The organism is Pseudomonas sp. H2_D02, assembly GCF_054677635.1.
The window spans coordinates 873,765-930,920 of record NZ_CP162816.1 but is presented as its reverse complement, the minus strand read 5'-3'; the positions used below and the strand labels follow the sequence as shown (position 1 = coordinate 930,920).

General features: G+C 61.5%; 49 protein-coding genes and 2 pseudogenes (2 of these 51 running past the window's edge). 22 read left to right on the top strand and 29 right to left on the bottom strand.

What is annotated here, in order from left to right; all coding sequences use genetic code 11:
- Together AB4N42_RS04145 and glnK are read right to left on the bottom strand one after the other, a co-directional pair.
- On the bottom strand, positions 1-1,136 hold the 5' portion of the coding sequence (locus AB4N42_RS04145) for an ammonium transporter (RefSeq protein ID WP_030138181.1). 199 nt of this gene lie to the left of the window's left edge; the window shows 1,136 of its 1,335 coding nt (coding positions 1-1,136); its start codon is at positions 1,134-1,136; the stop codon falls past the left edge of the window.
- Positions 1,137-1,169: 33 nt separating this feature from the next.
- On the bottom strand, positions 1,170-1,508 hold the full coding sequence (gene glnK, locus AB4N42_RS04140) for a P-II family nitrogen regulator (RefSeq protein ID WP_002555808.1): 339 nt from the start codon (positions 1,506-1,508) through the stop codon (positions 1,170-1,172).
- Between the two features lie 415 nt (positions 1,509-1,923).
- On the opposite strand from glnK, the gene AB4N42_RS04135 reads away from it, so the two are divergent.
- On the top strand, positions 1,924-2,184 hold the full coding sequence (locus AB4N42_RS04135; RefSeq protein WP_053148583.1) for an accessory factor UbiK family protein: 261 nt from the start codon (positions 1,924-1,926) through the stop codon (positions 2,182-2,184).
- Positions 2,185-2,275: 91 nt separating this feature from the next.
- On the opposite strand, the gene AB4N42_RS04130 is transcribed toward AB4N42_RS04135, so the two are convergent.
- Entirely contained in the window at positions 2,276-3,916 is a 1,641-nt protein-coding gene (locus AB4N42_RS04130; RefSeq protein ID WP_460115904.1) for a methyl-accepting chemotaxis protein, read from the bottom strand.
- 462 nt (positions 3,917-4,378) lie between these two features.
- Here AB4N42_RS04130 and AB4N42_RS04125 point away from each other — a divergent pair, with 462 nt between their 5' ends.
- From AB4N42_RS04125 to AB4N42_RS04115, 3 genes are read left to right on the top strand one after another with little or no spacing between them, the layout of a single operon-like run.
- Complete coding sequence (locus tag AB4N42_RS04125) at positions 4,379-5,803, top strand: cytochrome c (RefSeq protein ID WP_334598510.1); 1,425 nt, start codon at positions 4,379-4,381, stop codon at positions 5,801-5,803.
- Between the two features lie 3 nt (positions 5,804-5,806).
- Positions 5,807-6,361 (top strand): sugar dehydrogenase complex small subunit, encoded by a 555-nt coding sequence (locus AB4N42_RS04120; protein ID WP_460115903.1) that lies wholly within the window; start codon positions 5,807-5,809, stop codon positions 6,359-6,361.
- The gene (locus tag AB4N42_RS04115; protein WP_323154096.1) at positions 6,358-7,992 is read left to right on the top strand and encodes a GMC family oxidoreductase; all 1,635 of its coding nucleotides are present in this window, start codon (positions 6,358-6,360) and stop codon (positions 7,990-7,992) included. Before AB4N42_RS04120 ends, AB4N42_RS04115 begins: the two co-directional genes overlap by 4 nt.
- 6 nt (positions 7,993-7,998) lie before the next feature.
- On the opposite strand, the gene AB4N42_RS04110 is transcribed toward AB4N42_RS04115, so the two are convergent.
- A complete protein-coding gene (locus AB4N42_RS04110; protein ID WP_323154095.1) occupies positions 7,999-9,276 on the bottom strand; it encodes a sensor histidine kinase in 1,278 nt (425 codons plus the stop codon).
- Positions 9,277-9,498: 222 nt separating this feature from the next.
- On the opposite strand from AB4N42_RS04110, the gene AB4N42_RS04105 reads away from it, so the two are divergent.
- Positions 9,499-10,992 (top strand): YifB family Mg chelatase-like AAA ATPase, encoded by a 1,494-nt coding sequence (locus AB4N42_RS04105; protein WP_198797540.1) that lies wholly within the window; start codon positions 9,499-9,501, stop codon positions 10,990-10,992.
- Positions 10,993-10,998: 6 nt separating this feature from the next.
- On the opposite strand, the gene AB4N42_RS04100 is transcribed toward AB4N42_RS04105, so the two are convergent.
- The 4 genes from AB4N42_RS04100 to AB4N42_RS04085 form a co-directional block, all read right to left on the bottom strand.
- Entirely contained in the window at positions 10,999-12,213 is a 1,215-nt protein-coding gene (locus AB4N42_RS04100; protein WP_198797541.1) for an aldose 1-epimerase family protein, read from the bottom strand.
- A 373-nt stretch (positions 12,214-12,586) separates the two neighbouring features.
- The gene (locus AB4N42_RS04095) at positions 12,587-14,563 is read right to left on the bottom strand and encodes a methyl-accepting chemotaxis protein (protein WP_460115902.1); all 1,977 of its coding nucleotides are present in this window, start codon (positions 14,561-14,563) and stop codon (positions 12,587-12,589) included.
- 185 nt (positions 14,564-14,748) lie between these two features.
- Complete coding sequence (locus AB4N42_RS04090) at positions 14,749-15,669, bottom strand: LysR substrate-binding domain-containing protein (protein ID WP_030138186.1); 921 nt, start codon at positions 15,667-15,669, stop codon at positions 14,749-14,751.
- Positions 15,670-15,702: 33 nt separating this feature from the next.
- Positions 15,703-15,828: a hypothetical protein gene (locus tag AB4N42_RS04085; RefSeq protein ID WP_460115901.1), complete on the bottom strand. Its 126-nt coding sequence runs from the start codon at positions 15,826-15,828 to the stop codon at positions 15,703-15,705.
- Between AB4N42_RS04085 and AB4N42_RS04080 the strand changes: the two genes are divergently transcribed.
- Positions 15,827-17,221, top strand: a complete 1,395-nt coding sequence (locus AB4N42_RS04080) for a NorM family multidrug efflux MATE transporter (protein ID WP_033864411.1) — start codon at positions 15,827-15,829, stop codon at positions 17,219-17,221. The two genes, AB4N42_RS04085 and AB4N42_RS04080, sit on opposite strands and share 2 nt — an antisense overlap.
- A gap of 110 nt (positions 17,222-17,331) precedes the next feature.
- Here AB4N42_RS04080 and AB4N42_RS04075 read toward each other — a convergent pair whose 3' ends face one another.
- Positions 17,332-19,005: a putative bifunctional diguanylate cyclase/phosphodiesterase gene (locus AB4N42_RS04075; RefSeq protein WP_460115900.1), complete on the bottom strand. Its 1,674-nt coding sequence runs from the start codon at positions 19,003-19,005 to the stop codon at positions 17,332-17,334.
- Positions 19,006-19,278: 273 nt separating this feature from the next.
- Here AB4N42_RS04075 and rep point away from each other — a divergent pair, with 273 nt between their 5' ends.
- Complete coding sequence (rep, locus tag AB4N42_RS04070; RefSeq protein WP_030138189.1) at positions 19,279-21,288, top strand: DNA helicase Rep; 2,010 nt, start codon at positions 19,279-19,281, stop codon at positions 21,286-21,288.
- 53 nt (positions 21,289-21,341) lie between these two features.
- On the top strand, positions 21,342-21,914 hold the full coding sequence (locus tag AB4N42_RS04065; RefSeq protein WP_030138190.1) for a xanthine phosphoribosyltransferase: 573 nt from the start codon (positions 21,342-21,344) through the stop codon (positions 21,912-21,914).
- Positions 21,915-22,034: 120 nt separating this feature from the next.
- Here the strand turns inward: AB4N42_RS04065 and AB4N42_RS04060 are convergent, their stop codons facing one another.
- The 6 genes and pseudogenes from AB4N42_RS04060 to dadA form a co-directional block, all read right to left on the bottom strand.
- Entirely contained in the window at positions 22,035-23,957 is a 1,923-nt protein-coding gene (locus AB4N42_RS04060; RefSeq protein WP_460115899.1) for an acetyl-CoA hydrolase/transferase C-terminal domain-containing protein, read from the bottom strand.
- Between the two features lie 136 nt (positions 23,958-24,093).
- Entirely contained in the window at positions 24,094-24,507 is a 414-nt protein-coding gene (locus AB4N42_RS04055; protein ID WP_309475726.1) for a c-type cytochrome, read from the bottom strand.
- 183 nt (positions 24,508-24,690) lie between these two features.
- Positions 24,691-25,240, bottom strand: a pseudogene (locus AB4N42_RS04050) (cupin domain-containing protein).
- Between the two features lie 128 nt (positions 25,241-25,368).
- Positions 25,369-26,442, bottom strand: a complete 1,074-nt coding sequence (gene alr / locus AB4N42_RS04045; RefSeq protein ID WP_460115898.1) for an alanine racemase — start codon at positions 26,440-26,442, stop codon at positions 25,369-25,371.
- Between the two features lie 97 nt (positions 26,443-26,539).
- Complete coding sequence (locus AB4N42_RS04040) at positions 26,540-26,893, bottom strand: RidA family protein (RefSeq protein WP_258648520.1); 354 nt, start codon at positions 26,891-26,893, stop codon at positions 26,540-26,542.
- Positions 26,865-28,169 (bottom strand): D-amino acid dehydrogenase, encoded by a 1,305-nt coding sequence (gene dadA / locus AB4N42_RS04035; protein ID WP_030138199.1) that lies wholly within the window; start codon positions 28,167-28,169, stop codon positions 26,865-26,867. The genes AB4N42_RS04040 and dadA overlap by 29 nt, the downstream gene beginning before the upstream one ends.
- A 155-nt stretch (positions 28,170-28,324) precedes the next feature.
- On the opposite strand from dadA, the gene AB4N42_RS04030 reads away from it, so the two are divergent.
- Complete coding sequence (locus tag AB4N42_RS04030; RefSeq protein WP_003206849.1) at positions 28,325-28,813, top strand: Lrp/AsnC ligand binding domain-containing protein; 489 nt, start codon at positions 28,325-28,327, stop codon at positions 28,811-28,813.
- Positions 28,814-28,946: 133 nt separating this feature from the next.
- On the opposite strand, the gene AB4N42_RS04025 is transcribed toward AB4N42_RS04030, so the two are convergent.
- Entirely contained in the window at positions 28,947-29,300 is a 354-nt protein-coding gene (locus tag AB4N42_RS04025; RefSeq protein WP_030138200.1) for a YkgJ family cysteine cluster protein, read from the bottom strand.
- Positions 29,301-29,446: 146 nt separating this feature from the next.
- Here AB4N42_RS04025 and AB4N42_RS04020 point away from each other — a divergent pair, with 146 nt between their 5' ends.
- A complete protein-coding gene (locus tag AB4N42_RS04020) occupies positions 29,447-30,760 on the top strand; it encodes an NAD(P)/FAD-dependent oxidoreductase (protein ID WP_460115897.1) in 1,314 nt (437 codons plus the stop codon).
- Between the two features lie 175 nt (positions 30,761-30,935).
- Here AB4N42_RS04020 and AB4N42_RS04015 read toward each other — a convergent pair whose 3' ends face one another.
- Positions 30,936-31,181, bottom strand: a complete 246-nt coding sequence (locus AB4N42_RS04015) for a DUF1127 domain-containing protein (RefSeq protein ID WP_030138202.1) — start codon at positions 31,179-31,181, stop codon at positions 30,936-30,938.
- A gap of 178 nt (positions 31,182-31,359) precedes the next feature.
- Between AB4N42_RS04015 and AB4N42_RS04010 the strand changes: the two genes are divergently transcribed.
- Positions 31,360-32,790, top strand: a complete 1,431-nt coding sequence (locus AB4N42_RS04010) for an aminotransferase-like domain-containing protein (RefSeq protein WP_460115896.1) — start codon at positions 31,360-31,362, stop codon at positions 32,788-32,790.
- A 34-nt stretch (positions 32,791-32,824) separates the two neighbouring features.
- On the opposite strand, the gene AB4N42_RS04005 is transcribed toward AB4N42_RS04010, so the two are convergent.
- The 3 genes from AB4N42_RS04005 to AB4N42_RS03995 form a co-directional block, all read right to left on the bottom strand.
- The gene (locus AB4N42_RS04005) at positions 32,825-35,242 is read right to left on the bottom strand and encodes a fimbria/pilus outer membrane usher protein (RefSeq protein ID WP_460115895.1); all 2,418 of its coding nucleotides are present in this window, start codon (positions 35,240-35,242) and stop codon (positions 32,825-32,827) included.
- Positions 35,242-35,946 (bottom strand): fimbria/pilus chaperone family protein, encoded by a 705-nt coding sequence (locus tag AB4N42_RS04000; protein ID WP_460115894.1) that lies wholly within the window; start codon positions 35,944-35,946, stop codon positions 35,242-35,244. The genes AB4N42_RS04005 and AB4N42_RS04000 overlap by 1 nt, the downstream gene beginning before the upstream one ends.
- 134 nt (positions 35,947-36,080) lie before the next feature.
- Positions 36,081-36,731, bottom strand: a complete 651-nt coding sequence (locus AB4N42_RS03995; RefSeq protein WP_460115893.1) for a DUF1120 domain-containing protein — start codon at positions 36,729-36,731, stop codon at positions 36,081-36,083.
- A 273-nt stretch (positions 36,732-37,004) separates the two neighbouring features.
- On the opposite strand from AB4N42_RS03995, the gene AB4N42_RS03990 reads away from it, so the two are divergent.
- Complete coding sequence (locus tag AB4N42_RS03990) at positions 37,005-38,573, top strand: phospholipase D family protein (protein WP_460115892.1); 1,569 nt, start codon at positions 37,005-37,007, stop codon at positions 38,571-38,573.
- Between the two features lie 178 nt (positions 38,574-38,751).
- On the opposite strand, the gene AB4N42_RS03985 is transcribed toward AB4N42_RS03990, so the two are convergent.
- Entirely contained in the window at positions 38,752-40,191 is a 1,440-nt protein-coding gene (locus AB4N42_RS03985; RefSeq protein ID WP_460115891.1) for an MFS transporter, read from the bottom strand.
- Positions 40,192-40,299: 108 nt separating this feature from the next.
- Here AB4N42_RS03985 and AB4N42_RS03980 point away from each other — a divergent pair, with 108 nt between their 5' ends.
- Positions 40,300-41,115 carry an AraC family transcriptional regulator gene (locus AB4N42_RS03980; RefSeq protein WP_460115890.1) on the top strand — a complete coding sequence of 272 codons (816 nt, stop codon included), beginning with the start codon at positions 40,300-40,302 and terminating at the stop codon, positions 41,113-41,115.
- 188 nt (positions 41,116-41,303) lie between these two features.
- Here AB4N42_RS03980 and AB4N42_RS03975 read toward each other — a convergent pair whose 3' ends face one another.
- Entirely contained in the window at positions 41,304-42,446 is a 1,143-nt protein-coding gene (locus AB4N42_RS03975; protein ID WP_460115889.1) for an MFS transporter, read from the bottom strand.
- 162 nt (positions 42,447-42,608) lie between these two features.
- Positions 42,609-44,102, bottom strand: coding sequence for an aldehyde dehydrogenase (locus AB4N42_RS03970; protein ID WP_030138209.1), 1,494 nt, complete (start codon positions 44,100-44,102; stop codon positions 42,609-42,611).
- Between the two features lie 232 nt (positions 44,103-44,334).
- On the opposite strand from AB4N42_RS03970, the gene AB4N42_RS03965 reads away from it, so the two are divergent.
- Positions 44,335-44,697: a cupin domain-containing protein gene (locus tag AB4N42_RS03965; RefSeq protein WP_030138210.1), complete on the top strand. Its 363-nt coding sequence runs from the start codon at positions 44,335-44,337 to the stop codon at positions 44,695-44,697.
- 183 nt (positions 44,698-44,880) lie between these two features.
- On the opposite strand, the gene rpmG is transcribed toward AB4N42_RS03965, so the two are convergent.
- Together rpmG and rpmB are read right to left on the bottom strand one after the other, a co-directional pair.
- Entirely contained in the window at positions 44,881-45,036 is a 156-nt protein-coding gene (gene rpmG, locus AB4N42_RS03960; RefSeq protein ID WP_003177274.1) for a 50S ribosomal protein L33, read from the bottom strand.
- 11 nt (positions 45,037-45,047) lie between these two features.
- Positions 45,048-45,281, bottom strand: coding sequence for a 50S ribosomal protein L28 (gene rpmB / locus AB4N42_RS03955; RefSeq protein ID WP_003177273.1), 234 nt, complete (start codon positions 45,279-45,281; stop codon positions 45,048-45,050).
- Between the two features lie 436 nt (positions 45,282-45,717).
- Between rpmB and AB4N42_RS03950 the strand changes: the two genes are divergently transcribed.
- A complete protein-coding gene (locus AB4N42_RS03950; protein WP_460115888.1) occupies positions 45,718-47,304 on the top strand; it encodes an ABC transporter substrate-binding protein in 1,587 nt (528 codons plus the stop codon).
- 135 nt (positions 47,305-47,439) lie between these two features.
- Here the strand turns inward: AB4N42_RS03950 and radC are convergent, their stop codons facing one another.
- The gene (gene radC, locus AB4N42_RS03945; protein WP_030138212.1) at positions 47,440-48,114 is read right to left on the bottom strand and encodes a RadC family protein; all 675 of its coding nucleotides are present in this window, start codon (positions 48,112-48,114) and stop codon (positions 47,440-47,442) included.
- A 145-nt stretch (positions 48,115-48,259) separates the two neighbouring features.
- Here radC and coaBC point away from each other — a divergent pair, with 145 nt between their 5' ends.
- The 4 genes and pseudogenes from coaBC to argB all read left to right on the top strand — a co-directional run bounded on the left by coaBC (position 48,260) and on the right by argB (position 52,516).
- Entirely contained in the window at positions 48,260-49,468 is a 1,209-nt protein-coding gene (coaBC, locus tag AB4N42_RS03940; protein ID WP_217860629.1) for a bifunctional phosphopantothenoylcysteine decarboxylase/phosphopantothenate--cysteine ligase CoaBC, read from the top strand.
- A 5-nt stretch (positions 49,469-49,473) separates the two neighbouring features.
- Positions 49,474-49,929 carry a dUTP diphosphatase gene (gene dut / locus AB4N42_RS03935; RefSeq protein ID WP_030138214.1) on the top strand — a complete coding sequence of 152 codons (456 nt, stop codon included), beginning with the start codon at positions 49,474-49,476 and terminating at the stop codon, positions 49,927-49,929.
- A gap of 250 nt (positions 49,930-50,179) precedes the next feature.
- Positions 50,180-51,583: pseudogene (locus AB4N42_RS03930) on the top strand (phosphomannomutase/phosphoglucomutase); the annotation flags it as partial.
- A 27-nt stretch (positions 51,584-51,610) separates the two neighbouring features.
- Complete coding sequence (argB, locus tag AB4N42_RS03925; RefSeq protein WP_030138216.1) at positions 51,611-52,516, top strand: acetylglutamate kinase; 906 nt, start codon at positions 51,611-51,613, stop codon at positions 52,514-52,516.
- Positions 52,517-52,743: 227 nt separating this feature from the next.
- Here the strand turns inward: argB and pyrE are convergent, their stop codons facing one another.
- Complete coding sequence (pyrE, locus tag AB4N42_RS03920; protein WP_323154080.1) at positions 52,744-53,388, bottom strand: orotate phosphoribosyltransferase; 645 nt, start codon at positions 53,386-53,388, stop codon at positions 52,744-52,746.
- 83 nt (positions 53,389-53,471) lie between these two features.
- Between pyrE and AB4N42_RS03915 the strand changes: the two genes are divergently transcribed.
- Positions 53,472-54,251, top strand: a complete 780-nt coding sequence (locus AB4N42_RS03915; protein WP_013694557.1) for an exodeoxyribonuclease III — start codon at positions 53,472-53,474, stop codon at positions 54,249-54,251.
- A gap of 176 nt (positions 54,252-54,427) precedes the next feature.
- On the opposite strand, the gene AB4N42_RS03910 is transcribed toward AB4N42_RS03915, so the two are convergent.
- On the bottom strand, positions 54,428-54,796 hold the full coding sequence (locus AB4N42_RS03910; protein WP_198796211.1) for a DUF4870 domain-containing protein: 369 nt from the start codon (positions 54,794-54,796) through the stop codon (positions 54,428-54,430).
- A gap of 30 nt (positions 54,797-54,826) precedes the next feature.
- The gene (gene rph, locus AB4N42_RS03905) at positions 54,827-55,549 is read right to left on the bottom strand and encodes a ribonuclease PH (protein ID WP_003177262.1); all 723 of its coding nucleotides are present in this window, start codon (positions 55,547-55,549) and stop codon (positions 54,827-54,829) included.
- Positions 55,550-55,811: 262 nt separating this feature from the next.
- Between rph and AB4N42_RS03900 the strand changes: the two genes are divergently transcribed.
- Positions 55,812-56,675: a YicC/YloC family endoribonuclease gene (locus AB4N42_RS03900; RefSeq protein ID WP_198796210.1), complete on the top strand. Its 864-nt coding sequence runs from the start codon at positions 55,812-55,814 to the stop codon at positions 56,673-56,675.
- A 12-nt stretch (positions 56,676-56,687) separates the two neighbouring features.
- Positions 56,688-57,156 carry the 5' portion of a guanylate kinase gene (gene gmk / locus AB4N42_RS03895; RefSeq protein WP_030142175.1) on the top strand. 152 nt of this gene lie beyond the right edge of the window, so only the first 469 of its 621 coding nucleotides appear in the window; it begins with the start codon at positions 56,688-56,690; the stop codon falls past the right edge of the window.

Sequence of the window (57,156 nt, the reverse complement as noted above, 5' to 3'; positions counted from 1 at the left end):
CCGCCCAGGGCCGGAGCGGCGAACACGCCGGTCAGGATCGCGCCGAGGATACCGCCGATGCCATGCACGCCGAAGGCGTCCAGGGAGTCGTCATAGCCAAGTTTGCGCTTGAGGGTGGTGGCGCAGAAGAAGCACACCACACCGGCCGCCAGGCCGATAACCAGGGCGCCCATCGGGCCCACGGTGCCAGCAGCGGGAGTGATGGCGACCAGGCCGGCCACCACGCCCGAGGCAATGCCCAGTGCGCTTGGCTTGCCATGGGTGATCCACTCGGCAAACATCCAGCCCAGCGCCGCCGCGGCGGTAGCGATCTGGGTGACCAGCATCGCCATGCCGGCGGTGCCGTTGGCGGCAACGGCGGAACCGGCGTTGAAGCCGAACCAGCCGACCCACAGCATGGCCGCGCCCATCAGGGTGTAACCCAGGTTATGCGGCGCCATTGGCGTGGTCGGGAAGCCCTTGCGCTTGCCCAACACCAGGCACGCCACCAGGCCTGCGATACCGGCGTTGATGTGCACCACGGTGCCGCCAGCGAAGTCCAGCACACCCCAGTCCCACAGCAGGCCGCCGTTACCGGACCAGACCATGTGCGCAATCGGCGCATACACAAGGGTGAACCACACGCCCATGAAGATCAGCATGGCGGAGAACTTCATCCGCTCGGCAAACGCGCCGACGATCAGGGCCGGAGTGATGATGGCGAAGGTCATCTGGAAGGTGATGAACACCGCCTCAGGGAACAGCGCCGCCGGGCCGGTCAAGCTCGCTGGCGTGACGCCGGCCAGGAAAGCTTTGCCCAGGCCACCGATGAAGGAATTGAAGTTGACGACGCCCTGCTCCATGCCGGTGGTGTCGAACGCGATGCTGTAGCCATAGATGACCCACAGGACGCTGATCAGACCGGTAATGGCAAAGCACTGCATCATCACGGAAAGAAGGTTTTTCGACCGGACCATGCCACCGTAGAACAGGGCGAGGCCGGGAATGGTCATGAACAGTACAAGAATCGTGGCCGTCAGCATCCAGGCGGTGTCGCCGGAGTTCAGGACGGGGGCTGCCGCTTCTTCTGCCATGGCCAGGCCAGGCATTGCGAAGGACAACAGGGCTCCTAGCCCTGCGAATTTACGCAGAGTCATATTGTTTTCTCCTGGGGCGTTGGGTTTGGCGGCTTAGATGGCGTCGGTATCGGTTTCGCCGGTACGGATGCGGATAGCCTGTTCCAGATTGACCACAAAGATCTTCCCGTCACCGATCTTGCCGGTGTTGGCGGCCTTGGTGATTGCCTCGATCACCCGGTCAAGATCCTTGTCGTCAATGGCGACGTCGATCTTCACCTTGGGCAGGAAATCGACCACGTATTCCGCGCCGCGATACAGCTCGGTGTGACCTTTCTGCCGACCGAAGCCTTTGACCTCAGTAACGGTAATGCCCTGCACGCCGATCTCGGACAACGACTCGCGCACGTCGTCCAACTTGAACGGCTTGATGATGGCAGTGACTAGCTTCATGAAACTTTCTCCCGAATTGGTGGACTTGCCCCAGGAAAACAAACCCGACTCAAGTCTAAGCGCAGTGCCTGGCTTTGTAACGCGTCGTCGGCCCAAGTTGCCCGACAGGTGCCAGTTAACCGATCCTGACGAAACTCCCCGTTTCGCCTGCTGCACTGCATTCGTCACAGCGACTGCATCAGTGCATGGGTCATCAGCCTCTAAGCAGAAACCTTGCCATCTGTGCCCAACCCTCCTGATTTCAACCCCTTACCCGTTGCATGCGGCGGTGTCGGGCCACGAAGCGCAACGATACGCACAACAACGGTGCGACAGCGCCCGGCCCTGTGCGCGAAAAGCGTGCATCCCTGCCTGGCGAATTGACTATAGACACTGCGTGATACACTGCCCGCCATTGTTTTCCAGGACACCTGCCATGCTTGCGCCCAAAGACCTCCTCGACGCCCTGAGCGGCCATGCCTCCCGCCTGTTGAGTGGCGACACGCCGCTGCCCAAAAGCGAAATCGAAAGCCAGTTCAAGGCCTTGCTGCAAAGCGGCTTCAGCAAGCTGGACCTGGTCAGCCGGGAGGAATTCGACAGCCAGATGGTCGTGCTGGCCCGGACTCGGGCGCGGCTCGAAAGCCTGGAAGCCAAGGTCGCCGAGTTGGAAGCGCGACTGGCTCCGACACAGGAATAAAAAGCCCCGGATCATTGCCAGGTGCGCCACGGACATTGGGCCGCGAGCCGACGTGATACGCCTGGCAGCCCAGGCGTATCACCCCAAGGGGTCAGAGACGGAAACGGCCGACCAGCGTATTGAATGACAGGGCCAGGCTGGACAGCTCCTGGCTCGAGGTATTGGTCTGGTTCGCCCCAGCGGCAGTCTGGGTCGAGAGATCCTGGATATTCACCAGGTTCCGATCGACCTCGCGGGCCACATGGGCCTGCTCCTCGGAAGCCGTGGCAATCATCAGGTTACGGTCATTGATCTGCGAGATGCCATCGGCGATCTGCTCCAGCGCCTCGCCAGTGGCCCGGGCCAAGCTCTGGGTCTCGGTCACCAGCGCCTGGCTCTTGCCCATCGCATCGACCGCGCTGTCGGCACGATCCTGTACCGAGTGGATCATGCTCTCGATTTCACCGGTTGATGCCTGGGTGCGCGCCGCCAGGGCGCGAACCTCATCGGCTACCACGGCAAAACCGCGGCCCTGCTCCCCGGCGCGAGCCGCTTCGATGGCCGCGTTGAGCGCCAACAGGTTGGTCTGTTCAGCGATCCCGCGAATCACATCCAGCACCTTGCCAATATCGCGCACCTGCACGGCAAGGTCCCTGACCAGCCCGGTGGACGAGGTGATTTCCTGGGTTGCATTGTTGATCGCCTGCACCGCGCTACGGGCCTGATCCCGTCCATTGCTCGCCTGCGAACTGGTCGACTGCGAAGCCTGCGAGGTGGAGACGGCATTGCGAGCCACTTCCTCGACCGCCGAAGTCATCTCGGTCACGGCTGTGGCCGCCTGCTGGATCTCATCATTCTGTCGGAGCAAGGCACGACTGCCATCGTCGGTGACCATCGTCAGCTCCTCAGCGGCGGAAGCCAACTGGTCCGAAGCGCTGGCAATCTGCTGGATGGTGGTCTTCAAGCTCGCCTGCATATCGCCCAGCGCCTTGAGCAACTGGCCGGCCTCGTCGCGACTGTTGCTGGTGATGTGCTGAGTGAGGTCGCCCTGGGCGATGCGTTGTGCGCAATCGACCGCCACGGCAATCGGTCGACTGATCAGGCGGCTGATAAACACGCCCAGCAGCAGCGCGGCGATAAACGCCACGACGATGCCGCTATACAACACGGTCTTGGCCGTGACCTCCTGCTGTGTGGCAGCCTTGGCGTCTTCACCGATCTGGCGATCATTGGAGTCGATCATGAGGGTCAACTGGTCCATCACCTTGCGATAGGTCTTCTGCAGGTCACCCAGCAGCAGGGTGCGACCGTTCTCCAGGTCGCCAGCCGCCATCATCGCGACGTACCGCTGCACCATGGCCTGGTAGACCGGCCAGTCGCGAGCCATCTGGTCGCCGGCGATGCGCTCGTCTTCAGCCAGGTGGCCTTTGCGGTAATCGGCGAAAGCCTTTTCGCTGGCCAACTGATTGGCTTTCATCGAAGCGAGAAACTCATCCTTCACGCTCTGCGGAGCATTGCCGGCAGTCGCGACATATAACCGGTACAGGTCGCGCGACTGGCCGACCGCCTTGGTCTTGGTCTGCGACGTGTTGGCCACCGAGACCAGGTTGTTGTTGAACACCGCCTGCAGACGTGCCGACAGCGCGGAAACACCACTGACGCCAAGCATGCCTACGGCGAGCGTGATCAGCGCGCAGAGAAAAAACGAGGTGATCAGTTTGGTCGAAAATTTTGCGTCATTGAGCCAGTTCATCGGTTGATCCTCATGGGTGCTGATCGAGCAGCACCCGTCATGTGTGCATTTCCCTGCCCCGCATAACGCCAGGTAAAGGGCCTGTGTCCGGATTCCATCGCCACTTGAGCCCGCCCTGACGGCCAGGCGCCGCGAGCGGATGACTGGCTGTTTTTTGATCAAGACGTCGTACAACATCACAAACATACAAGCAAAACGCCCAGTTCATCCTCAAGCTGGATGGAGCAATCTCCTTGCTTACCTGCCCATCACGCTCACGACGACATGGGCTGACAACTTTCTGAAATGCCCGACTTAGAGCTCTAGTAAAGAAAAAATAAATAATGGCCCTTGGCCATACTCATTGAGAAATGTTACAGCATGTGAAATATTTATCGCAACGTAAGACATCGTACGACATGGAAGCGTTATTAATAGAAAATCAAAAAACGCGCGTCGAAACCCAACCGTGAGGAGTTACACATGCATCCGCAGAGGATGGCCCAGCCATTGCCCGACGTGCGCAAGGCGAAGCTCGTGAGGAATATGCTCGCAGGGTGTCTGGCCCTGATGACGGTCTGCCTGACGGCCCACGGCGAGACGCTCGACACCCACGCCTCCCCAGGCAAGCGACTGGCGGTGGCAGCCGATTGCGTGGCCTGCCACAGCGCCATCGGCGGCAAGCCCTTTGCCGGCGGTTATCCACTCAACTCGCCAATGGGCGTCATCTATTCGACCAACATCACCCCTTCGAGGACCGCCGGCATCGGCCAATACACTCAGGCAGACTTCGCCCGCGCCGTGCGCGATGGCGTGACCCCGGACGGCTCCCGCCTGTACCCGGCGATGCCCTACACCTCCTACGCAAAGATGACCGACAGCGACGTCGCCGCCCTGTACCAGTACTTCATGGAAGAGGTGGCACCGGTGGACACACCCAGTCCCAAGACCGAGCTCGACTTCCCGTTCAATATCCGCGCCGCGATGCTCGGCTGGAACGCCCTGTTCCATAGCCCGAAACGCTTCGTGGCAGATCCGGGCAAGTCCGCGCAGGTCAATCGAGGCGACTATCTGGTCAATGCGCTGGCCCACTGCGACACCTGCCATACCCCGCGCAATGCCCTGATGGCAGCGGATAATGAAAAAGCGCTTTCCGGTGGCTCGCTGGGCGCTTGGTATGCACCAAACATCACCTCGGACAAGACCAGCGGGATTGGGGACTGGTCGAGCGATGAGCTCGTTGCCTACCTGCGCAGCGGCCATGTAGAGGGCAAGGCGCAAGCTGCCGGACCCATGGCAGAAGCGGTCGAGAACAGCCTGCAGTACCTTGGCGAAGATGATCTCAAGGCCATCGCGGCCTACCTGCTGCAGACCACACCGATTGCTACCGGCGAGCAACAGGCCCGCCATACCTTCGGCCAGGCCTCGAACGACGAACTCAACCTGCGCGGCGGCAATCCGCAAGACAATCCAGGCTGGCACATCTTCAGCGGCACTTGCGCCAACTGTCACCAAGCCAATGGCCAGGGCACTCGCGAGTATCCATCGCTGTTTCACAACACCGCGACCAGCCGCCGCGACAACCTGATCGCAACCATCGTCTACGGCGTGCATCGCGAAGTCGACGGTGTGGCAATCGATATGCCGGCCTTCGGTCCAGGTGCGCTGTTCACTGATCGTCTCGACGACCAACAGATCGCCGATGTCAGCAACTATGTCCTGTCCCGCTATGGCAATGCCGGACTGAGCGTGACCGCCGCCGATGTGGCGCAGGTACGTGAAGGTGGACCCAAGGCCCCTATTGCCATGCTGGCAGGGTACAGCGTACCGGCAATGATCGTGCTCGGCCTGCTGATCCTCCTGGCGCTTTACAGACGCAAGACTCGTCGCCAGCGACAGGAGGCCTGAGCAATGGAAACTTCGATGACGGACAAGCACATGCCCATTTCATCTGCCCCTACCGACGGGTTCTCCCGCCGCAGCCTGCTGCGCGGTTCGGTCACACTGGGCCTGGCGGCCCTGGTCAGTGGCCTCGGCCCCTGGCAATCAGCGATGGCCACGGCCGAGGACGACCGGGACTTTATCACCCTGTCGCAATTCCTCACCAGCCGCCCGGTCAACCCGGTCCTGGCGGCACGTTACTACCGCGCCCTGAGCCGACGCGCACCGAACTTCAGCGGTAATGTCGGCGCCCTCAGACAGTTGATCGACGAGCAGGGCTTCAAGCATGTGGATGAATACCTGGCCCAGGTCAGCCCTGACGTATCGCTGAAGGCGACCGCGACCAGCATCATCTCGGCCTGGTACTTGGGCATCGTCGGCGAGCTCGCCGATGCCGAACTGATCAGCTACTCCGAGGCGCTGATGTATCGCCCGACCCACGGCATCCTCATCATCCCAACCTACGGCGGTGGCCCCGACTCCTGGGGCGCCAAGCCAGCCGACACCCAGGATTTCAAACTATGAGCAGCGTTGTTTACGATGCCGATGTCGTCGTCATCGGCTCCGGCGTTATGGGTGGCTTGATTGCCAGCGAACTGGCCAAGGCGAACAAATCCGTGATCGTCCTCGAAGCAGGTCCTCGGGTGAACCGCCGCGATATCGTCGAGACCTTCCGCAATGCGCCGGTCAAGCTCTCACTGGCCAATGCCAAGTTGCAAGGCGCCGGTTCGCCCTATCCGAGCCTGCCTCATGCACCTTCCACCTACGGCGATTATCTGCAGCAAGTCGGCCCAGTGAAGTACAACACTTCCTACTTGCGCGTGGTCGGCGGCACCACTTGGCACTTCGGTTCCTCGCTGTGGCGCATGCTGCCCAATGACTTCCGCCTCAACTCCCTCTACGGGCGCGGGCGCGACTGGCCGATCAGCTATGACGAACTGGAACCCTTCTACGCCCGCGCCGAGACCGAGCTGGGCGTGTCCGGGGTCGACGGCCAGGATGAGAGCGGCCAGGGCGGCGCGGCCTATCCACCGCGCTCGATTCCCTACCCAATGGAAGGCCTGAAGCCGAGTTATATGTTCAAGCGCCTCTCGAGCCTGTTGAGCAAGGGCGGCTACAATCCGATCCTCGAACCCAATGGCCGCGCCACCCGCCCCTATGGCAAGCGCCCGCCATGCGCGGGCAACAACAACTGCAACCCGGTCTGTCCGATTGCCGCCAAATACGACGGCTCGATGCATATCGACGAGGCCGAGCGCCATGGCGCCAAGGTCCTGGACAACTCGGTGGTCTACAGGATCGAGGCCGGCAACGACGGCAAGATCACCGCGATCTGGTACATGCGCCCGGACAAGACCCAGCATCGCCTGACCGCCCGGTACTTCGTGCTGGCGGCCTATGGCATCGAATCGCCGAAGCTGTTGTTGATGTCCACGTCCGAGAAATACCCCAATGGCATCGCCAATACTTCCGATCAGGTCGGCCGCAACCTGATGGACCACACCGGGGTGAGCATGAACGTGATGGCCAAGGAGGACATGTGGCCCGGCGAGGGACCGACCCAGTTGCTGGTCTACCTGAACAGCCGCGACGGCGCATTCCGCAAGGACTACCCGAGCTACAAGATCAAGGTTCGCAACACGGTGCCAACCTCGCAGATCACCACCAACCTGATCGCCAAGGGTGTGCTGGGCTCCAGGCTCGACGAACAGATCCGCCTGCAGTCGGCGCGCTCGCTGAACTGGGCGGTGGACTTCGAAACCCTGCCGCTGCCGGAAAACCGCGTTACCCCGAGCAAGACTCGCTTCGACGCGATTGGCCTGCCGGTACCGGAGATCTACTACAGCGTTCCCGACTACTGGCACGCAGGCAAGGAAAAGGCCCTGGAGGACCTCAAGCAGTTCGCCCACCTGCTCGACGCCGACATCGTCAGTACCGACGTCAACTTCCAGAACCGTCAGCACATCATGGGCACCACGATCATGGGCGACGATCCGAAAAATTCAGTGGTCGACCGCGACTGCCGCAGCCACGACCACGCCAACTTGTTTATCGCCGGCACCAGCGTGATGCCGTCATCGTCCTGCGTGAACCCCACGTTGACAGGTGCCGCGTTGAGTATTCGTATCGCCGATCAATTGCTGAGGGAGGTGTAGGACCTATCAACCATCCGCCGCCCGCTGAGATGGGTCCGGGGTCAGTGCCAGCGGCAGCTCCAGGGTAAACAGTGCGCCGTTGCCCGGCCCGGCGCTCTGCACGATCAGATCGCCGCCCATCTCATGTGCAGCCAGAATGCAGCTGTGGAGGCCAAAACCGTGACCGTCGACACGCGTGGTGAAGCCGTGCTCGAACACCCGCGCAAGATTGTCCTGAGAAATCCCCTCGCCATTGTCCTCGACCTCGACCCGCACGCGCCCCTCGTCAACGACCTTCAGGCGCAGGACAATCTGCGGCGGCCGGTTCGCTCCCGCGTCCAGCGCCTGCTTGGCGTTGTTGATCAGATTGACCAGGATCTGCAGCACTCGGTGCTTGTCCAGCGGCATTTGCGGGATATCACTGAATTCCTTGATCAGTGTGATGTGGTGGCGGGCCAGGGACACATCGCAAATGCGCACGACGTCCTCGACCAGCTCTCGCAACGAGCCCGGTTCCAGTACGCTGGCGTTGCCGGCATAGGATTGCTGGGTGGCGACGATTTCCTTGATGTGGTCGATCCGGCGGGTCAACTGCGCCAGCTCGGCGATCATGCCCTGTTGCTCGATTGCCAGCGCGTCGGCCAGCTTGTCGAGATAATCGGGTAGCGCGCGCCCCTTCGGGTCGCTGCTGATGAAGTCACCGAGGTCATCGGGATGCTCCTTCATCAGCTGGACGACTTTGGCCACCGATGGCCCCTTGGACGTATGCACCTTCTCGTACAGGACCTGGGCTGACACATTCACGCTATTGAGCACGTTGCCCACGTTGTGCAGCACGTTGGTGGCAATTTCCGCCATGCCGGCCCGGCGCGCCGTCGTGACCAGTTCGGCCTGCGCCTCGCGCAACTCGTCGTTGACCCTGGCCAATTGCTGCGGGCTGGGGATCTTCAGGGCTGCCGGTACCAGCCGGACCAGCAGGATCGCGGTAATCACCGAGGCAATCGCGGTGATCACCTTGACCAGCGCCGACAGCCAGTAATAGGGCTGCCAGATGGTCAGGATCTCCATCACGTGGCTGGTCCCGCAGGCCAGGATAAACACTCCAAAGGCCGCCAGCATCCAATCAAACGGTACGTCCTTGCGCTTGTGGATAAAGTACAGGAGGGTGAAGGGGATGGTGACGTAGGACAGGGTGATCAAACCGTCGGCGATCACATTGGTCCACAGCAGGTCAGGCCGCCACATGTAGCAATGCCCGTGGGGCATGAAGCGCTTGTCGGTCAACAACGCCAACAGATCGTCCATGGGTCACATCCTCTCTGTGCGTTGATCCCGCCCGGTGCCGATCAGACAAAATCCAGCTTAGCAGAGGCCTCGCCCGGGCCACGTTCATCCTGAGATGGCGCCGGCGCCTCGGTAATATCCTGCGAAGATTTCCCCTTCCAATTGCAGCTCCCGCGCTGCTTTCGCCGACTAATCTTCAAGAGCCGCAGGACGCGGCACCCTATTCGTCTCAAGGACCGCTTCATGTCGCTCGCCATTGTCCACAGCCGCGCCCAGGTGGGGGTGGAGGCTCCCGCCGTTACCGTTGAAGTTCATCTGGCCAATGGCTTGCCGTCACTGACGATGGTCGGTCTGCCAGAGGCAGCAGTGAAGGAAAGCAAGGACCGGGTGCGCAGCGCGATCATCAATTCGGGACTCAATTTCCCGGCACGACGCATCACCCTCAACCTCGCGCCGGCAGACCTGCCCAAGGACGGCGGGCGGTTCGACCTGGCGATTGCCCTTGGCATCCTGTCCGCCAGCGTGCAGGTGCCAACGCTGATGCTGGACGACGTCGAGTGCCTCGGTGAGCTGGCGTTGTCCGGCGCCGTGCGACCGGTACGCGGCGTTCTGCCGGCAGCACTGGCGGCACGCGCGGCCGGGCGGATGCTGGTGGTGCCGCGAGCGAATGCCGAGGAGGCCTGCCTGGCCTCGGGGTTGAAAGTGATCGCCGTGGATCATCTGCTCGAAGCGGTGGCGCATTTCAACGGCCACACACCCGTCGAGCCCTTTGTTTCCAACGGGCTGCTCTCGGCCAGCAGGCCGTACCCCGATCTCAGCGAAGTCCAAGGGCAGGCAGGTGCCAAGCGCGCGCTACTGATCGCCGCAGCGGGCGCTCATAACCTGTTGTTCAGCGGCCCACCGGGCACCGGCAAGACTCTGCTGGCGAGCCGTTTGCCAGGGCTGTTGCCGCCACTGGCCGAAAGCGAGGCCCTGGAGGTCGCAGCCATCCAGTCGGTGGCCAGCTGCGTGCCGTTGAGCCATTGGCCGCAACGTCCGTTTCGCCAGCCGCATCACTCGGCTTCCGGCCCTGCGCTGGTAGGCGGCGGATCCAAGCCACAACCGGGGGAAATCACCCTCGCCCACCATGGTGTCCTGTTCCTGGATGAGCTGCCGGAGTTCGACCGCAAGGTGCTAGAAGTGCTGAGGGAACCATTGGAGTCCGGTCACATTGTGATTTCCCGAGCCCGCGACCGCGTGCGCTTCCCGGCGCGCTTCCAACTGGTCGCGGCAATGAATCCCTGTCCCTGTGGATACCTCGGCGAGCCCAGTGGCCGTTGCTCCTGCACGCCCGACATGGTGCAGCGTTACCGCAATAAACTGTCCGGCCCCTTGCTTGATCGCATCGACCTGCACCTGACCGTTGCACGGGAGGCCACGGCGCTGAATCCGAAAGGCGAACCCGGTGGCGACACGGCCACCGCGGCCGAGCGGGTGGCCGAAGCCCGGGAGCGCCAGCAAATACGCCAAGGTTGCGCCAATGCATTCCTGGACCTGCCGGGCTTGCGCCAGCATTGCAAACTCTCCACCGCCGACGAAGCCTGGCTGGAAACCGCCTGCGAACGACTGACCCTGTCGTTGCGAGCCGCTCATCGCCTGCTCAAGGTCGCCCGGACCCTGGCCGACCTTGAGCATGTGCAGCGGATCAGCCGGGAACACCTGGCCGAAGCGCTGCAGTATCGGCCGACCACGGCCTGAAACAGCTTATGGTTTGCTCAGGTCCACCAACGGCGCATCCCGCACTTCGGTTTTGCGATCGCCCTGGATGTCGTCGATGCGCTTGAGGGCCTTGTCCACCGCCGCCTTGTCCGCCAACAGGCTGTAGTGGATCTGGAACTGCTTGCGCTCTTTCGGGGCGATGGTCGGCACCAGCCCCAGCGGGCGCTGGTAGTGGCGGTTGTAGGAAAAGCTGGTGCCCGGCTCAAGCCCGGTCACGTAGCCCTGGCCTTGGGTATCGGTATTTTTCCACAGGGAAAACACCGGGAGCGTGGCCGTGTTGAAGCCCACCGAGACGCCAAGGCTGCCGGCCTTGTTGTGCAGCACCGTCAACGTGTCGCCCTTGGCATCGCCGTAAGGCACGACGTTGTAGACGGTTTCGTCGTAATCCTTGGTGGGGGCTCGATAGGTTGTCCAATCTTTCAGGTCGCCCTTGGCCTTGTCATTGAATGGCGAGACTTGCTTGACCGGCGCTGCGAAACGCGCGCCCTGTTCCAGGAAGGGGGTGCTGAAATTGCTGTGGTAGAGCGCCTGGTATTCCTTCGGGTAATCGCCGTTGTTGGTCAGCGTGTCGTTGAGCGCGAAGGTCACGCTGCCAGGCTCGGTGACCAGTTCGGTCTGGACCGAGAAATCGACTTTCTTGAACGCCTGCTCCTTCAACTCGCCTCGCAGGGTGATGGCGTAGGGCGGTTTTTCATCGATGTGCAGGGTGACCTTATTGGCTGGAATATTGGCAGCGCGACCATGCAGGGTCAGCAGCTCGCCGTTGTCCATGCCCGGATGGCCAACCCATTCGTAGCCACAGCGCGTGACGAGTTCATTGAAACCTTCCAGCCAGCCCAGGCCGCCGCGGCCGTTGAGTTCGATGAAGGCTGGATTGACCACTTCCTTGACTGGCGAATCCCAACCCATGCGCACATTGCCGACAGAAGCCTGCAGCACGTTCATGCCTCGGGTCGGGACGACCGAGAGCTTCAGGGCGCCGTTGTCGATGTCGACGATGCTGACGCCTTCCTGCCGACCGCCGTGCAGGGTGCGCATCGTCACGGAGAACGGCTTGCCGGTTTTCACGCCTAGCTGTTCGCTGGTGATTTTCCAGGGCTGGGCAGCTTTATCGGTGTCCAACAGGACGTAATCCCAAGCCAGGGCATGGGAGGCAGCGCCCAGGGCGCCAAGGGTAACGAGGAGTTTGAACGGAGTCATGGACGTGACCTTTTATTGGAGTTGTGCGGTTTTTATAGACTTGAAGAAACGTTTCAGCAAGCTTAAAAACAGCAATTTCCTTAAAAAGTAAAGTTCACACGAATGGAGCTTCTGTGGGAGCGGGCATGCTCGCGAAGGCGGTGGGTCAGTGGGCAGGGATGTGGCTGGAAAGCCGCTTTCGCGAGCAAGCCCGCTCCCACACTAATTCCGGGGCGGCCGCCAGAAGATGTTCGCCGCAAACTCCCTCGTGGGAGCGGGCTTGCTCGCGAAAGCGGTGGGTCAGCGAGTAGAGAAGTGGCTGGAACGCCACCTTCGCGAGCAGGCTCCCCCACACTGATCTCAGGGGAGCTTGCTCGCGCTGGTTGCAGAGGCTTCAGCGGAACCGATCAACCTCTTTGCGCAGGTCTTGCGCCAGGGTTTCCAGTTCCTTGGCGGTGATCGCCAGGTTCGAAACCACTTCCCGTTGCTCGCTGTTGGCCATGGCAATGCTTTGCAGGTTGCTGCTGAGCAACGTCGCGGTGCTGCTCTGCTCCTGGGTGGCGGTGGTGATCGCCGCGAATTGCTGGCCGGCGGAGCGGCTTTGCTCATCGATACGCGCCAGGGCCGAGGCGACGTTGGCGTTGCGCGACAGGCCTTCCTGCATCAACAGGTTGCCCTGTTCCATGGTGCTGATGGCGTTGCCGGTTTCCTGCTGGATGCTCTGGATCATCCCTGAAATTTCATCGGTCGCCTGCCGAGTGCGGGAGGCCAGGCTGCGCACTTCATCGGCCACCACGGCGAAACCACGGCCCTGCTCACCCGCGCGGGCAGCTTCAATGGCGGCGTTCAGGGCCAGCAGGTTGGTTTGCTCGGCGATGGAAGTAATGACGCCAACGATGCCGCCGATTTCCTGGGAACGCTGGCCCAGGGTGTTGATGACCGTGGCCGTGCTGTTCAACGCGCCAGCTATCTGCTCCAGCGACGATGAAGCCTCGTCCATCGACGTGCGACCGATCTTGGTTTGCTGGGCGTTTTCCTGGGCCAGGCGCTGGGTATTGCCCATGTTGTCGGCAATGTCCAAGGACGTGGCGCTGAACTCTTCAACCGCGCCCGCCATGCTGGTGATTTCACCGGACTGCTGCTCCATCCCCTCATACGCGCCGCTGGACAAGCCGGACAGCGCCTGGGCGCGACTGTTGACCTCCTGAGAGGCTTTGCGGATGTGCTCGACCATGGTCGACAAGGCCTGGCTCATCTGGTTGAAGGCACGGGCCAGTTGGCCGATTTCATCATGGCTCGACACGTTCAGGCGCACGCTCAAGTCGCCGGCGCCCAGCGCTTCGGCCTGGCGCACCAGATCCCCGAGCGGCGCCAGTTTGCTGCGCAACAACCACATCGCCGAGCCGACCGCCAACAACATCGCCAGCAGGCTGCCAATTGCCAGTTGCGTGCCGACGCTCCAGGTCACGGCACGAATCTCGGCTTTTGGCATGCTCGCCACGACCGCCCACGGCCCACCTTCAAACGGCACGGCAACGCTGTAGAAATCTTCCGCGGTGTCTTCCCAGAACGCACCTTTGCCTGGTTTCTTGACCAGGTCGGTGATGGTCGCGGTGGCCTTGTCCAGCGCCTGCACGCCCGCTGGCGGCACCAGCCATTTGTTTTGCTCGTCCAGCAACGCCAAGGAGCCGGTCTGGCCGATACGGAAGCGCTTGAGGTTTTCGAACTGGGCGTTCTGCGCATCGGTGTAGTCGAAGCCTACGTACAACACGGCGATGATCTTGCCGCCGCTGTCGCGCACAGGCGTGTACTGGGACATGTAGTAGCGTCCGAACAGCAAGGCACGGCCGATGTAGCTTTGGCCCGCCATGACCGGGCCATAAGCCGGGCCGGCGCGGTCAAGCACGGTGCCGATCGCGCGCGTGCCGTCCTGCTTGGTCAACGAGGTGCTGATGCGGATGAAGTCGTCGCCGCTGCGCACGAACACCGTGGCCACCCCGGCGGTCATCGTCTTGAAGTCGTCCACTTCCTTGAAGTTGTTGTTCAACACTTCGCCGCCCAGGCTCAAGCCCGGCGTCTGCACGCCCGCCACCGTCACGGGTTGGTCCGCATGCACGCTCAAGCCCGCGCTGAAGCGCTTTTCGAACAGACCGGCCAACCGCTGGGTGCTCTCGCGCAAGGTGCTGTGGAACGTGTTGAGCTGGTCGGCCATCAGGCGCGCTTCGCTGGCCAGATGCTCTTCACGGGTGGACAGGTTGGCAGTGTCCAACGAACGCAGGGCGAAGACGGTACTGCCGGAAATCACGACCGCCAATATCACGGCTAGGGCAAGGCCAAGCTGTGAGGCGATTCGGGCACGGGGTTGAGACATGACGGCTCCTGGCCGAGAGACCGGATCGTCCTGATCACGTCGCACGCTCGGCATCTTATTCGTTAAGGTATGAATTGGCCCTTTCTGAACGAAGGTTCTATGTCCACGGATTCGGCAGCAAACCCTAATACTTGAGCGATCCGGAAGGATAAATGCCAAACAACCGGCGCCAAGGCTTCAGCGATTCAGCCCAGGCGCTCCACGTCGGGTAGCTGCATGGCCTTGACCTCGCCCTGGAGAAAATCGCTGAGCCGACGCAAGCGCTCACCGCCCGACCGGGTTTTCGGCCAGACCAGATAGTAGTGCTCGCCGCTGGCGACCGCCGTCGGCCATGGCAGGCTCAAGCGCCCCTGGGCGACGTCTTCGGCCACCATCAACAGGTCGCCCATGGACACGCCATAACCACGGGCCGCCGCGATCATGCCCAGTTCCAACGTGTCGAAGACCTGGCCGCCCTTGAGCGAGACCTTGTCGGCCAGGCCCATGCGCTGCAACCAATTGCGCCAGTCCCGACGATCCGGCGTGGGGTGCAGCAGCTCCGCACTGGCCAGGCGCGCCACGTCCCAAGGCTGATCGTTCAACAGGTTCGGTGCGCCCACCGGGATCAATTCCTCGGGGAACAACAAACTGGCCTCCCAATCCCCAGGGAAATGCCCGTTACCCAGCAGTACCGCGCAATCGAAGGGTTCGGTGTTGAAATCCACCGAGTCGATGTCCATCCAGGCACTGGTCAATTGCACCTCGTTGCCAGGCTGCAGATGCCGGAAACGACTCAACCGTGCCAGCAACCAGCGCATGGTCAGGGTCGATGGCGCCTTCATGCGCAAGATGCCGTCATCACCGTGCAACGTATGGCAAGCCCGCTCAAGGGCCATGAAGCCTTCCCGCACGCCCGGCAGCAGCAGGCGCGCCGCTTCGGTCAACTGCAGGTTGCGGCCGCTGCGCTGGAACAGCCGGCAGGCAAAATGATCTTCGAGCGTGCGGATGTGTCGGCTCACCGCACTCTGGGTAATCGACAGCTCTTCGGCGGCCCGGGTAAACGAGCTGTATCTCGCCGCCGCTTCGAATGCCCGCAATGCATAAAGAGGAGGAAGACGACGAGACATTGGGAAAGCTCCTATAGCGATTTTCGAACCCTATCAGAAGATCGTTCCATCATGAGTTTTAATCATGCCAGCAATCGGATTTATCCTTTTGTGCAAACCACGGCGAGCGCCGAGAATCAACGCTTTACTGCCTTGTTGAACATGGAGCGTGATGATCATGCAGCATCCAGCGCGTACCGAACTCTGGGCCATCCTGCGGCTGGCGGGGCCGTTGATAGCTTCGCAGTTGGCGCACATGCTGATGGTCCTCACCGACACCGTGATGATGGCGCGCCTGAGCCCGGAAGCCCTCGCCGGCGGGGGCCTCGGGGCCGCGACTTATTCATTCGTCTCGATTTTCTGCATCGGCGTGATCGCGGCGGTGGGCACCCTGGTCGCGATCCGCCAGGGCGCGGGCGACATCGAAGGCGCCACCCGGCTGACCCAGGCCGGTTTGTGGTTGGCCTGGCTGATGGCGCTGATGGCGGGCCTGCTGTTATGGAACCTCAAGCCGGTGCTGTTGATGTTCGGCCAGACCGAAACCAATGTGTTGTCCGCTGGACAGTTCCTGCTGGCGCTGCCGTTCGCCCTGCCCGGCTACCTCAGTTTCATGGCCCTGCGCGGTTTCACCAGCGCCATTGGCAGGGCCACGCCGGTCATGGTGATCAGCCTCGGCGGCACGGTGGCCAACTTCCTGCTCAATTACGCACTCATTACCGGCATGTTCGGCTTGCCGAAACTCGGCTTGATGGGGATCGGCCTGGTGACGGCCATCGTCGCCAACAGCATGGCCCTGGCGCTGGCGTGGCACATCCACCGGCACCCGGCCTACCGGGCCTATCCATTGCTCGCTGGCCTGTCACGGCCCAATCGCCAGTACCTCAAGGAATTGTGGCGCCTCGGCCTGCCGATTGGCGGCACCTACGCGGTGGAAGTCGGGCTGTTCGCCTTCGCCGCCCTCTGCATGGGCACCATGGGCAGCACGCCACTGGCGGCCCATCAGATCGCGCTGCAAATCGTCTCGGTGGCGTTCATGGTGCCGGCGGGCATGTCGTACGCCATCACCATGCGCATCGGCCAGCACTACGGCGCCGGCCAACTGCCAATGGCGCGACTGGCCGGGCGAGTCGGGATTGGCTTCGGCGCGGCGGCGATGCTGGCGTTCGCCATGGTGTTCTGGTTGTTGCCTCACCAACTGATCGGCTTGTTCCTGGACCATAACGACCCGGCGTTCCGCGAAGTGATCAACCTGGCAGTGAGCCTGCTGGCCGTGGCGGCCTGGTTCGAACTGTTCGACGGCACGCAAACCATTGCCATGGGTTGTATCCGCGGATTGAAAGACGCCAAGACTACGTTCCTGGTGGGGCTGGGTTGCTATTGGCTAATTGGCGCGCCAGCCGCGTGGTGGATGGCGTTCCATTTGCACTGGGGGCCAACTGGCGTCTGGTGGGGCCTGGCCCTCGGGCTGGCCTGCGCGGCGGTGAGCCTGACGCTGGCGTTCGAATGGAAGATGAAGCGGATGATTCGCCGTGAGCCGGGGCAGCCCGGTTTCGAAGCCATCCCGGCCAAATGAAACCATCCCCTGTGGGAGCGAGCTTGCTCGCGATGGCGATAGTTCAGTCACATCGATTTTGACTGACACACCGCTATCGCGAGCAAGCTCGCTCCCACAAGGGAAAGGAGTCAGACCACGATTTCGTGCGTGGACTGCTGATCCCCCCCGAACGTCAGGTATTCCACCAACTCCCCCAGCGGCAACGGCTTGCTGATCAGGAACCCCTGCACCTGATCGCAACCGAAGCCACGCAGCAGGTCCAGTTGTTCAGCGGTTTCCACACCTTCGGCGACCACTTCCAGGTTGAGGTTATGGGCCAGGTTGATCATCGCGTGCACCAGTTTGCGGTTCTCTTCGCGCTGCTCCATGCCGCCGACGAAGCTCTTGTCGATCTTGAGCAAGGCGATCGGCAGGCTGTTGAGGTGTACGAACGATGAGAACCCGGTGCCGAAGTCGTCCAGGGAAAACCGTACCCCCAGGCGCCCCAGCGCATCCATGGTCTGCTTGACCAGTTCGCTGCGGCGCATGACGGCGGTTTCGGTGAGTTCGAACTCCAGCCACTGGGCCTCGACGCCCCGCTCGGCGATCAATCGACTCAGGGTCGGCAGCAGTTGGCTGTCCTGGAACTGCCGGAATGACAGGTTGATCGCCATGTGCAGCGGCGCCAGCCCGCGTTCGCGCAGATCCTGCATATCCCGCAGTGCCCGGGAAATCACCCAGTAACCCAACGGCACGATCAAGCCGCTCTGCTCGGCCAGCGGCACGAATTCACTCGGTGGCAGCAGGCCACGCTCGCCGTGACGCCAGCGCACCAGCGCTTCGAGGCCGACGATATGGCCGCCATCAAGGTTCAACCGGGGCTGGTAGTGCAACTCCAGTTCATCGCGACGCAGCGCCCGGCGCAGTTCGCTTTCCAAGTCGGCGAGGCTGCGGGCATTGCGATTGATGCGTTCATTGAAGATATGAAACGTGCAGCCTTGTGTGCTCTTGGCTTGCTGCATGGCGATGTGGGCGTGCCACATCAAGGGATCGGCACCGGCCTGGGCGCGGGCATGGGCGATACCCAGGCTGCAACCGATCAACAGGCTTTCGCCATCCACCCAGTAGGGTTCGGCCATGGCCTCGGTGATGCGTTCGGCCATCCACTCCGCGCGCTGCGGCGCACGGCGGGTGTCGATCAGCAGGGCGAACTCGTCGCTGCCCAGCCGCGCCAGTTGATCACCGGCCTCAAGCGAGCCCTTGAGCCGCGAGACCACTTGCAGGATCAGCCGATCACCGGCCTGATGCCCCAACGCGTCGTTGGCGTGACGAAAATTATCGAGGTCCAGGTGACCAAGCGCCAGGCCACGACCTTCGTTTTCAGCCAGGCGCGCCGCCAGCAGGGTCTGGAAGCCCTGACGGTTGGCGATGCCGGTCAGCGGGTCCTGTTCGGCGAGTCGTTGCAGGGTATTTTCCAGCACCCCCCGCTCGCGCACATGGCGCAGGCAACGGCGCAACGTCGCCTCGTCAAGAACATCACGCACCAACCAATCGCTGACACCATCCGGGGAAGTCGAAGGCTCATGCTCCAGCAACAGGACCGTCGGCAGACGACAGCGACCCGGCGCCGGCTGCAGGGACGCAACAGTCAGCAGCACCGCGTTGCGGTTGTCTTCGAACAGGCTGCTGACCGATTCCCAGCTCGGAGCGCTGATCAACACGACCGAGGCTCCCATGGGCGCCAGGCACTCGCGCAACATCGCAGACCACTCAGGCGTTTCGGCCAACAACAGCAAACGCAAGGGTTCGACAGGCGTAGACAAGCTGACTCCCTAGACTCTGCAAGGTGGTAGGCGCGGGGCATTATGACTCGCCGAAGGGCAATCACCAATGCCAATGGTTCTCAAACACCCGCTTTTGAGCGTTTATTCATCCAAAAACGAACGTTAGACCTAAATTCTGTCCGCATCCTGAGGGAAAGTGACAAAAGCGGCAAATGGAGATGATGGACAGCGTCACAAGTCGGACAGGGCAGCACAATTCTCAGAGCCTGTTAAAATGCCGGCCCATTTCGCAAACGACTCCCTGACTCTGTCATGTCCCGACTCAATCCCCGGCAGCAAGAAGCCGTGAACTATGTCGGCGGCCCTCTTTTGGTGCTCGCCGGTGCAGGCTCCGGCAAGACCAGCGTGATTACCCGCAAGATCGCGCATTTGATCCAGAACTGCGGCATCCGCGCCCAGTACATCGTCGCCATGACCTTCACCAACAAGGCCGCCCGGGAAATGAAGGAGCGGGTCGGTGGCCTGTTGCGCGCCGGCGAAGGCCGCGGCCTGACCGTCTGCACCTTCCACAACCTGGGCCTGAACATCATCCGCAAGGAACACGCGCGGCTGGGCTACAAACCGGGCTTCTCGATTTTCGACGAGACCGACGTCAAGGCCCTGATGACCGACATCATGCAGAAGGAATACTCGGGCGACGACGGCGTCGACGAGATCAAGAACATGATCGGCGCCTGGAAAAACGACCTGGTCCTGCCACCCGAAGCCCTGGAAAATGCCCGCAATCCCAAGGAGCAGACCGCCGCCATCGTCTACGCCCACTACCAGCGCACGCTCAAGGCGTTCAACGCGGTGGACTTCGACGACCTGATCCTGCTGCCGGTCAAGCTGTTCCAGGACCACGCCGACATTCTTGAAAAATGGCAGAACAAGGTCCGCTACCTGCTGGTGGACGAATATCAGGACACCAACGCCAGCCAGTATCTGCTGGTGAAGTTGCTGATCGGCAAACGCAACCAGTTCACCGTGGTGGGCGACGACGACCAGTCGATCTATGCCTGGCGCGGCGCGCGGCCGGAAAACCTGATGTTGCTCAAGGAAGACTATCCGTCGCTCAAAGTGGTGATGCTGGAGCAGAACTACCGCTCCACCAGCCGCATCCTGCGCTGCGCCAACGTGCTGATTTCCAACAACCCCCACGAGTTCGAAAAGCAACTGTGGAGCGAGATGGGCCACGGCGACGAAATCCGCGTGATCCGTTGCCGCAACGAAGACGCCGAAGCCGAGCGCGTGGCCATGGAAATCCTCAGCCTGCATCTGCGCACCGATCGGCCGTACAGCGATTTTGCAATCCTGTACCGCGGTAACTACCAGGCCAAGCTGATCGAACTGAAACTGCAGCATCACCAGGTTCCCTATCGCCTGTCGGGGGGCAACAGCTTTTTCGGCCGCCAGGAAGTGAAGGACCTGATGGCCTACTTCCGCCTGATCGTGAACCCGGACGACGACAACGCCTTCCTGCGGGTGATCAACGTGCCGCGCCGGGAAATCGGCTCGACCACCCTGGAGAAACTCGGCAACTACGCCACCGAGCGCAAGATCTCGATGTACGCCGCCACGGACGAAATCGGCCTGGGCGAACATTTGGACAGCCGCTTCACCGACCGCCTGGCGCGCTTCAAGCGCTTCATGGACAAGGTCCGCGAGCAATGCGCCGGGGAAGATCCGATCTCGGCGCTGCGCAGCATGGTCATGGACATCGACTACGAGAACTGGCTGCGCACCAACAGCTCCAGCGACAAGGCTGCCGACTACCGCATGAGCAACGTCTGGTTCCTGATCGAGGCGTTGAAGAACACCTTGGAAAAAGACGAAGACGGCGACATGACCGTCGAGGACGCCATCGGCAAGCTCGTGCTGCGGGACATGCTCGAACGCCAGCAGGAAGAGGAAGACGGCGCCGAAGGGGTGCAGATGATGACGCTGCACGCCTCCAAGGGCCTGGAGTTTCCCTATGTGTTCATCATGGGCATGGAAGAAGAAATCCTGCCGCACCGCTCCAGCATCGAGGCCGACACCATTGAAGAAGAACGGCGCCTGGCCTACGTCGGCATTACCCGAGCGCGCCAGACGCTAGCCTTCACCTTCGCCGCCAAGCGCAAGCAGTACGGCGAAGTGATCGACTGCGCCCCCAGCCGCTTTCTCGATGAGCTGCCGCCGGACGACCTCGCCTGGGAAGGCAACGACGACACGCCGACGGAAGTCAAAGCCGTTCGCGGCAACAATGCCCTGGCGGATATACGCGCGATGTTGAAGCGCTAGACTACTTTTTCTCAACGACTTCAGGCGCTGAACGCGTCATCAGAGGAGGCTTCATGGAAGCCCTGCACCAGAAAATCCGCGAGCTAGGCATTGTGCTGTCCGACCAGGTCCTGAAGGTCGATGCGTTTCTCAACCACCAGATCGACCCGCAGTTGATGAAGCTGATCGGCGATGAGTTTGCCGAACTGTTCAAGGATTCGGGCATCACCAAGATCGTCACCATCGAAGCCTCGGGCATTGCCCCCGCAATCATGACCGGGCTGAACCTTGGCGTGCCGGTGATCTTCGCCCGCAAGCAACAGTCCCTGACCCTGACGGAAAACCTGCTGTCGGCCACCGTGTATTCGTTCACCAAGAAGACCGAAAGCACCGTCGCCATCAGCCCGCGCCACCTGACCAGCAGCGATCGGGTGCTGATCATCGATGACTTTCTGGCCAACGGCAAAGCCTCCCAGGCGCTGATCTCCATCATCAAGCAGGCTGGCGCCACCGTCGCCGGGCTGGGGATCGTGATCGAGAAGTCGTTCCAGGGCGGCCGCGCGGAATTGGATGCCCAGGGCTATCGCGTCGAGTCGTTGGCTCGGGTGAAGTCGCTGGCGGGTGGGGTCGTGACCTTTATCGACTGATCACGCCCTACCCTCTGTGGGAGCGAGCTTGCTCGCGATAGCGGCCTGTCAGACACATTTCGGGTAACTGATACACCGCTATCGCGAGCAAGCTCGCTCCCACAGGGGGTGGATCGGCCGTTAAGGCGCAGTCGCCTTGAGCCCCGCCAGCAACAGCCGCTGATACAACTCCTCCTTCAGCCCCTCGGGATTCGTCAACTGCATCCGCTCCAGATGCCCGGCATATTCCCAGGGCTCCGGCGCATCCAGGGCGGCCTTGCCAAGGTCCAGGATCTCGGTGAGCTTGAATTTGCTCTTTAGCCAGTTCAGCGCCCGTAACAAGTCGCGCTCGATCCCATCGAAATCACAGCCCAGCGGGTATTCCGGAAAAAGGTTGGGATGCCGCGCCTGGATCGCCTGCAGACGCTCCGACGTGTTGTCGGCGAACCGTGGATCAAGTCGAAAATCCTTCGGTAATTTACCGGCATTTTGTGCCTGCTCGATCAGGCCGGGCTGGAAGCGCGAATCGCTGATATTCAGCAACGCCTCGATCACCGCCGCGTCGGTCTTGCCTCGCAGGTCGGCGATGCCGTACTCGGTCACCACGATGTCTCGCAGGTGCCGGGGAATCGTGCAATGGCCGTATTCCCAGACGATATTCGAACTGACCACCCCGCCCGACTCCCGCCAGCTGCGCAACAGCAGGATCGAGCGCGCCCCTACCAGCGCATGGCCCTGGGCGACGAAGTTGTACTGCCCACCTACACCGCTGAGCACCCGCCCATCTTCCAACTGGTCCGCCACTCCGGCGCCCATCAGGGTCATGGTGAAGACCGTGTTGATGAAACGCGCATCGAGGCGCTGCAAGCGCTTGAGCGGTTCCTGGCCGTACAGCTCGTTGATGTAGCTGATGCGGGTCATGTTGAATTCGAGCAGGCGGCTCTGCGGCAACTCCCTCAGGCGCTGGTAAAAACTGCGCGGGCCGAGGAAGAACCCGCCGTGGATGCAGATGCCGTCGGGTTGCGCCGCTTCGTCGAGGGTTCCGGCGATGGTCCGTTCCTGGGTCGGTTCGTCGGGGTAGACCTTGCGCCGGATAATCCCGGCCTCCGCCAGCACCAGCAAACCGTTGACGAACATTTCACTGCAACCGTACAACCCTTTGGCGAAAGGCTCGACCCCACCCTCGCGCTCGATCAACTGCGCCCACTGGCTGAGGTTCACGTCCGCCAGCAGGGCCTGGTAACCGGCGTTATCGGCCTGGCGCGCCAACAGCGCCGCCGTCAACGCGTCGCCCATGGAGCCGATGCCGATCTGCAACGTACCGCCATCGCGCACCAGGGTGCTGGCGTGCAGGCCGATCAAGTGATCCTGGAAACCCACCGGCATGTTCGGCGTGGAGAACAACGTGTGGCTGTCCTTCTCATCGATCAACAGGTCGAAGCCATCAATGCCGATTTCCGCATCGCCGGGCATGTAGGGCAAATCGCTGTGGACCTGGCCCACCATGAGAATGGTTTCCCCCGCCTCGCGCCGCTTGGCGATCATCGGCAACAGGTCCAGGGTGATGTCCGGGTTGCAGCTCAGGCTCAAGCGATCCGGATGTTCCGGGTCGCTCGCCACCAGTTGCGCGATCAGGTTCAAGCCAGCCCCATTGATATCCCGGGCGGCGTGGCTGTAGTTGCTGCTGACATAGTCCTGCTGGGCCGAAGCGCTGTGCAGAAGACTGCCGGGCTGCATGAAGAATTGCTGGACGCGAATATTGGCCGGCAGGCTGTCGCGCTGCAGATCGGCGAGGTAATCGAGTTCTGGATAATCACCGAAGACCCGTTCGACAAAGGGCTCGAGGAAGCGCTTCTGCAGCCCGTCGCCCAAGCTCGGCCGACCCAGGCTCAGTGCTGTGTAAATAGTCAGCTGTCGCTCGGGCATTTGCGCAATGCGCTGGTAAAGCGCGTTGGCGAACAGGTTGGGCTTGCCCAGCCCCAGGGGCATGCCGAGGTGGATATGCGCGGGCAGACGCTCGAGTACGTCATCCACCGCCTGTTCGATTGAACACAACTGCACCATCCGACCCTCCGGGACATTCCATGAATGTGGGTTGGACCGAGCTTGCCGGGTCTTGGTTGCGATGACCAGTCCGGAAAAAATCCCAGGCACAAAAAAGCCGCTCGTAAGCGGCTTTTTTGCGGAAGATGAATGCCTGTTACAGGCCGGACATCTCTTTGATGGCGCCTTTGAGTTCATCATCGGTGCAATCGGCGCAGGTGCCTTTAGGCGGCATGGCATTGATCCCGGTAATGGCCTTCGCCAGGATGCCGTCAAGGCCGCCCTGGTGGTCGGCGCGTTCTTTCCAGGCAGCCTTGTCACCGATTTTCGGAGCGCCCAGCAGGCCGGTACCGTGGCAAGCGTTGCAATGTTTGGCGATGACGTCTTTTGGCGCCTTGGCACCGCCAGCGCCACCCGCCGCGGCAGCCACTTCCATGCCCTTGCATTCCTTGCCCTGGACGCAAACCTGGCCGACGGGTTCAAGGCGCTTGGCGATATCATCGGTCGGCGCCGCTTGAGCGCTCGCAGCCCATAGGGCCAATACGGTTGCTGGTGCAGCCAGCATTTTCATAATTAGGTTCACGCGTACACCCTCAATGGTGGCTAGTCACGCCTGCGGCCACGGTTTGCAGGCGGGCGCAAGTATAGCGGTAAGCCTGTCACTCCGAAACAACCCCAAAGTCGCAAGGGTCTTGTTTGTCATGCCAGCCCAACCTTCGAGCGCCTTTGCCCTGCGGGTTCGGCGCCTCTTCGTCTAGAAATTGGCCGGTGTGGCTGCGCTGATCAGTCGCGCTAGGCACGTCGAACGGATTACGGAAACGATGGGGCTTGGTACTTTCGAAATAGTAGCTGTCGCCCGCCTCCAGCACGAAGGTTTCAGCGCCGACTACCAATTCCAACCGCCCTTCCACCAGGATTCCGGTCTCTTCGCCTTCATGGGTGAGCATCTCGTCACCGGTATCTGCGCCGGGCGGGTAGATTTCGTTCAGGAAGGCAATCGCCCGGCTCGGATGCGCCCTGCCCACCAGTTTCATGGTCACGGCGCCGTCGGAGATGTCGATCAGTTCGTTGGCTTTGTAGACGATCTGGGTCGGTTTCTCCTGGAGGATTTCTTCGGAGAAAAACTCGACCATGGACATGGGAATCCCGCCAAGGACCTTGCGCAGCGAGCTGATCGAGGGGCTCACGCTGTTCTTCTCGATCATCGAAATGGTGCTGTTGGTGACGCCCGCGCGCTTGGCGAGTTCACGCTGGGAAAGGCCTTTGAGTTTACGAATGGATTGCAGTCGTTCACCGACGTCCAATGCTGGAGCCTCCAGGGAATCAGGTTATGTGTAAAGTGAGCGTTATCATGGCGACAGCGTTCAGTATTTACAACACCTTGGCCCGAATCCTGTGCGGTGAAGCGACTTTCGGTAGGTCACGCTGGGGGTCAGAGCTCGGAATAGAGCCTTGGCACCCGTCGCAGGTTGCAGAAAATCTGGTAGGGGATCATGTCGGCAGCCTTCGCAACGTCACTGGCGAGGACATTCTTGCCCCACAGCTCCACGGTTGAGCCAAGCCCGGCTTGGGGAATATGGGTCAAGTCCACGGCCAGCATGTCCATCGATACCCGCCCGACCAGTTGGCTACGCTGCCCATCCACCAGTACCGGCGTGCCGTTGGGCGCCTGGCGCGGGTAGCCGTCGGCGTACCCCATGGCGACCACGCCGACCCGGGTCGGTTGCGCCGTGACAAAGCGCGCGCCATAGCCCACGGGCTCGCCGGCGGGAAGTTCACGCACGCTGATGATTTTCGATTCCAGCGTCATGACCGGTTGCAGGCGTGAAGCAACGGCATTGGCTTCTTCGAAAGGCGTCGCGCCGTACAGCATGATGCCGGGCCGCACCCAGTCGCTGGGAATCTGCGGCCAGCCCAGCACCGCTGGCGAGTTGCGCAGGCTGACCTCTGCCATCAAGCCCTGGCGGGTCTGCTCGAATACTGCCAATTGTTGCAGGCTGCTAGGGTCATGCAATTCATCGGCGCGGGCGAAGTGGCTCATCAACACGATCTTCGCCACGTTGCCACTGGCCAGCAGACGACGATACGCCGGCTGGAAATCGTCCGGGTGCAGGCCGACCCGATGCATGCCCGAATCGAGCTTGAGCCAGACCGTGATCGGCTTGCCCAGCGTCGCGCGCTCGATCGCTTCGAGCTGCCACAATGCATGCACCACGCACCAGAAGTCGTGCTCAACGATCAAGGCAAGTTCATCGGCCTCGAAGAAACCTTCCAGCAGCAGGATCGGCCCGCGAATCCCACCGGCCCGCAGCTCCAGGGCTTCTTCGATGCACGCCACCGCGAAACCGTCAGCGGTTTCCTGCAAGGCCTCGGCGCAGCGCACCGCGCCATGCCCGTAAGCGTCGGCCTTGATCACCGCCAGGGCCTTGGCCCCCGTGACTTCACGGGCTAGCTGGTAGTTGTGACGCAGGGCTTGGAGGTCGATCAAGGCACGGGCAGGACGCATGGCGGCAGGCTTCTAGGCGGTCATGGTTAAAAAAACCGGCGCCGGCTGACGGCATCAGCCGACAACAGCGCCGGGAGAGGGAGAGTCTTGACAGTGATCAGGGCAGCGCCGCGACGACGGACAGCTCCACCAGGATCTGCGGCTCGCACAATTTGGCCTCTACCGTGGCGCGGGCCGGGGCGACGCCCTTGGGCAGCCATTTGTCCCACACCGCGTTCATGCCGGCGAAGTGCGCGTCGATGTCCTTCAGGTAAATCGTCACCGACAGCAGGCGGCTCTTGTCGGTCCCGGCCAGGTCGAGCAGTCGCTCGATATTGGCCAGTGTCTCGCGCGTCTGCTGTTCGATACCGGCACTCATGTCGTCGCCGACCTGCCCTGCCAGGTAAACGGTGCCGTTGTGCACGACAACCTGACTCATGCGGTCATTGGTGAGCTGGCGCTGGATTGCCATGTTTCGCGGACTCCTGGGGTTTGCTGCCATAACGGGAAATATCGAGGCCCTCGGCGCTGATCTGTGGCTTTTTCTTCGCCATCAGGTCCGCGAGAAGGCGACCGGAACCACAGGCCATGGTCCAACCGAGGGTGCCGTGGCCGGTGTTCAGGAACAGGTTCTTGAACGGTGTTGCCCCAACGATCGGCGTGCCATCCGGAGTGGTCGGGCGCAGGCCGGTCCAGAAACTGGCCTGGGCCAAATCGCCGCCCTGAGGATAAAGGTCGTTGACGATCATCTCCAGGGTTTCGCGCCGGCGCGGGTTGAGCGAGAGGTCAAAACCGGCGATTTCCGCCATGCCGCCAACGCGGATACGGTTGTCGAACCGGGTGATCGCGACCTTGTAGGTTTCGTCGAGGATGGTTGAAGTCGGTGCCATCGCCGGGTTGGTGATCGGCACGGTCAGGGAGTAACCCTTGAGCGGATACACCGGCGCACGGATACCCAGCGGCTTGAGCAGTTGCGGCGAGTAGCTGCCAAGCGCCAGGACATAACGGTCGGCGGTTTCCAGCTTGCCATCGATCCACACGCCATTGATTCGGTCGCCGGCGAAATCCAGGCGCTCGATGTTCTGGTCGAAACGAAATTGCACGCCGAGCTTCACGGCCATTTCCGCCAGGCGAGTGGTGAACATCTGGCAATCGCCGGTCTGGTCATTTGGCAGGCGCAGGGCACCGGCAAGGATATCGGTGACATTCGCCAGGGCCGGTTCGACGCGGGCGATGCCTTCGCGATCGAGGACTTCGAACGGTACGCCGGATTCCTTCAGAACAGCGATGTCCTTGGCCGCACCATCAAGCTGGGCCTGGGTGCGGAACAGTTGGGTAGTGCCGAGGCTGCGGCCTTCGTAGGCGATGCCGGTTTCGGCGCGCAGTTCATCGAGGCAGTCACGGCTGTACTCGGAAAGCCGGACCATGCGCTCCTTGTTGATGGCATAGCGGCTGGCGGTGCAATTGCGCAACATCTGCGCCATCCACAAGTATTGGTCGATGTCGGCGGTGGCCTTGATCGCCAGCGGTGCGTGACGCTGAAGCAGCCATTTGATGGCCTTGAGCGGCACGCCCGGCGCGGCCCACGGCGAGGCGTAACCCGGCGATACCTGGCCGGCATTGGCGAAACTGGTTTCCATGGCAGGCGCCGGCTGACGGTCGACCACCACCACTTCAAACCCGGCACGCGCCAGATAATAAGCACTGACGGTACCGATGACGCCGCTACCCAAGACCAGAACGCGCATGTTGAAACCCTCATCGCGGATAACCGCTGACGTTTGTTGTACAAACCTTAGATGCGCGCAGTGTAAAAAAGATCAGCCAGTGCTTTTCACTATATAAATGCCTATATTTGGCGAGAATTCTCGGCAAGAACCCTTTTCACGGAGGCGCATCACCTGTGCGGACCAACACTCAGACCAAACGCGAGCTGGACAAGATCGACCGCAACATCCTGCGCATCCTTCAGGCGGACGGGCGAATTTCCTTCACCGAACTGGGCGAAAAGGTCGGCCTCTCCACCACGCCGTGCACGGAGCGGGTGCGACGGCTGGAGCGCGAAGGCATCATCATGGGCTACAACGCCCGGCTCAATCCGCAACACCTGAAGGGTAGCCTGCTGGTGTTCGTCGAGATCAGCCTGGACTACAAATCCGGCGACACCTTCGAAGAGTTCCGACGCGCGGTGCTGAAATTGCCTCATGTGCTCGAATGTCACCTCGTGTCGGGGGACTTCGACTATCTGGTGAAGGCACGGATCTCCGAGATGGCCTCGTACCGCAAGCTGCTGGGCGACATCCTGCTCAAGCTGCCCCATGTGCGCGAGTCCAAGAGCTACATCGTGATGGAAGAGGTGAAAGAGAGCCTGAACCTGCCGATTCCGGATTGAGTCTGGCTCCAGACCGCTATCGCGAGCAAGCTCGCTCCCACACAGGTAGGTGGCGAACGCTTTCTTGCGAACAACGGAGATCCCTTGTGGGAGCGAGCTTGCTCGCGAAGGCGGCGACTCGGTGCCCGGGCGGTTAGACCAACACCTGCCGAGTGCTGGCCATGTACTCATGGATCTGCTTCTCGACGCGCGGATGGATCAACTCCACCGGCCGCCGGCCATTGGGGCACGGCAAGGTCGCCGTGGTGCCGAACAGCCGGCAGATCAGCGGCCGCTCGTCATACACGGTGCAACCGTTCGGCCCCAGGTGCACGCAATCGAGCGCTTCCATCGCCGCGTCCTGCTCGGCGCGGGTCTTGCGCGGCAGGCGGGCCATTTCCTCGGGCGAGGTGGTCACCGGACCGCAGCAGTCGTGACAGCCCGGAACGCACTCAAACGTCGGGATCTGCTGACGCAACGTGCGGATTTTTTGACTGTTGCAGCTCATCGAGGCGATTACCGGATCGGGACAGCCCCGGATTCTGCCTTAAAAACCGCAGGCCAGACAGCACCAGCCGACCAGTGTTGCCGACCGGGGAAAGCACGGCTTATGCTCCGTAAAATTTCTCAAACACAAAAATCAGGATTACGCACATGAACGCCCGTGTTCAGCAACCTGTCCCCAGTCACGCGCACGCCGCCTCTTATTACGCCGCCAGCAGCCTGCCGCAGCCGGACCATCCGGCGTTGCAAGGCGAGTTGGTAGCGGACGTCTGCGTGGTGGGCGGCGGGTTCTCCGGGTTGAACACAGCCATCGAACTGGCCGAGCGCGGGATGAGCGTGGTCCTGCTTGAAGCACACAAAATCGGCTGGGGCGCCAGCGGACGCAACGGCGGCCAGCTGATTCGCGGCGTTGGCCACGGTCTCGATCAGTTCGCTCCTGTCGTCGGCACCGAGGGCGTCCGTCAGATGAAACTGATGGGGCTCGAGGCGGTGGAAATCGTCCGACAGCGGGTCGAGCGTTTTCAGATTGCTTGCGACCTGACCTGGGGTTATTGCGACCTCGCCAACAAACCCGGCGACCTCGAGGGCTTTGCCGAAGACGGCGAAGAGCTCCGCAGCCTGGGCTATCGCTACGAGACCCGGCTGCTGCAGGCCGATGAGATGCACAGCGTGGTGGGCTCGGACCGCTACGTTGGTGGCCTGATCGACATGGGCTCGGGGCATCTGCATCCGCTCAACCTGGCGCTGGGCGAAGCGGCCGCTGCGCAACAACTGGGGGTCCGACTGTTCGAGGGATCGGCTGTTACCCGCATTGACTATGGGCCGCAGGTGAAAATCCACACCTCTCAAGGTTCGGTCCGCGCCAATACCCTGGTGCTGGGCTGCAACGCCTATCTCAACGGCCTGAACCAGGAATTGAGTGGAAAAGTATTGCCCGTCGGCAGCTACATCATCGCCACCGAACCACTGAGCGAAGCCCAGGCTCAAGCCCTGTTGCCGCAGAATATGGCCGTCTGTGACCAACGAGTGGCATTGGATTACTATCGACTTTCGGCAGATCGGCGCTTGTTGTTCGGCGGCGCTTGTCATTATTCGGGGCGTGATCCGCAGGACATTGGCGCTTATATGCGTCCGAAAATGCTCAAGGTGTTCCCGCAACTGGCGGACGTGAAAATCGATTATCAGTGGGGCGGGATGATTGGCATCGGCGCCAATCGCCTGCCGCAGATTGGCAGGCTGAAAGACCAGCCGAACGTGTATTACGCCCAGGCCTATTCCGGTCATGGCGTGAACGCCACACACCTGGCGGGCAAACTGTTGGCTGAGGCGATCAGTGGACAGCAGGGCGGCGGTTTCGACCTGTTTGCCCGGGTACCGCACATGACCTTCCCGGGCGGCAAGCATTTGCGCTCGCCATTGCTGGCGCTGGGGATGTTGTGGCATCGGTTGAAAGAGTTGGTCTAACCATTGAATACTAACCAATGGAACCAGGCGCCTATCAGTGTGGCGAGGGGATTTATCCCCGCTGGGCTGCGAAGCAGACCCAAGGCAATCTCCCTGACACTTCACGGTGTCAGGTTTTAGGGCCGCTTCGCACCCCAGCGGGGATAAATCCCCTCGCCACTAGGCCCTGTGCGCTTCAAAGCCGCCAGAACGGCTTCAGGCCTTCCGCCCGTGCCTGCTCCCGACTTAGCCCGATGTCACGCAACTGTTCGGTCGACAGGTCCAGCAAGGCTTTGCGTGTATGCAAACGATGCCAGAACAGGCCCCAGCGACTCAGGTCGGCTGGAGCATTGCGCAAATCCCCGCTACGCAGCCCCTTCTCCTGCCCCGCCGCCAGTTCCTGACTGTGTAACGTCAGCCGCACATCGCTCAAGCCGTTCATTTTGATCGCTCCTGTTTACTTGGGTAGCCAGAGGTTTCATGATGCGCGGACGGCAAAAAACGATACAGATCCAACCAATATCTTTTACATGCATACAGATAGGCTATTTTCACGGCTGAATTGAAGTTTTTCAGCTCATCTGTATCGGTCGCTGCTTTCACCTGATCAGGACTACGCCATGACGCTCTACGTGAATCTCGCCGAGTTGCTCGGGACCCGCATCGAACAAGGCTTCTACCGCCCCGGCGACCGGCTGCCCTCGGTGCGAGCCTTGAGTACGGAACATGGCGTCAGCCTGAGCACCGTCCAGCAGGCCTACCGCGTGCTGGAAGACAACGGGCTGGCCACGCCGAAACCCAAATCAGGTTATTTCGTCCCGGTCAGCCGTGAGCTGCCGGACCTGCCGGCAATCGGCCGTCCAGCCCAGCGCCCGGTGGATATTTCCCAGTGGGACCAAGTGCTGGAACTGATACGCGCAATACCTCGCAAGGATGTGGTACAGCTGGGCCGTGGCATGCCGGATATCCATTCACCCACCATGAAACCGTTGCTGCGCAGCCTGGCGCAGATCAGCCGGCGACAAGACATGCCCGGTCTGTATTACGACAACATCTACGGCAACCTCCAGTTGCGCGAACAGATCGCCCGGCTATCCCTGGATTCCGGCTGCCAACTGACAGCCAACGACCTGATCGTCACCACCGGCTGTCACGAAGCGCTGTCGGTCAGCATTCGCGCGACCTGCGAACAGGGCGATATTGTCGCAGTGGATTCACCCAGCTTTCACGGCGCCATGCAGACGCTGAAGGGCCTGGGCATGAAAGCCCTCGAGATTCCCACCGACCCGCTCACGGGAATCAGCCTGGAGGCACTGGAGCTGGCATTGGAACAATGGCCAATCAAGGCCATACAGTTGACGCCCAGCTGCAACAACCCGCTGGGCTACATCATGCCGGAGGCCAATAAGCGCGCCTTGCTGACCTTGGCCCAGCGTTTCGATGTGGCCATTATCGAGGACGATGTGTACGGGGAATTGGCCTACACCTACCCGCGACCACGTACGATCAAATCCTTCGATGAAGATGGCCGCGTCCTGCTCTGCAGTTCTTTTTCCAAGACGTTGGCGCCAGGCCTGCGGGTCGGCTGGATTGCGCCCGGTCGGTACCTTGAGCGCGCGCTGCACATGAAGTACATCAGCACCGGTTCTACCGCGCCGCAGCCTCAGATCGCCATCGCGGAGTTCCTCAAGAACGGGCACTTCGAACCCCATCTTCGCCGCATGCGCACGCAATACCAGCGCAATCGCGACGTGATGATGGATTGGGTGAGCCGGTACTTTCCCCAAGGCACCCGCGCCAGCCGCCCCCGTGGCAGCTTCATGCTCTGGGTCGAGCTGCCCGAGGGTTTCGACACGCTGAAGCTCAACCGCGTGCTGCATGACCAAGGTGTACAGATCGCCGTCGGCAGCATCTTTTCGGCGTCAGGCAAATACCGCAACTGCCTGCGCATGAACTACGCGGCCAAGCCCACGGCGCAGATCGAAGACGCCGTGCGCAAGGTCGGCACAGCAGCCAGCCGACTGCTGGCGGACATGCCCGATGGCTTCTGAGCGTTGCGTGCCAACATCCAAGGCACCGCTGGGCTCAGCCTTCCTGGCAAGCCACCTCAAGACGGTCATAGGGTTCGGTTGAAGCGGGTAATTGGCGGGTATCGAATTCCAGACGGCAGATTCGCTCATCGGCACGTGTCACGTTGAGCCGAACCACGTCGGGGGCATCCTCCAGATAGACCAGGCCAGCGTCGACTACCGTCGTCAGGTACTGCCCTTCATGGTCATAGACGCCCAAGCCTTTCGCCACGGGCGTCCCTTCTTCGTTGCGCACGTACAGCATCAGACGGCGAACCATGCCGGCCTGGAAGTCGAGCCGCGGCACCGCGCCACGCGCGGCGCGCACTTCTTGGAAACCGTTAGGTACCTCGACGTTGCCCGGCAAGCTCACCGTGTCGATTTCAATGCGGCTCGCCTGGTAGGCCGGCAACGCGGCCGCCACTGCACGCCCTGCGCCGTCGGTCCAGACGGGCCCCTGGGAAGTGCCAATCTTGATTCCCGCAGAGTCGCCGACCTTGAGCAGGCCAAACGTGTCGCGCAGCGGATACGGCGAAGGCGTAACGCCCTCCTCATGCAAAGCCAGCCCGCCGCGCAACGCCAGGTCATAATGGCGCGCTCCCGCGCTGGTCTGGGCATATCCCAGTTCGGCGCTGGTGTAACGGGGCAAGGCGTTAAGCCTGGCATTGAGGTCGTTCCGGCCAGCGGCGGAACGATCGGCACCGATGCTGTAACCCAGGCTGTCACTGACCTGCTCGGTATAGCGCGCGCCCGTACGCAATCCTCTAGAGTCATCATGGCGAGTAGAAATGCTCAGCCTTCGATTGCGTCCCAAGGGCACGCCAATATTGGCGAACACACCGGTCCGGCCTGCCTGTTCAGCCCGGTCATGCTCGACACTCAACGAAAACGTCGCCCAGTCGAATGCCCGTGACCATGCCGTACTGATGCGCGAATTGCCGTTCCCGCCCGCGCCTTTGTAGCGAGTCAGCGATCCGCTGACTGCTCCCCACGACGAATCCGCCCGCCTCAGCGATAGACTCCAGTGATGGGTCGCCCGGGCAAGCGGATCACCAACGGCAGGGTCGAGACTCGCCTCGGACAGATATCGAAACCCGGAACTGCGCTGGCCGGCCGTCAGTCCGACGGTTAGCCCAGCGCCCGCCACGGTGTTGAGCGTAGCCTGCACTTCTTGGCCACGGGTGCCTTGCGCCGTGCGTGACCCGAGTTGCTGCAGGCCTAGTATTGTCGTTCGGGTCAATGCCTGTGAGATCCCCCAGCCCATGGACTGGTAACCTTCGGCCCCCATCCACCCTGCGCTTGTCTGAGTCTGCGGTCCCCATCGCCAGTCCCGGCTGGCAGCAAAGAAAGCCGGCGTGTCACGCTCGCTCCCAGGGAACTGCCTGATCTTGCCTGCCGCCAGCCCATAACTGGACACAGCCCCGAGCCTTACCGGACGTACATCCGCGGCGGGAACATGAAAGTCGCGACGTTCGCCGTTCTCTTCAAACACGCTGACTTCCAAGTCCACCCGGTCACTGATCAACGGTAAATCGCGCAGTGTGAACGGCCCCGCGGGCACCAACGTGGTGTAGATCACTATTGCGCTCTGGCGGACCTCGACCCTGGCCGTCGAGTAGGCCAGCCCGTGGACCAGCGACCCGGCCCCCAGCCCATCCGCACCCGCCGAAAGCGCATTTTCAGGAAAGATTTGCACACCCGTGAAAGGTCCTGTGGAAAACAACGGCGAACGCATATTCAACTGGCCTAGTTGAATATGCGCATCGAAGCGCTCCCACGTCTTGGACGCCTGGGTGTACAACGTCTCGAAACGCGTTACGCCCTGGAATGACGTGTAGTTCTGGCGACTGCGGACCACCCAGTCTCCCGCGTTGAAGCCCAGTTCGGTGCCCACGCTGCGATAGGCACTGGACTGGCCGGCGGCGGAGCCGGCAATGACTAGCGCGTCGTAGTTCAATACGCCGGCCATCCCACCCGAATCCCAGCTTCCACGGCTCTCGGTGGGCCTCAAGAGCCAGTCTGCGGGGACCACCAGATGCACAAGGTTTTGCCCTGGATCAAGCCGCACCTGAGCGCCGGCCAACCCTTGGTCAACAGACACGCACTGCGGATCGTCAGCGCCGGGATACGCATTAAGCGACGCGGCAATCCCCGCGCGCTCAAGCAGGTTCGCATCGAGGCACAACTGCCCTTCGCCATCGAACATTGCCATGACCTGCCCGGATGGAATGCCATTGACGCTCAAGGCGACACGATGGCGTCCAGCAGCAAAGCGTGCGGCGCGGCGAAAATATTCGGCTACATCCGGGTCGACTCCCCGCGCCCGCAGCACCGAGCGGTCAAATTCAGCGGATGCTTGTGCCGAGGCTTCGGCCCGGGCAGTCGACATCAAGACCAGGCTGCCGACGAGCCGCCAAAGGACGCCCGGGCGCATTATTGCAGGCTCAAGCGTGCGTCATGACTGGCAGCCGCAAACCCATAAGTGGTGGCTGGGAACAACCGCACATGGGTGCCCAGGCTCGAGGGGGTGGTGAACGTCAACGTTTCCCCGGGCAAAATATAGGTACGCCCCAGATCAAGTGTCGTACCGCCTGGAATCAAACTCACTGATCTTGCCAGCCTCACGACGTAGGGGCTGGGATTGCTCACGCTGACCTGCCCGGTCTTGGCGCTCCAGACCAGTCGCGTCCAAGGCCTTCGCTCAATCGCCAGGTGTGCCGGACGAATAATGACCGGAATGTTCTGACGCACGCCCATGGAGATCTGTGCGCCACCCGCCGCTGGACGCGCCTTGATACCCTCGAACACCACGCGCTTGAGCCGCTCCGTCTGCAAAGGAGCGCCACTGTGCAGGATAAAACGCACCTGCTGGCTCTGCCCGGGTTCGACCCGAGCCACGGGCGGATTGACCAGGAGCAACGGCTCCGAGTCTTCTGGAACATCCAAGACAGAGCTGTAAAGCAGCGCCGGTCGTTCATCGGTGTTCTTGATATTCAGAGTCGCCTCACCCTTGCCCTGGTCGACAATCACTACCGGCGTTTCCGGGACCATTCCAGCGGCCTGAGCGCCGGAGGCTATAAATGGCAGGCACAACGCCGCCACCGTGTTCAATACCGGTAAGCAATTTCGCAAAAACATGGAAATCTCCAGAAGAAGCACCGACCGAGACATGCCTGGCATGTCCCGTCGGCAGCAAACCAACCCGCCGGAGCGCAGACCTTCAGGTCACTGCAGGCCTTTCAAACGCTCACGACGCTCCGTCACTTCAGGCGTCAGAGGTAAAACACATCGAACGTGACCGAACCATCAAGATCGAACTCATCCGTAGTCGGCGGCAACTCGGAAGTGGCACGGATGGCCGCGGCGACTTTCATCGGCAACGTGTGAAGACGAGCAGGAGCAGGGCCGGATGCCAAGCTTGAACCCCAGGAGTAAGTCGTCGGCGCGTTGGTAATCAAACCATTGGTCGGAACACTCCAGCTCGGATTGGCCAGCGTTCGAGCCAGCAGAGTCTGCGGAACGCCGTCAGTCCGCGGCAAGCCACTCAACAGACCGAAACCACCGATTCCAACCCCCTGGGTGCTGCCCAGGCCGTAATACAATTCGTCGCCCGAACGACCATTGAAAGCCAGACCGGGCACCTTGGATGCACCGCGATTATCGGTGACGGCGATCTCCACGGATGCCGGGGCGCTACAGGTGATTTGCAGACTGATATCCCGCTGGGGAAGATCGTTCTGCCTGTCGGGGGCCAGGGCCGAAGAGAAAATCCGACCTAGATTGACATCGCTACCGCCGGCAAATGCCGGAATGCAGGATGTCGGGATAACTCGGCCTGTCACGTTCAAATCAACACTGGCCGCCTGGGCGATCAAGGGTGTAGAGGCAACGGCCAAGCAGCTGGCCAAGAGTCGTTTTTTCATAGTCACGTACCTGCAAAAGAGAAAGGGATACAACCATGCAATGGCATCGGGGAAAGAGAACCAACCACCCCTGCCAATGCCTGTGTATCGTTGCTCATCAGGTAGGATTTTTATGTAGGAAAAGACTTTGCAAGGACCTGGCTTTTTCAACATGGCTTGTGGCTTTTCCAACTTCGGAAGCGGGTTCCCACAGCCTGAGGCGTCGTATCCCGCAAACAGGATGAATCACAAAGCCATGCCATACTTCCTCGCAACGATCCGGGACGACTTGATTTGAGACCACCTCTGGCCCTGCCTTTCGCTCTGCTGCTTGCTACGCTTCTCTGCGGCTGCACGAGCCTGGACATTACTCGCGAGCCCAGCCAGGCATTGCCAGCGGCGAGTTCGGCATTTGGTCGCTCGGTCCAGGCGCAAGCTGCGCCTCACGAGGGCCGCTCGGGTTTTCGCTTGCTGTCGGACAGCACCGAGGCCTTCACTGCCCGGGCGGAACTGATCCGCAACGCCCAAAGCAGCCTGGACTTGCAGTACTACATCGTCCACGACGGCATCAGCACGCGAATGCTCGTGGATGAATTGCTCAAGGCCGCCGACCGGGGCGTGCGCGTGCGCATCCTGCTGGATGACACCACCAGTGACGGCCAGGACCAGATCATCGCGACGCTCGCCGCGCACCCAAACATCCAGATCCGCCTGTTCAACCCTTTGCATCTTGGCCGAGCGACCGGCGTGACCCGCAGCCTTGGACGCCTGTTCGACCTGTCATTGCAGCATCGCCGAATGCACAACAAGTTGTGGCTGGCGGACAACAGCATGGCGATTGTCGGAGGCCGCAACCTGGGGGATGAGTACTTCGATGCCGAACCCAACCTCAACTTCACCGACATCGACCTGCTCGGCGTCGGTCCGGTGGCTGAACAATTGGGGCACAGCTTCGATCAGTACTGGAACAGCGCGCTGAGCAAGCCCATCGAGCAATTCATGTCCCATCGGCCTACCGCCAAGGACTTGGCCAACAGCCGATTACGCCTGCAGGAGTCCCTGGAGCAGACGCACAAGGAAAACCACGCGCTGTACCAACAGTTGACCGCCTACAAGACCCAACCGCGCCTGGACACCTGGCGCAGCCAACTGACCTGGGCCTGGAACCAGGCATTGTGGGACGCGCCGAGTAAAGTCCTGGCGAAATACGAGCCGGACCCGCAATTGTTGCTGACCACCCAACTGGGCCCGGAGCTGGCCGGCGTCAGCAAAGAACTGATCATGATCTCCGCCTATTTCGTGCCCGGCCAGCCAGGCCTGGTGTACCTGACCAGCCGCGCCGATGCCGGCGTGTCGGTGAGCCTGCTGACCAATTCCCTGGAAGCCACCGACGTGCCCGCCGTACATGGCGGCTATGCGCCGTATCGCAACGCCCTGTTGCAGCACGGCGTGCGCCTGTTCGAGCTGCGTCGACAACCGGGCGACACCGGCGGCAGCCCGCACCTGTTCTACAGCAAGTCCTACGGCGAATCGGACTCCAGCCTCCACAGCAAGGCGATCATCTTCGACCAGCAGAAATCGTTCATCGGCTCGTTCAATTTCGACCCGCGCTCAGTGCTATGGAATACCGAAGTCGGCGTCCTGGTAGACAGCCCGGAACTTGCCGGCCAGGTGCGCGAGCTGGCATTGCAGGGCATGGCGCCAACCCTGAGCTATCAGGCCCGCCTCGATGATGCCGGAAAGCTGATATGGACCACCGAAGACAATGGCAAGCTGCACGACCTGGACCGTGAGCCGGGCAGTTGGTGGCGCCGGTTCAATGCCTGGTTCGCCACGACTGTCGGACTGGAGCGGATGTTGTAGACCCGCACACCCCCCTCGCTTTGACCGAAGCCGACACTCGCGACGTGGCGGTGTCGGGATCGGGGCGGTAGCCGGGTTTTCCGGTACGCTCGACCCAGTCGAGGAGGGTGCCGAACTCGCCTTGCAGTTCGAACATGGTTTCATCGATCGACATAGCGATGCTCCTATGGGCTGAGGATCAGGCGTGATCATGCCGGAGCAGCAGCGAGGCGAGCGCCGAGACCGCGCTGATCACGCCCGTCGCAATGAACGCCGCGTGGTATCCGGCCAGTTGGCCGAGCGCGTCCGAGCCGCCGCCGGTGTGCGCGAGCGTCACGAGGCCAGCGATGCCCACAGCGCCGCCGAGTTGGCGAGCCGTATTTTGTAGCCCTGCGGCCAGACCGGATTCGGCGTGGGGAATGCCGGCAAGAACCGCGTGCGTCGCCGTCATTATCATCAGGCCGAGTCCGCCGCCGACAAGCAATGACGGCCATAAAATATCGGTGACATAGACGGGCGCGGCAGGAACCCAAGCCAGCCAGACCAGTCCTGCCGCAGCCATCAACCCGCCGAAGAACGGCAGGCGGTCGAAGCCGGCATCGCGAAGATAACGCGACGAAATGGAGGTGATGGCCAAGAGCAGCGCCATCGGCAGCATGCCAAGGCCAGTGTCCATCGGGCTGTAACCAGCGATCTGCTGAAGGACGAGTGAGATGAAGAACATGGACGCGGTCAACGATGCGCCAAGGCCCATGACCATGACGATACCGACCGGGATGTTGCGATGCCGCAAGACGCTAAAACTAATCAGGGGCTGGTCGGTGCGGTTTTCGATGCCGAAGAACAGCGCAAGAAGGCCAGCGGCGATGCCGAGGGCGCCAAGGACGACGGGCGACCCCCAGCCCAACGCGACCGATTGGGTGATACCGTAGATGAAGCTGCCAATCGCGAGCGTGATCGAGATCGCGCCCGGTATGTCGAGCTTCAGGCGATCTTCGCCATGGGGCTGCGGCGCGAGGCAGGTCGCAACGACCACACTCAGAAGCGCACCAATCGGCGCGTTGACGAACATGACCCAGCGCCAGCTTAGAACGCTCACCAGCACACCGCCGATGATGACGCCGAAGGCGGCGGCCATGGCCCCTGATGCGGCCCAGAAGGAGATCGCTCGTTCGCGCCCGGCTCCCTTGGGATAGACGGAGATGATGACGGCCAGCGTCGAGGTCGCGAGCGCCGAAGCACCGAGGCCTTGAACCGCCCGTGCTGCCAGAAGCATGGGGCCGCTGGTCGCGAAGCCGCCAACCAGACTCGCCAGAATGAAGGTGACGAGACCCACCTGAAGAATGGCGCAACGACCGTAGACATCGCTCGCACGCGCGGCGAGCAGCATGAAGCCGCCGAGCGCCAGCAGATAGGCATCGACAATCCATTGCTGACCGATGGGGGTCAGGCCGAGATCGGCACGGATCGCCGGCAGCGCGACATTCACGATGGCTCCGTCCATGACGACCATGAACGAGCACAGGCAGGCGACCACTGCGGCAATCCACGCCGGAACACCGCGACGCAAAAGGGAAGAAGGAACCACCGGAGCGACGGAAACAGGAGACATCGAATGCACCTCATTGGGTTGGATCACGGCGCATCCGCCTGGAAGACCGCTTGTGTTGCCTTCCAAGATCGACTGAGATGGGTTATGAATGGTATCGATATATGGACATAAAATACTGAGAGATGGCCAACCGACATGATGATAGCGTCGTCGAGCCCCGTCGATCTCAGCGACAGGCTCGATGGCCCGTCGCTGATTGCCGTGTGGGGCAATGATGATCCCGGCACGGAGTATCGACTGGGAACGCGGGAATATGACTGGCACACGCACCGGCGCGGGCAGGTGCTATGCGTCGAAAGCGGCCTCATTCATGTTCGGACGGCGCATGGTTCCTGGCTGCTGCCGCCGCACCGCGCTGGCTGGATTCCGCCGGGCGTCGCTCATGCGGTCAGCGTCAGCGGCGCGCTGAGTGGGTGGAGCGTCTTCATTGCCCCCGACGCCGGATGCGATCTGCCCGACGCCCCCCGTGTGATCGGCATCGGGGAACTGATGCGCGCGCTGGTTCGCAAGGCCGTCACATGGAACACCACGCACACGCTGCAACCGGATCAGGATCGCGTCGTCGCCGTTCTGCTCGACGAGATCGCGCAGGCACCGCAAGAGCGACTGCATTTGCCGATGCCATCCGATCCGCGACTGGTGCGCATCGCCAACGCGATCCTCGCCCGTCCCGAGAACGAGCGAACGCTCGACGAATGGGCGACATGGGCAGCGATTTCGTCGCGCACACTGCGGCGTCTCATTCTGGCCGAGACGGGCTTGAGCTTTGCCCAATGGCGACAGCAGGCGCGTTTGACCCACGCCCTCGAAATGCTGGCCCGAGGCGATCCCGTCGGCACGGTCTCGGACGCCCTCGGCTATGCCGCGCCCAGCAACTTCATCACGATGTTCCGCCGCGCCTTTGGCGATTCACCGGGCCATTATTTTGCCATGCGGCGTTCATCAACCTGATGGCACGGCTGGGCGCAGCGCTCGGCAAGTCTCGTTACTTGGACGGACATCTGACCGATTGGGGCCAGCCGTTCTGGGCGATGGTCTGGGAGCACGGCGGCGGGACGATTCTCCACGGTTATCAAATGTCTCACTCGGTCGAACCGAACCCTCGCCACAGGTTCACCTGGCAGGTTGTGAGTACGCGCTCAGGCGGGTTGAGTAGTCCCAAACGCCCCTTGACGCAACAACAGGATCACCAGCCCAAACGCCCCGGCCGCCATGAACAAAGGCAATGCATGCCCGCTGATCCACTGGCTGCCCGCCCCCGCCGCCAGTGGGCCGATCAGGCAACCGAGGCCCCACAGTTGCGCGACATGGGCGTTGGCCCGCACCAATACATCGTCGCGGTAACGCTCGCCGATCAGGATCAGCGACAACGTGAACAAACCTCCCGCGCTGGCGCCGAACAGCACCCACAGCGGCCAGATCAACAGGGTATCGATCAGCAACGGAACCGCCAGGCTCGATAACATCAACGCCACCGCGCACCCCGTCAGCAGGGTCCGCCGAGACACGCGATCGGCCAGGGCGCCGATGGGCAACTGCAGCAAGGCATCACCGACCACCACGGTGCTGACCATCGCCAGCGCACTGTCAGCCGTGAAGCCCTGGCGCAGGCAATACACCGGCAGCAACGTGAGGATCATCGCCTCGAACGCGGCGAACAATGAGACCGCCCAGGCAATCGCCGGCAAGCCGCGGCAAAACGTCCACAAATCGCCGAACGTGACGCTGCCGGCCTCGCTGCTCGGCGCACCGCTACGACCCAGCAACAGTAAGGGTGCGACCAACAGCAGGCCGACGCCCACCCAGAACCCATAGTCATGATCGGTCCCCAGCGCGCCCAGCAGCAGCGGGCCGGACAATTGGCTCAGGGCGTAGCTGCTGCCGTACAGCGCCACCAGCCGCCCACGCCATTTTTCAATGACCAGTTGATTGATCCAGCTCTCACCCAGAATGAACACCAAGGTCAGGACCACGCCAATCATCAGGCGCAGCAGCAACCAGACCGGATAGCTTGGCAGCAGCGCCAGCAACCCGATGGACACCGCGCCACCCCACAGGCACAGGCGCATCAACGCCGCCGTGCCGAACCGCGCCGCCAGCCGGCTAGACACCTTCGCCCCGAGCAACACCCCCACGGCCGGCATGGCGGCCATCACGCCAATGGCGAACGAGCCATAACCCCAGCCTTCCAGGCGCAGCGACACCAGGGGCATGGTTACGCCCAAGGCCAGGCCGACACTCAGGACAGAAGCCAACACGGCGAAATAAGTCGCCCAACGCATTTCCACGCTCCTGTGGATTCAGATTTCAAGCCTTGCACACAGCAATGTGGGAGCGGGCTTGCTCGCGAAGGGGGAGTACCAGTCAACATAACCGTTGAATGTTAAACCGCCTTCGCGAGCAAGCCCGCTCCCACAAAGGATCAGCGCTGCATGAAGCCCCGGTCAGAGCTTGATCCAGGTCGCCTTCAGCTCGGTGTACTTGTCGAACGCATGCAGCGACTTGTCGCGACCGTTACCCGACTGCTTGAAGCCACCGAACGGCGCGGTCATGTCGCCACCGTCATATTGATTGACCCACACGCTGCCGGCGCGCAGTGCCTTGGCGGTCAGGTGAGCCTTGGAGATGTCCTTGGTCCATACCGCCGCCGCCAGGCCATAAGGCGTGTCGTTGGCGATCTGGATGGCTTCTTCGGCGCTGTCGAAGGCAATGACCGACAACACTGGGCCGAAAATCTCTTCCTGGGCGATTTTCATCGCGTTGCTCACGCCGTCGAAAATCGTCGGCTCGACATAGGTACCGCCGGTTTCCTCGAGGATCCGCTTACCGCCCGCCACCAGCTTGGCGCCATCGCTGTGACCGGCCTCGATGTAGGACAGCACGGTATTCATCTGCTGGGTATCGACCAGGGCTCCGACATTGGTGGCCGGGTCCAGCGGATTGCCGGGTTTCCAGCCCTTGAGCGCCTCGACCACCAGCGGCAGGAACGTATCTTTGATGGAGCGCTCCACCAACAGCCGCGAACCGGCGGTGCAGACTTCGCCCTGGTTGAAGGCAATGGCGCTGGCGGCGGATTCGGCGGCGGCTTGCAGATCCGGCGCATCGGCGAAGACGATGTTCGGGCTCTTGCCGCCGGCCTCCAGCCAGACGCGCTTCATGTTGGATTCGCCGGAATAGATCATCAATTGCTTGGCGATCTTGGTGGAGCCGGTGAACACCAGCGTATCGACATCCATGTGCAAGGCCAGGGCCTTGCCAACGGTGTGACCGTACCCCGGGAGGACGTTCAGCACGCCTTTCGGGATACCGGCCTCGATGGCCAGGGCAGCGATGCGAATCGCAGTCAGCGGGGATTTCTCGGAGGGCTTGAGCACCACCGAGTTGCCGGTGGACAGCGCCGGGCCGAGCTTCCAGCAAGCCATCATCAACGGGAAATTCCACGGCACGATCGCGCCCACGACACCAACCGGTTCGCGGGTCACCAGGCCCAACTGATCGTGGGGCGTAGCGGCCACTTCGTCGTAGATCTTGTCGATGGCTTCGCCGCTCCAGCTCAGCGCCTGGGCCGCGCCAGGAACGTCGATGTTCAGGGAGTCGCTGATTGGCTTGCCCATGTCCAGGGTTTCCAGCAGGGCCAGCTCTTCGGCGTTCTGCTTGAGCAGGCCGGCGAAACGAATCATGGTGGCCTTGCGCTTGCTCGGTGCCAGGCGCGACCAGACGCCGGAACTGAAAGTCGCACGAGCGTTTTCGACGGCGCGCTGGGCATCAGCCACGTCGCAACTGGCTATCTTGCCCAGCAGGCGGCCATCGACCGGGCTCAAACAATCAAAGGTTTCGCCGGACACCGCATCGGTGTATTCACCGTTGATGAAGGCGCGGCCTTCTATCTTCAGGTCGCGGGCGCGCTGTTCCCAGTCGGCACGAGTCAGGGTGGTCATGCGAGTGTCCTCCTCTTATTGGTAGGAACGCCGCGTCCCGCGCAGCGTTCAAGAATTCCTGCCGCGCCAGCCTGTTTACGGCGTTGTTTTCGGCACGGGGCATCCACCACCCTAAACCAGCCGCTGGTAATGTTTCAATATATTTGACACAACCCAGGCAAACGGCCTTGCGATGTTCATTTTAATAAACATAGACTCGAGGCCTTCCAAGCCATCACCGGAGACCAAGCGCATGAGCATTCAGGACATCGTCGATTTTGGCCAGGCCAATACGCCCGCCGATCGTTATCGCCCGGACCCGGCCAAGGTACTCAAGGGCGATCCCGAACAAGCGGTGTTCAACCACTACAGCAGCCCCTGCGGGCAAATGAATGCCGGGGTCTGGGAAGGCGCCGTCGGCCAGTGGACGGTCAACTATACCGAGCATGAATACTGCGAGATCGTCCAAGGTGTCTCCGTACTGCGGGACAACGATGGCTACGCCAAGACCCTGCGGGCGGGCGATCGCTTCGTGATCCCGGCCGGGTTCAAGGGCACCTGGGAAGTGCTGGAACCGTGCCGCAAGATCTATGTGGTGTTTGAGCAGAAGGCTTGAGGATTTTGTGTTGCCTGGACTGGCCCCATCGCGAGCAAGCTCGCTCCCACACTGGACTGTGTGACGCCTGGACTCCTGTGGGAGCGAGCTTGCTCGCGATGAGGTCCTGACAGACAGAAAAAAGACAACAAAAAAGGCCCGTATCTCGCGATACGGGCCTTTTTTGTAAGAGGGAAAAATCAATTACTTGATTTTGCCTTCCTTGTAGATCACGTGCTTGCGAACAACCGGATCATATTTCTTGATCTCGATTTTGTCCGGGGTAGTACGCTTGTTCTTGTCGGTAGTGTAGAAGTGACCAGTACCGGCGCTCGAGATCAAACGAATCAATTCACGCATGATTAGCTCCCTTAAACCTTGCCATCGCGACGAAGTTCGGCCAGCACGACACTGATGCCACGCTTGTCGATGATGCGCATGCCCTTGGCAGATACGCGCAGACGTACGAAACGTTTCTCTTCTTCAACCCAGAAGCGGTGATGCTGCAGGTTCGGCAGGAAACGACGACGGGTTTTGTTGTTTGCGTGGGAAATGTTATTCCCAGTCACCGGACCCTTACCGGTAACTTGACAGACTCTAGACATGCCTCAGCCCTCTAAAACCACATGCCCAACCCGGCATGGGTTGGCCGCTTAATCTCTCAGTCATTTGGCGCCAGGCGCCGCGTTTCTTTAAGGGTCTTACCGGCTACACCTACAGTGAAGGAACCGGGCCCCTAGAAAAGAGCGCTGCTTTATACCAGAAAGACCCAGGCACAACAACAGCCGTTGTGATTTGTCTTCCTGGGGAATCTTCGAGCAAGCGCCCCGGACGGCGGGGGCAGAGGCTGGCGCAGCCCTTTACCGCTCGTCGCTGCACGCAGGTAATTTTTCACTGGCACCCGATGGGAACCTGAGTACAGCGCCGCAGAGTGCCGGAAAATGCAAAAAGGGGATAGTCATTTACCGGCGAGCCCACTAGGGTAGGCCTTTTCCAGACTGCACTCGCAGATGGGCCTCCGACCTGCACAGGAAATCAATCATGCGCCTCGCTGCCCTACCCTTGTTGCTCGCCCCTCTGCTGATCAGCCCGCTGGCCCAGGCCGCCGCCCTGAGCGTGTGTACCGAGGCCAGCCCGGAGGGGTTCGATGTCGTTCAATACAACTCGCTGACCACCACCAATGCTTCCGCCGACGTGCTGATGAACCGCCTGGTGGATTTCGACACGGCCAGCGGCAAAGTGGTGCCGAGCCTGGCCAGCAGTTGGGACGTCTCGCCCGACGGCCTGACCTATGTCTTCAAGCTGCGGCCACAGGTCAAGTTCCATCACACCGACTATTTCACACCGCGCCGCGACCTGACGGCCGAAGACGTCAAGTTCAGCTTCGATCGGATGCTCGATCCGGCCAACCCTTGGCATAAAGTTGCGCAAAGCGGCTTCCCCCACGCGCAGTCCATGCAACTGCCTGCGCTGATCACCAAAATCGACGCACTCGACCCGCTGACGGTGCGATTCACGCTGGACCACGCCGACTCAACCTTCCTGGCCACGCTGAGCATGGGTTTCGCGTCGATCTATTCAGCCGAATATGCCGACCAGTTGATGAACGCCGGCAAGCCGGAACAGCTCAACAGCCAACCCATCGGCACTGGCCCGTTCATTTTCAACCGCTTTCAGAAAGACGCCTCGATTCGCTACAAGGCCAACAACGAATATTTTGGCGGCAAGCCTCAGGTAGACCCCCTTATTTTCGCCATCACCCCGGACGCCAACGTCCGATTGCAGAAATTGCGGCGCAATGAATGCCAGATCGCACTGTCGCCCAAGCCACTGGACGTACAGGCCGCCAAGCAAGAGCCCACGTTGAAAGTGGAACAGACTGACGCCTTCATGACCGCCTTCCTGGCGATCAACAGCCAGCATCCGCCATTGGACAAGCCTGAAGTCCGCCAGGCGATCAATCTCGCCTTTGACAAGCCCAGCTACCTCAAGACCGTTTTCGAGGGCACCGCCGAAGCGGCCAACGGCCCTTACCCACCGAACACCTGGAGCTACGCGAAAAACCTGCCCGGCTATGCCCATGATCCGGCCAAGGCTCGGGAGTTGTTGGCCAAGGCCGGTTTGAAGGAAGGCTTCAAGACCACTATCTGGACTCGCCCCTCCGGCAGCCTGCTCAACCCCAACCCGAGCCTGGGGGCACAGTTGCTGCAATCGGACCTGGCAGAGATCGGCATCCAGGCGGAAATCCGCGTGATCGAATGGGGCGAGCTGATCCGCCGCGCCAAGGCCGGCGAACATGACCTGTTGTTCATGGGCTGGGCCGGGGATAACGGCGATCCGGACAACTTCCTCACCCCGCAATTTTCCTGCGCCGCGGTGAAGTCCGGGACCAACTTCGCCCGTTATTGCAACCCGGACCTGGACAAGCTGATCAGCGCCGACAAGACCACTGGCGAGCAAGGTGTACGCACCAAGCTCTACGAACAGGCCCAGGCGCAGATCCAGCAGCAGGCCCTTTGGCTGCCCTTGGCGCACCCCACCGCCTTCGCACTGACCCGCAAGGATGTGCAGGGGTATGCGGTGAGCCCGTTTGGGCGCCAGGATTATTCCAAGGTCAGTCTCAAGTAACCCCAGCCCACAGCAAACCCTGTGGGAGCGAGCTTGCTCGCGATGGCGGCGTATCAGACGACATTGATGTTGGCTGACCGACCGCTATCGCGAGCAAGCTCGCTCCCACAAGGGTTTCGTATCGTCAGATCGGGCCTACATCCACCCACACTCCGCCATGGACAGTGGCTCCCCATCGCCAACGATGAAATGGTCCAATACCCGCACATCGATCAGCTCAAGCGCTTCCTGAAGCCGCTCGGTGAGCGCTCGATCGGCTTGGCTGGGCTCGGTGTTGCCGGAGGGGTGGTTGTGGCACAGGATCACGGCAGCGGCGTTGTGGGCCAATGCCCTCTTGACCACTTGCCGGGGATGGACACTGGCGCTATCGATCGAGCCGCGAAACAGCGCCTCGAAGGTCAGCACCTGGTGCTTGGAATTGAGAAACAGGCAACCAAACACCTCGTGGGGCTCGTGGCGCAGCATTGATTTCAGATAGTCACGGACCGCGAACGGGCTTTCCAGCGTGGTCTTCTCCCGTGCCCGTTCAGCCAGATGCCGACGACTCATTTCCTGAGCGGCCTGAAGCTGGGCAAACTTCGCCGGCCCGAGCCCCATATGGTTACTGAAGGTGATCTGATCCGCTTCAAGCAGCGCGCGCAGGCTGCCAAATTGGATCAAGAGTTGTCGCGCCAGGTCCACCGCGCTTCTGCCCGCCACACCCGTGCGTAAAAATATCGCCAGCAACTCGGCGTCCGAAAGGCTCCCCGCTCCCGACGCCAATAACCTTTCCCGCGGCCGCTCGGCCACGGGCCAATCCCGAATACTCATGGCATCTCCCTGATAGTGGGCGCCGCTGTTCCGTAGCGGACGCTGTGATATCTTAGCCCATCTTTTTTGCAGGCGATTTGCACCCAGGCAGGCTCATGCCGAGGGTTTCGCCCTGCACTGACCACTGAAATCGAAAGGCAGGCCTATGCAGCGGCTGTATCGGAAACGCATCGTTCTGGGCGTCGGCGGCGGCATTGCTGCCTACAAGAGCGCCGAGCTGGTTCGCAGGCTTATCGACCAGGGCGCGGAAGTGCGGGTCGTCATGACCCGTGGCGGCAGCGAGTTCATCACGCCGCTGACCATGCAGGCCCTGTCCGGCCACCCGGTCCACCTGGATCTGCTCGACCCGGCGGCCGAAGCCGCCATGGGTCATATCGAACTGGCCAAGTGGGCCGACCTGGTGCTGATCGCCCCGGCGACGGCCGATCTGATCGCTCGCCTCGCCCAAGGCATTGCCAATGACCTGTTGACCACCCTGGTGCTCGCCACCGACGCGGTGGTCGCCGTGGCACCGGCCATGAACCAGGCGATGTGGCGCGACCCGGCCACCCAGGCCAACCTGCAACTGCTTGAAAGCCGCGACCTGAAAGTCTTCGGCCCGGCTTCCGGCAGCCAGGCCTGCGGCGATGTCGGCATGGGCCGCATGCTCGAGGCCACCGACCTGGCCCAGTGCGCCGCCGACTGCTTCAAACGCGAGGCCCTGACGGGCAAGCACGTGCTGATCACCGCCGGGCCGACCCAGGAAAACATCGACCCGGTGCGCTATATCACCAACCACAGCTCCGGAAAGATGGGCTTCGCCCTGGCCGAAGCCGCCGTGGAGGCCGGCGCCCGGGTGACGCTGATCACCGGCCCCGTGCACCTGCCAACGCCGGACCGCGTGACCCGTATCGACGTGGTCAGCGCTCGGGACATGCTTGCAGCCTGCGAAGCCGCCATCCCGTGCGACCTGTTCATCGCCTCGGCGGCAGTGGCGGACTACCGCCCTGAAGTCGTCGCCCCGCAAAAATTGAAGAAAGACCCTACGAGCGGCGACGGCCTGCTCCTGCAAATGGTGCGCAACCCTGACATCCTGGCCACCATCGCCACCCGCCCCGACCGTCCATTCAGCGTGGGCTTCGCCGCCGAAACCGAACACCTGCTCGATTACGCCGCGCGCAAGCTCAAGGACAAGAATCTGGACCTGATCGTCGCCAATGACGTCGCCAACCCGAGCATCGGCTTCAACAGCGAAGAAAACGCCTGCAGCGTGATCGACCGCCAGTTGCACGCCACGCTTTTCGCCCAGACCAGCAAGGGCAAGATCGCCCGCCAACTGATCACTTTCATCGCCGAACGGCTGAACCAGGTTTAATTTCAATGCACGCTCTACAAGCCAAGATCCTCGACCCACGCATTGGCAACGAATTCCCGCTGCCGCAATACGCCACACCTGGCTCCGCCGGCCTCGACCTGCGGGCCATGCTCAAGCAGGACACGGTGCTGGAACCAGGCCAGACCTTGCTGATTCCGACCGGCCTGTCGGTCTACATCGGTGACCCGGGCCTTGCCGCGCTGATCCTGCCACGCTCGGGCCTGGGCCATAAGCACGGCATCGTGCTGGGCAACCTGGTGGGCCTGATCGACTCCGATTACCAGGGCGAATTGATGGTGTCGTGCTGGAACCGCGGCCAGACCGCTTTCAACATCGCCGTGGGCGAGCGCATTGCCCAACTGGTGCTGGTGCCGGTGGTCCAGGCCCACTTCGAGCTGGTCCAGGAATTCGACGAAAGCCAGCGTGGCGCAGGTGGTTTCGGGCATTCCGGGAGCCATTGAGCCACATATCCAGCCGGGTGCCCTGCCCGGCTGCTTTATTAAGCTTCTGTTTCAGGACGAAAAATGCGCGACGGCTGGCGACGAGGTTTCCCATCCGGAATCAACGTTTTAGACGGTTCAGACCGGGGTAACGCTGTCTCATGGCACTTTCCCACCGCGAACTCTCTGCCAAAAACGTCGTCATACCCTTCAGCTTGAGCCTGCCGACACCCAATGTCGGCCTGTCCAGTCACCTTCCTGATAGAGCGCCCCGCCCATGAACACCCCAGCCGCAATCGCCCCGATCTTTCCTGACAGCATCTTCCGCGCCTACGACATCCGTGGCGTCGTGCCGGAAACCCTGACGGCTGAAACCGCCTACTGGATTGGCCGTGCCATCGGCTCCCAGAGCCTGGCCCAGGGCGAACCGAACGTGAACGTCGGCCGCGATGGTCGCTTGTCCGGCCCGGAGCTGGTCGAGCAACTGATCAAGGGCATTGCCGACAGTGGCTGCCACGTCAGCGATGTCGGCCTGGTGCCAACACCGGCGCTGTACTACGCCGCCAACGTGCTGGCCGGCAAATCCGGCGTGATGCTCACCGGCAGCCACAACCCGTCGAACTACAACGGCTTCAAGATCGTCGTCGCCGGCGACACCCTCGCCAACGAGCAGATCCAGGCACTGCACACCCGCCTCAAGACCAATGACTTGAGCAGCGGCCAAGGCAGCGTGACCAAGGTCGACATTCTGCCGCGCTACAACGACGAGATCGTCAAGGACGTGAAACTCGCCCGCCGCCTGAAAGTGGTGGTCGATTGCGGCAACGGCGCGGCTGGCGTGATCGCCCCGCAACTGATCGAAGCCCTGAACTGCGAAGTGATCCCGCTGTTCTGCGACGTTGACGGCAACTTCCCGAACCACCACCCGGACCCGGGCAAGCTGGAAAACCTGCAGGACCTGATCGCCAAGGTCAAGGAAACCAAGGCAGACCTGGGCCTGGCCTTCGACGGCGATGGCGACCGCGTGGGCGTGGTGACCGAGACCGGCAGCGTCGTGTTCCCGGACCGCCTGTTGATGCTGTTCGCCAAAGACGTGGTGGCACGCAACCCCGACGCCGAAATCATCTTCGACGTGAAATGCACCCGTCGCCTGGTACCCCTGATCAAGGAATACGGCGGTCGTCCGCTCATGTGGAAAACCGGTCATTCCTTGATCAAGAAGAAAATGAAACAAAGCGGTGCCCTGCTGGCCGGCGAAATGAGCGGCCACATCTTCTTCAAGGAACGCTGGTTCGGTTTTGATGACGGTATCTACAGCGCCGCGCGTCTGCTGGAGATCCTCAGCAAGGAGAAATCCACCGCGGAAGAGCTGTTCGCGACCTTCCCGAACGATATTTCTACGCCAGAAATCAATATCCATGTGACCGAAGAGAGCAAATTCAGCATCATTGATGCACTGCACGACGCCCAGTGGGGCGAAGGCGCCGAACTGACCACCATCGATGGCGTTCGGGTCGACTATCCACACGGCTGGGGCCTGGTTCGCGCGTCCAACACCACACCGGTGCTGGTACTGCGCTTCGAGGCCGACAACGAAGCCGAACTGCAGCGCATCAAGGACGTGTTCCACGCCCAACTCAAACGTGTTGCACCTGATCTCCAACTACCGTTTTGATTTTTTGAAGCACTACCGGAGCCCTGAATGACCCTCGAACGCGAAGCCGCCGCCAACACCGCCAAGGTCCTGTCCGAAGCGTTGCCTTATATCCGACGCTACGTCGGCAAGACCCTGGTGATCAAATACGGCGGCAACGCGATGGAAAGCGAGGAGCTCAAGACCGGCTTCGCCCGCGATATCGTGCTGATGAAGGCCGTGGGCATCAACCCGGTGGTGGTGCACGGTGGTGGCCCGCAGATCGGTGACCTGCTCAAGCGCCTGTCGATCGAGAGCCACTTCATCGATGGCATGCGCGTTACCGATGCGCAGACCATGGACGTGGTGGAAATGGTCCTCGGCGGCCAGGTCAACAAGGACATCGTCAACCTGATCAACCGCCACGGCGGCAGCGCCATCGGCCTGACCGGCAAGGACGCTGAGCTGATTCGGGCGAAGAAGCTCACCGTTACCCGCCAGACCCCGGAGATGACCCAGCCGGAAATCATCGACATTGGCCAGGTGGGCGAAGTGGTCGGCATCAACACCGACCTGCTGAACCTGCTGGTCAAGGGCGACTTCATCCCGGTCATCGCGCCAATCGGCGTGGGCGCCAACGGTGAGTCGTACAACATCAACGCCGACCTGGTGGCCGGTAAGGTTGCCGAGGCACTGAAGGCCGAGAAGCTGATGCTGTTGACCAACATTGCCGGCCTGATGGACAAGACCGGCAAGGTCCTGACCGGACTGTCGACCCAACAAGTCGATGACTTGATCGCCGATGGCACGATCTACGGCGGCATGCTGCCGAAGATTCGTTGCGCGCTGGAAGCGGTACAAGGCGGCGTTGGCAGCTCGCTGATCATCGATGGTCGTGTGCCGAATGCGATCCTGCTCGAGATCTTCACCGATACGGGTGTGGGCACGCTGATCAGCAATCGCAAGCGTCCGTAAGCAATACCCTGATAAAAAAGACCCCGCTCAACCTGGTTGAGCGGGGTCTTTTTTTACACCACTTTTTCAGACGATGCTTTTGTGGCGAGGGAGCTTGCTCCCGCTCGGCCGGGCTGGCGCTCCAGTGCGCAGCGACCGTAAAAATATTGGGGCCGCTGCGCCCGAAGCGTCGGACCGACCCAGCGGGAGCAAGCTCCCTCGCCACAGGATCAAAATCAGCGGTTTTCTTAGACGCCGAACTGCGCTCGATAAGCCTCAACCGCAGGCAGATGCTGCTTGAGCTGCGGATCGTCGGCCAAGAACTCCAGCACCTGGTTCAGCGAGACAATGCTGATCACCGGAATGCCGAAGTCGCGCTCCACTTCCTGGATCGCCGACAGCTCACCGTTGCCGCGCTCCTGGCGGTTCAGGGCGATCAGCACGCCGGCGGCCCTGGCGCCTTCTTGCGAGGCGATGATCTGCATCACTTCGCGGATGGCGGTGCCGGCGGTGATGACGTCATCGATGATCAGCACGTCGCCGGTCAGCGGCGCGCCGACCAGGCTGCCGCCCTCGCCGTGGGCCTTGGCTTCCTTGCGGTTGAAGCACCAAGGCAAGTCGCGGTCATGGTGCTCGGCCAAGGCGACGGCGGTGGTGGCGGCCAGGGGGATGCCTTTGTAGGCGGGGCCGAACAAGACGTCGAACGGAATGCCGCTCTCGACGATGGCCGCGGCATAGAACCGGCCCAACTGCGCCAGCGCGGTTCCGCTGTTGAACAGGCCCGCATTGAAGAAGTACGGGCTGGTGCGCCCGGACTTGAGGGTGAACTCACCGAAGCGCAAAACGCCGCGATCGATGGCAAAGCGAATGAAATCGCGCTGATACGCCTGCATGAAAAAAAGCCTCAAATACCGCGGATTTAGCTAAATAGGTACACGGCGTGTATCATACACGCACGTGATTTTTGGGGCCATTTATGCGGATCATCAGTGTGAACGTCAATGGTATTCAGGCTGCAGTCGAGCGTGGTTTGCTCAGTTGGCTGCAAGCACAGAATGCCGACGTCATCTGCCTGCAGGACACCCGCGCCTCCGCCTTTGAACTGGACGATGCAGCCTTCCAACTGGATGGTTACTTCCTTTATGCCTGCGATGCCGAAGTCCCCGCCCAGGGTGGCGTGGCTTTGTACTCGCGGCTGCAACCGAAGGCTGTCATCAACGGTCTCGGTTTCGAGACGGCGGACCGCTACGGGCGCTACCTGCAAGCCGATTTCGACAAGGTCAGCATCGCGACCTTACTGCTCCCATCGGGGCAGAACGGCGATGAAGATTTGAATCAGAAATTCAAGTTGATGGACGACTTCGCCCGTTACCTTGATAAACAGCGGCGCAAACGTCGCGAGTACATCTACTGTGGCTCGCTGTACGTGGCGCAACAGAAGCTGGATATCAAGAACTGGCGCGACAGCCAGCAATCTCCTGGTTTCCTGGCGCCGGAACGGGCCTGGATGGACGAGATCATTGGCAACATGGGTTATGTCGACGCCCTGCGTGAAGTCAGCCGCGAAGGCGACCAGTACAGCTGGTGGCCGGACAACGAGCAGGCCGAGATGCTCAACCTCGGCTGGCGTTTCGACTACCAGTTGCTGACGCCTGGGCTGCGCCGCTTCGTACGCAGCGCCCGCCTGCCGCGCCAACCACGATTCTCGCAGCATGCGCCGCTGATCGTGGACTACGACTGGACGTTGACGATCTAAGTGTCATCCGCAGCTACAAAAAAACCGACAGCAATGTCGGTTTTTTGTGGGCGTTGAAGACCCATTGTGGGAGCGAGCTTGCTCGCGATGGCGGTGGATCATTCAACACCGATGCTGAATGAAAAATCGCTATCGCGAGCAAGCTCGCTCCCACAGGGACAGGCGTTTACTGATCGTTATTTAACCAACCGCCAGGTAAACGGATACCGATACGGCTGCCCTTCATTGGCCTTCACGCCAGCGATGATGGTCAGCACCAACGCACCGATTGCCACCAGGCCAAACAGGAAGAAACCGATCACCACGATCATCAGCAGCAAGCTGATAGCCGCGGCGATCGCCACAGTGATTTGGAAGTTCAGCGCTTCCTTGCCCTGGGCATCGATGAACGGGTCGGATTCACGCTTGATCTGCCAGATGATCAGCGGGCCGATCAGCGAACCGAACGGAATGAAAATCCCCACCAGCGCAGACAGGTGACAAAACATCGCCCATTGCCGCACTTCTCTGCTCGGCTGGGGCAACAGGACTTGCTCATCACTCATGACATTCTCCTTGTCTGAAGCGCACAACGATCAGTCGGCCAATGCGGCCTTTTGCAGTTCGAAGATTTCGTTCATGCCTTTCTTCGCCAGCTCCAGCATAGCGTTCAATTCTTCCGGCTGGAACGGCGCGCCTTCGGCAGTGCCCTGGACTTCGATGAAGCCACCGGCGCTGGTCATCACCACGTTCAGGTCGGTCTCGGCGGCGGAGTCTTCCAGGTAGTCCAGGTCCAGCACCGGCTCGCCCTGGTACATGCCCACCGACACGGCGGCGATCATTTGCTTGAGCGGGTCGCCGCCCTTCAGGCCGCCGCGCTTCTTGATCACTTTCAAGGCATCGACCAGCGCAACCATCGCACCGGTGATGGACGCGGTGCGAGTGCCGCCGTCAGCCTGGATCACATCGCAGTCGACATACAACGTGACGTCGCCCAGCTTGGACATGTCCAGCGCGGCGCGCAGCGAACGACCGATCAGGCGCTGGATTTCCAGGGTCCGGCCGCCCTGCTTGCCACGACTGGCCTCACGCTGGTTCCGCTCGCCGGTTGCGCGCGGCAGCATGCCGTATTCGGCGGTCAGCCAACCTTGGCCCTGCCCCTTGAGGAAGCGAGGCACGCCGTTTTCGACGCTGACGGTGCAGATGACTTTGGTATCACCGAATTCGACCAGTACAGATCCCTCGGCGTGTTTGGTGTAGTTGCGGGTAATGCGGATCGAGCGAAGCTGATCGGCAGCGCGACCACTTGGACGTTTCATAGGGAACACCTGTACAGAGGACGGAAAACTGCTGGGCATTATAGAGCCGTGGACAGCCATAGGGCATATCTAAAAAGCCGACGCGACGGGTGAACACGCTGGAGGCCCCGGCCGACGGGCTGCAGCGCTTTGTAACCGGAGCTGTTTGGGCACTGCGTCCCACTGCGCTACAATCCTGCGCCTTTGCTGCCCTGCGGCATTTATCCACAAGTCCCAGGCGCCACGACCACCGTTGTGGGTGCCTGCATTGCGAGGAACCTCCATGGTGCACAGCATGACCGCCTTCGCCCGCGTCGAGAAGGCCGGCGCCCAAGGCACGCTGAGCTGGGAACTGCGCTCGGTCAATAGCCGCTACCTGGAGCCGCACCTGCGCTTGCCCGAGTCCTTCCGCGACCTCGAAGGCGGCGTGCGCGAAGCGCTGCGCCAGGGCCTGTCCCGGGGCAAGCTGGAATGCACCCTGCGCTTTACCGAAGAAAGCAGCGGCAAGACGCTGCAGATCGACCGCGAGCGCGCGGCGCAACTGGTTGCCGCCGCAGAAACCGTCGCCAGCCTGATCAAGAATCCCGCCGCCCTGAATCCACTCGAGGTCCTGGCCTGGCCCGGCGTACTGGTAGGCGACGCGAGCGATCCCCAGGCGCTGAACGCCGAGGCGCTGGCGCTGTTCAATCAAGGCCTGAAGGAACTCAAGGCCGGTCGCGAGCGCGAAGGCGCGGAGCTGGCCCGGCTGATCAACGAGCGCCTGACCTCCATTGAAGAAGACGTCGTCACCCTGCGCGAGCTGGTCCCGCAGATGCTCGCCACCCAGCGCCAGAAAGTCCTCGACCGCTTCGCCGACATGAAGGCCGAGCTGGACCCGCAGCGCCTGGAACAGGAAATGGTCATGCTCGCGCAAAAAAGCGACGTGGCTGAAGAACTGGATCGACTGAGCACCCACATCATCGAAGTTCGCCGGGTGCTCAAGTCCGGTGGTGCGGCCGGTCGTCGCCTCGACTTCCTGATGCAGGAGCTCAACCGCGAGGCCAATACACTGGGCTCCAAAGCCTTCGACCCGCGCAGCACCCAAGCGGCGGTCAACCTCAAGGTGTTGATCGAACAAATGCGCGAACAAGTGCAGAACATTGAGTAAGGCTAACCCGACATGACCCACAGCACCGGCACTCTCTACATCATTTCCGCGCCTTCGGGCGCCGGCAAGACCAGCCTGGTCAAGGCCCTGATCGACGCAGAGCCGCAGATCCGCGTTTCGGTCTCCCACACCACCCGCGCCATGCGCCCGGGTGAAGTCAACGGGGTGAACTATCACTTCGTCGATCGTGAGGAGTTCGTGAAGATGGCCGAGCACGGCGACTTCCTCGAACGCGCCGAAGTCTTCGGCAACCTCTACGGCACTTCGCAAAGCTATTTGCAGCAGACCCTCGACGAGGGCCACGACCTGATCCTGGAAATCGACTGGCAGGGCGCCGAGCAAGTTCGCAAGCTGATGCCCCACGCCCGTTCGATCTTCATCCTGCCGCCAAGCCAGCAAGCCTTGCGCCAGCGCCTGACCAACCGCGGCCAGGACAGCGATGAAATCATCGAAGGCCGGATGCGCGAAGCGGTCAGCGAAA

Excerpts from the sequence above, each read along its gene's own strand:
- glnK (WP_002555808.1), bottom strand. The coding sequence starts at position 1,508 with ATGAAGCTAGTCACTGCCATCATCAAGCCGTTCAAGTTGGACGACGTG.
- AB4N42_RS04135 (WP_053148583.1), top strand. The coding sequence starts at position 1,924 with ATGCTTGCGCCCAAAGACCTCCTCGACGCCCTGAGCGGCCATGCCTCC.
- AB4N42_RS04130 (WP_460115904.1), bottom strand. The coding sequence starts at position 3,916 with ATGAACTGGCTCAATGACGCAAAATTTTCGACCAAACTGATCACCTCG.
- AB4N42_RS04125 (WP_334598510.1), top strand. The coding sequence starts at position 4,379 with ATGCATCCGCAGAGGATGGCCCAGCCATTGCCCGACGTGCGCAAGGCG.
- AB4N42_RS04120 (WP_460115903.1), top strand. The coding sequence starts at position 5,807 with ATGGAAACTTCGATGACGGACAAGCACATGCCCATTTCATCTGCCCCT.
- AB4N42_RS04115 (WP_323154096.1), top strand. The coding sequence starts at position 6,358 with ATGAGCAGCGTTGTTTACGATGCCGATGTCGTCGTCATCGGCTCCGGC.
- AB4N42_RS04110 (WP_323154095.1), bottom strand. The coding sequence starts at position 9,276 with ATGGACGATCTGTTGGCGTTGTTGACCGACAAGCGCTTCATGCCCCAC.
- AB4N42_RS04105 (WP_198797540.1), top strand. The coding sequence starts at position 9,499 with ATGTCGCTCGCCATTGTCCACAGCCGCGCCCAGGTGGGGGTGGAGGCT.
- AB4N42_RS04100 (WP_198797541.1), bottom strand. The coding sequence starts at position 12,213 with ATGACTCCGTTCAAACTCCTCGTTACCCTTGGCGCCCTGGGCGCTGCC.
- AB4N42_RS04095 (WP_460115902.1), bottom strand. The coding sequence starts at position 14,563 with ATGTCTCAACCCCGTGCCCGAATCGCCTCACAGCTTGGCCTTGCCCTA.
- AB4N42_RS04090 (WP_030138186.1), bottom strand. The coding sequence starts at position 15,669 with ATGTCTCGTCGTCTTCCTCCTCTTTATGCATTGCGGGCATTCGAAGCG.
- AB4N42_RS04080 (WP_033864411.1), top strand. The coding sequence starts at position 15,827 with ATGCAGCATCCAGCGCGTACCGAACTCTGGGCCATCCTGCGGCTGGCG.
- AB4N42_RS04085 (WP_460115901.1), bottom strand. The coding sequence starts at position 15,828 with ATGATCATCACGCTCCATGTTCAACAAGGCAGTAAAGCGTTGATTCTC.
- rep (WP_030138189.1), top strand. The coding sequence starts at position 19,279 with ATGTCCCGACTCAATCCCCGGCAGCAAGAAGCCGTGAACTATGTCGGC.
- AB4N42_RS04065 (WP_030138190.1), top strand. The coding sequence starts at position 21,342 with ATGGAAGCCCTGCACCAGAAAATCCGCGAGCTAGGCATTGTGCTGTCC.
- AB4N42_RS04060 (WP_460115899.1), bottom strand. The coding sequence starts at position 23,957 with ATGGTGCAGTTGTGTTCAATCGAACAGGCGGTGGATGACGTACTCGAG.
- AB4N42_RS04055 (WP_309475726.1), bottom strand. The coding sequence starts at position 24,507 with ATGAAAATGCTGGCTGCACCAGCAACCGTATTGGCCCTATGGGCTGCG.
- alr (WP_460115898.1), bottom strand. The coding sequence starts at position 26,442 with ATGCGTCCTGCCCGTGCCTTGATCGACCTCCAAGCCCTGCGTCACAAC.
- AB4N42_RS04040 (WP_258648520.1), bottom strand. The coding sequence starts at position 26,893 with ATGGCAATCCAGCGCCAGCTCACCAATGACCGCATGAGTCAGGTTGTC.
- dadA (WP_030138199.1), bottom strand. The coding sequence starts at position 28,169 with ATGCGCGTTCTGGTCTTGGGTAGCGGCGTCATCGGTACCGTCAGTGCT.
- AB4N42_RS04025 (WP_030138200.1), bottom strand. The coding sequence starts at position 29,300 with ATGAGCTGCAACAGTCAAAAAATCCGCACGTTGCGTCAGCAGATCCCG.
- AB4N42_RS04020 (WP_460115897.1), top strand. The coding sequence starts at position 29,447 with ATGAACGCCCGTGTTCAGCAACCTGTCCCCAGTCACGCGCACGCCGCC.
- AB4N42_RS04015 (WP_030138202.1), bottom strand. The coding sequence starts at position 31,181 with ATGAACGGCTTGAGCGATGTGCGGCTGACGTTACACAGTCAGGAACTG.
- AB4N42_RS04010 (WP_460115896.1), top strand. The coding sequence starts at position 31,360 with ATGACGCTCTACGTGAATCTCGCCGAGTTGCTCGGGACCCGCATCGAA.
- AB4N42_RS04005 (WP_460115895.1), bottom strand. The coding sequence starts at position 35,242 with ATGCGCCCGGGCGTCCTTTGGCGGCTCGTCGGCAGCCTGGTCTTGATG.
- AB4N42_RS04000 (WP_460115894.1), bottom strand. The coding sequence starts at position 35,946 with ATGTTTTTGCGAAATTGCTTACCGGTATTGAACACGGTGGCGGCGTTG.
- AB4N42_RS03995 (WP_460115893.1), bottom strand. The coding sequence starts at position 36,731 with ATGAAAAAACGACTCTTGGCCAGCTGCTTGGCCGTTGCCTCTACACCC.
- AB4N42_RS03980 (WP_460115890.1), top strand. The coding sequence starts at position 40,300 with ATGATGATAGCGTCGTCGAGCCCCGTCGATCTCAGCGACAGGCTCGAT.
- AB4N42_RS03975 (WP_460115889.1), bottom strand. The coding sequence starts at position 42,446 with ATGCGTTGGGCGACTTATTTCGCCGTGTTGGCTTCTGTCCTGAGTGTC.
- AB4N42_RS03970 (WP_030138209.1), bottom strand. The coding sequence starts at position 44,102 with ATGACCACCCTGACTCGTGCCGACTGGGAACAGCGCGCCCGCGACCTG.
- AB4N42_RS03965 (WP_030138210.1), top strand. The coding sequence starts at position 44,335 with ATGAGCATTCAGGACATCGTCGATTTTGGCCAGGCCAATACGCCCGCC.
- rpmG (WP_003177274.1), bottom strand. The coding sequence starts at position 45,036 with ATGCGTGAATTGATTCGTTTGATCTCGAGCGCCGGTACTGGTCACTTC.
- rpmB (WP_003177273.1), bottom strand. The coding sequence starts at position 45,281 with ATGTCTAGAGTCTGTCAAGTTACCGGTAAGGGTCCGGTGACTGGGAAT.
- AB4N42_RS03950 (WP_460115888.1), top strand. The coding sequence starts at position 45,718 with ATGCGCCTCGCTGCCCTACCCTTGTTGCTCGCCCCTCTGCTGATCAGC.
- radC (WP_030138212.1), bottom strand. The coding sequence starts at position 48,114 with ATGAGTATTCGGGATTGGCCCGTGGCCGAGCGGCCGCGGGAAAGGTTA.
- coaBC (WP_217860629.1), top strand. The coding sequence starts at position 48,260 with ATGCAGCGGCTGTATCGGAAACGCATCGTTCTGGGCGTCGGCGGCGGC.
- dut (WP_030138214.1), top strand. The coding sequence starts at position 49,474 with ATGCACGCTCTACAAGCCAAGATCCTCGACCCACGCATTGGCAACGAA.
- argB (WP_030138216.1), top strand. The coding sequence starts at position 51,611 with ATGACCCTCGAACGCGAAGCCGCCGCCAACACCGCCAAGGTCCTGTCC.
- pyrE (WP_323154080.1), bottom strand. The coding sequence starts at position 53,388 with ATGCAGGCGTATCAGCGCGATTTCATTCGCTTTGCCATCGATCGCGGC.
- AB4N42_RS03915 (WP_013694557.1), top strand. The coding sequence starts at position 53,472 with ATGCGGATCATCAGTGTGAACGTCAATGGTATTCAGGCTGCAGTCGAG.
- AB4N42_RS03910 (WP_198796211.1), bottom strand. The coding sequence starts at position 54,796 with ATGAGTGATGAGCAAGTCCTGTTGCCCCAGCCGAGCAGAGAAGTGCGG.
- rph (WP_003177262.1), bottom strand. The coding sequence starts at position 55,549 with ATGAAACGTCCAAGTGGTCGCGCTGCCGATCAGCTTCGCTCGATCCGC.
- AB4N42_RS03900 (WP_198796210.1), top strand. The coding sequence starts at position 55,812 with ATGGTGCACAGCATGACCGCCTTCGCCCGCGTCGAGAAGGCCGGCGCC.